36 protein-coding genes (2 of these 36 only partly in view) are annotated in these 57,671 nt (G+C 35.7%); 2 read left to right on the top strand and 34 right to left on the bottom strand.

Annotated features, from left to right (window positions below):
* The 3 genes in view from NLJ00_RS08825 to NLJ00_RS08815 are tightly spaced (at most 3 nt apart) and all read right to left on the bottom strand, a layout consistent with a single transcriptional unit that may run on beyond the window.
* Window positions 1-500: the 5' portion of an ABC transporter permease gene (locus NLJ00_RS08825; protein WP_180857523.1), read on the bottom strand. Its footprint begins 766 nt before the window's first position; 500 of the gene's 1,266 nt are visible here — the first part of the coding sequence; its start codon is at window positions 498-500; the stop codon falls past the left edge of the window.
* 3 nt (window positions 501-503) lie between these two features.
* A complete protein-coding gene (locus tag NLJ00_RS08820) occupies window positions 504-1,748 on the bottom strand; it encodes an ABC transporter permease (protein ID WP_180857524.1) in 1,245 nt (414 codons plus the stop codon).
* On the bottom strand, window positions 1,741-2,442 hold the full coding sequence (locus NLJ00_RS08815) for an ABC transporter ATP-binding protein (RefSeq protein ID WP_053471651.1): 702 nt from the start codon (window positions 2,440-2,442) through the stop codon (window positions 1,741-1,743). Before NLJ00_RS08815 ends, NLJ00_RS08820 begins: the two co-directional genes overlap by 8 nt.
* Before the next feature lie 178 nt (window positions 2,443-2,620).
* Between NLJ00_RS08815 and NLJ00_RS08810 the strand changes: the two genes are divergently transcribed.
* Window positions 2,621-4,027 carry a DUF4403 family protein gene (locus NLJ00_RS08810; RefSeq protein WP_256636927.1) on the top strand — a complete coding sequence of 469 codons (1,407 nt, stop codon included), beginning with the start codon at window positions 2,621-2,623 and terminating at the stop codon, window positions 4,025-4,027.
* A gap of 41 nt (window positions 4,028-4,068) precedes the next feature.
* On the opposite strand, the gene NLJ00_RS08805 is transcribed toward NLJ00_RS08810, so the two are convergent.
* From NLJ00_RS08805 to NLJ00_RS08725, 17 genes are all read right to left on the bottom strand, one after another.
* Entirely contained in the window at window positions 4,069-4,326 is a 258-nt protein-coding gene (locus tag NLJ00_RS08805) for a hypothetical protein (RefSeq protein WP_256636926.1), read from the bottom strand.
* Window positions 4,316-4,900, bottom strand: coding sequence for a DUF420 domain-containing protein (locus tag NLJ00_RS08800; RefSeq protein ID WP_053471654.1), 585 nt, complete (start codon window positions 4,898-4,900; stop codon window positions 4,316-4,318). The genes NLJ00_RS08805 and NLJ00_RS08800 overlap by 11 nt, the downstream gene beginning before the upstream one ends.
* A gap of 2 nt (window positions 4,901-4,902) precedes the next feature.
* Window positions 4,903-5,589 (bottom strand): SCO family protein, encoded by a 687-nt coding sequence (locus NLJ00_RS08795; protein ID WP_256636925.1) that lies wholly within the window; start codon window positions 5,587-5,589, stop codon window positions 4,903-4,905.
* A gap of 13 nt (window positions 5,590-5,602) precedes the next feature.
* A complete protein-coding gene (locus NLJ00_RS08790) occupies window positions 5,603-6,259 on the bottom strand; it encodes a hypothetical protein (RefSeq protein ID WP_256636924.1) in 657 nt (218 codons plus the stop codon).
* Between the two features lie 78 nt (window positions 6,260-6,337).
* On the bottom strand, window positions 6,338-6,688 hold the full coding sequence (locus tag NLJ00_RS08785) for a cytochrome C oxidase subunit IV family protein (RefSeq protein WP_053471657.1): 351 nt from the start codon (window positions 6,686-6,688) through the stop codon (window positions 6,338-6,340).
* 18 nt (window positions 6,689-6,706) lie between these two features.
* Window positions 6,707-7,693, bottom strand: coding sequence for a cytochrome c oxidase subunit 3 (locus NLJ00_RS08780; RefSeq protein WP_256636923.1), 987 nt, complete (start codon window positions 7,691-7,693; stop codon window positions 6,707-6,709).
* A 42-nt stretch (window positions 7,694-7,735) separates the two neighbouring features.
* Window positions 7,736-8,323: a cytochrome c oxidase subunit 3 gene (locus NLJ00_RS08775; RefSeq protein ID WP_053471659.1), complete on the bottom strand. Its 588-nt coding sequence runs from the start codon at window positions 8,321-8,323 to the stop codon at window positions 7,736-7,738.
* Between the two features lie 2 nt (window positions 8,324-8,325).
* On the bottom strand, window positions 8,326-9,228 hold the full coding sequence (gene cyoE, locus NLJ00_RS08770; RefSeq protein WP_256636922.1) for a heme o synthase: 903 nt from the start codon (window positions 9,226-9,228) through the stop codon (window positions 8,326-8,328).
* A 158-nt stretch (window positions 9,229-9,386) separates the two neighbouring features.
* Window positions 9,387-11,501 (bottom strand): energy transducer TonB, encoded by a 2,115-nt coding sequence (locus NLJ00_RS08765; protein WP_256636921.1) that lies wholly within the window; start codon window positions 11,499-11,501, stop codon window positions 9,387-9,389.
* Between the two features lie 18 nt (window positions 11,502-11,519).
* Window positions 11,520-12,263, bottom strand: a complete 744-nt coding sequence (deoC, locus tag NLJ00_RS08760; RefSeq protein ID WP_256636920.1) for a deoxyribose-phosphate aldolase — start codon at window positions 12,261-12,263, stop codon at window positions 11,520-11,522.
* 114 nt (window positions 12,264-12,377) lie between these two features.
* Window positions 12,378-12,761, bottom strand: a complete 384-nt coding sequence (locus NLJ00_RS08755; protein WP_256636919.1) for a VanZ family protein — start codon at window positions 12,759-12,761, stop codon at window positions 12,378-12,380.
* The gene (gcvH, locus tag NLJ00_RS08750; protein WP_056204435.1) at window positions 12,754-13,134 is read right to left on the bottom strand and encodes a glycine cleavage system protein GcvH; all 381 of its coding nucleotides are present in this window, start codon (window positions 13,132-13,134) and stop codon (window positions 12,754-12,756) included. The genes NLJ00_RS08755 and gcvH overlap by 8 nt, the downstream gene beginning before the upstream one ends.
* An 85-nt stretch (window positions 13,135-13,219) precedes the next feature.
* Window positions 13,220-20,440: a T9SS outer membrane translocon Sov/SprA gene (gene sov / locus NLJ00_RS08745; RefSeq protein ID WP_256636918.1), complete on the bottom strand. Its 7,221-nt coding sequence runs from the start codon at window positions 20,438-20,440 to the stop codon at window positions 13,220-13,222.
* A gap of 24 nt (window positions 20,441-20,464) precedes the next feature.
* Entirely contained in the window at window positions 20,465-21,046 is a 582-nt protein-coding gene (gene ruvA, locus NLJ00_RS08740) for a Holliday junction branch migration protein RuvA (protein WP_053471666.1), read from the bottom strand.
* An 80-nt stretch (window positions 21,047-21,126) separates the two neighbouring features.
* The gene (locus tag NLJ00_RS08735; RefSeq protein ID WP_256636917.1) at window positions 21,127-23,418 is read right to left on the bottom strand and encodes an NADP-dependent malic enzyme; all 2,292 of its coding nucleotides are present in this window, start codon (window positions 23,416-23,418) and stop codon (window positions 21,127-21,129) included.
* A 156-nt stretch (window positions 23,419-23,574) separates the two neighbouring features.
* Complete coding sequence (locus NLJ00_RS08730; protein WP_053471668.1) at window positions 23,575-24,000, bottom strand: CBS domain-containing protein; 426 nt, start codon at window positions 23,998-24,000, stop codon at window positions 23,575-23,577.
* Between the two features lie 1,367 nt (window positions 24,001-25,367).
* Window positions 25,368-25,610 carry a helix-turn-helix domain-containing protein gene (locus tag NLJ00_RS08725; protein ID WP_053471670.1) on the bottom strand — a complete coding sequence of 81 codons (243 nt, stop codon included), beginning with the start codon at window positions 25,608-25,610 and terminating at the stop codon, window positions 25,368-25,370.
* An 87-nt stretch (window positions 25,611-25,697) separates the two neighbouring features.
* Between NLJ00_RS08725 and NLJ00_RS08720 the strand changes: the two genes are divergently transcribed.
* Complete coding sequence (locus NLJ00_RS08720; protein WP_256636916.1) at window positions 25,698-26,036, top strand: hypothetical protein; 339 nt, start codon at window positions 25,698-25,700, stop codon at window positions 26,034-26,036.
* A 51-nt stretch (window positions 26,037-26,087) separates the two neighbouring features.
* On the opposite strand, the gene NLJ00_RS08715 is transcribed toward NLJ00_RS08720, so the two are convergent.
* The 14 genes from NLJ00_RS08715 to NLJ00_RS08650 all read right to left on the bottom strand — a co-directional run.
* On the bottom strand, window positions 26,088-28,091 hold the full coding sequence (locus NLJ00_RS08715) for an OmpA family protein (RefSeq protein WP_256636915.1): 2,004 nt from the start codon (window positions 28,089-28,091) through the stop codon (window positions 26,088-26,090).
* Between the two features lie 9 nt (window positions 28,092-28,100).
* Complete coding sequence (locus NLJ00_RS08710; protein WP_256636914.1) at window positions 28,101-29,012, bottom strand: PorP/SprF family type IX secretion system membrane protein; 912 nt, start codon at window positions 29,010-29,012, stop codon at window positions 28,101-28,103.
* A 50-nt stretch (window positions 29,013-29,062) separates the two neighbouring features.
* The gene (locus tag NLJ00_RS08705; protein ID WP_256636913.1) at window positions 29,063-44,530 is read right to left on the bottom strand and encodes an Ig-like domain-containing protein; all 15,468 of its coding nucleotides are present in this window, start codon (window positions 44,528-44,530) and stop codon (window positions 29,063-29,065) included.
* 553 nt (window positions 44,531-45,083) lie between these two features.
* Window positions 45,084-46,010, bottom strand: a complete 927-nt coding sequence (gene queG, locus NLJ00_RS08700) for a tRNA epoxyqueuosine(34) reductase QueG (protein WP_256636912.1) — start codon at window positions 46,008-46,010, stop codon at window positions 45,084-45,086.
* Window positions 46,007-47,353 (bottom strand): cytochrome P450, encoded by a 1,347-nt coding sequence (locus NLJ00_RS08695; RefSeq protein WP_256636911.1) that lies wholly within the window; start codon window positions 47,351-47,353, stop codon window positions 46,007-46,009. Before NLJ00_RS08695 ends, queG begins: the two co-directional genes overlap by 4 nt.
* A 62-nt stretch (window positions 47,354-47,415) precedes the next feature.
* On the bottom strand, window positions 47,416-48,228 hold the full coding sequence (locus NLJ00_RS08690) for an alpha/beta hydrolase (protein ID WP_256636910.1): 813 nt from the start codon (window positions 48,226-48,228) through the stop codon (window positions 47,416-47,418).
* 9 nt (window positions 48,229-48,237) lie between these two features.
* Window positions 48,238-49,260, bottom strand: a complete 1,023-nt coding sequence (ruvB, locus tag NLJ00_RS08685) for a Holliday junction branch migration DNA helicase RuvB (RefSeq protein WP_053474381.1) — start codon at window positions 49,258-49,260, stop codon at window positions 48,238-48,240.
* Between the two features lie 106 nt (window positions 49,261-49,366).
* Window positions 49,367-51,169 carry a cytochrome c oxidase subunit I gene (locus tag NLJ00_RS08680; RefSeq protein ID WP_053474382.1) on the bottom strand — a complete coding sequence of 601 codons (1,803 nt, stop codon included), beginning with the start codon at window positions 51,167-51,169 and terminating at the stop codon, window positions 49,367-49,369.
* 30 nt (window positions 51,170-51,199) lie between these two features.
* Window positions 51,200-52,393 (bottom strand): cytochrome c oxidase subunit II, encoded by a 1,194-nt coding sequence (locus NLJ00_RS08675; protein ID WP_053474383.1) that lies wholly within the window; start codon window positions 52,391-52,393, stop codon window positions 51,200-51,202.
* Window positions 52,394-52,412: 19 nt separating this feature from the next.
* A complete protein-coding gene (locus tag NLJ00_RS08670; RefSeq protein ID WP_053474384.1) occupies window positions 52,413-53,810 on the bottom strand; it encodes a cation-translocating P-type ATPase in 1,398 nt (465 codons plus the stop codon).
* Between the two features lie 27 nt (window positions 53,811-53,837).
* Complete coding sequence (locus NLJ00_RS08665; protein WP_073483094.1) at window positions 53,838-54,383, bottom strand: c-type cytochrome; 546 nt, start codon at window positions 54,381-54,383, stop codon at window positions 53,838-53,840.
* A gap of 8 nt (window positions 54,384-54,391) precedes the next feature.
* Window positions 54,392-54,916, bottom strand: a complete 525-nt coding sequence (locus NLJ00_RS08660; RefSeq protein WP_025572651.1) for a DUF3341 domain-containing protein — start codon at window positions 54,914-54,916, stop codon at window positions 54,392-54,394.
* Entirely contained in the window at window positions 54,909-56,309 is a 1,401-nt protein-coding gene (gene nrfD / locus NLJ00_RS08655) for an NrfD/PsrC family molybdoenzyme membrane anchor subunit (RefSeq protein ID WP_053474386.1), read from the bottom strand. Before nrfD ends, NLJ00_RS08660 begins: the two co-directional genes overlap by 8 nt.
* Before the next feature lie 34 nt (window positions 56,310-56,343).
* A protein-coding gene (locus tag NLJ00_RS08650; protein WP_256636909.1) for a TAT-variant-translocated molybdopterin oxidoreductase crosses the window boundary here: on the bottom strand, window positions 56,344-57,671 show its end. It continues 1,732 nt past the right edge of the window; 1,328 of the gene's 3,060 nt are visible here — the last part of the coding sequence; the start codon falls outside the window, past its right edge; it ends in the stop codon at window positions 56,344-56,346.

Here is a 57,671-nt window from a genome sequence, read left to right as displayed (position 1 = left end):
ATAACACCTTTACCAATTATAGCTATTTTTCTTTTATCCAGAATATCCTGCTGGTTTATAAATCTTCCGTTTATAATATCCATTGGCTGCTGTTTGATCAACTCGGGATAATCTCCATAAATGGTAAAAGCAGACGTTTTTGTACCTCGAACCACATTATTTGTTCCGTTAAAATCTCCTAACTGATTTCTTGGCGAAACATATAATAAATCCGGCAGCGCTGCTTTTAAAGCTGCAACATCACTATTTCTAAAATCATAACGACGTGTTTTTGGCAGGCCTTTATACGCTTTAGAGGTTGTCTGGCTCCACATAAACATTGTATTTGTGGCAATTCCGTCAAATCCTTTTTTAATACCGTTTTCTAAACCTTGTCCTGCTGCAAGTAATATCACTAATATGAATATACCCCAAAACACTCCAAATGCAGTTAAGATTGTTCTAAAAACATTTGCTGTCAGAGCCTGTAAAATCTCATCCCAATTATCTTTCTTAAACATAATTTATTCTTCTCTAAGTGCTACAATAGGTCTAATTTTGGCGGCTCTGTATGCAGGAAAAAAACCTGCCATCGCACCTGCAAATACAAGTAAAATAAGCGTCGTGAATGCTACGCTAAAATCAACCTGCGGATTCACAAAATATTCGCTTTGTACTTGCGGACCAACAAATTCAAGCAATAACAAACTTGCCAGCAAACCAATAAAACCAGCAACAGTGGTAATAAAAATAGATTCATGAAGGATCATAGAAATAATAGAAAATGGTGACGCTCCAAGCGCCTTTCTAATTCCAATTTCTTTGGTTCTTTCTTTCACAATAATAAGCATAATATTACTTACCCCTACAACTCCGGCTATAATCGTACAAATTCCAACCCACCAAAAGAATAGCCTGATATAAAGATTCAAATCATAAAATTGCTTAACATCTTTAACTGAGTTGTAGGCATTTACCCCTCCATCATCATCAGGGGCTACCATATTTTTACTTCTAAGTAAAGCCTTTAAATCTTGAGTAAATTTCTCAGATTGAGCCAAAGCTTCATCATAATCTTTTGTCTTTTTTAAAGTAAAGAAAATGTTACTTATTTTATCTCCTCCTCCATAAGCTCTCTGAACAGTTGTTTTAGGTAAATACGCCCTCGCTTCCTCTCTCTCCCCACCAGGATCTGTAAAAACTCCTACTACTTTAAAATTGACATTATTGATTGCAATTTCTTTTCCTAAAGGATCTTTGTCTTTAAACAAATCTGTTTTTATTTTCATCCCAATAGCAACAATTTTTTCATTATTTGTCAAATCATTGCTATTAACAAATCTACCTTGAACAATAGTAAGATTTTCAACTCCGGCATAATCAGGATCTACTCCTTTATATTGATAAGTACCCGATTCTTTCCCATATGTAAATGAAGCTCCCCAAAAATTATATGATGCAGACCTTAATTCTAATTTATCACCAAATTTTTGAACCGATTGATTATAATCGCTATTTCTAAATTGAATTTGTCTGCCAGGATTTAATCCTTTATATTCTTTAGTTGTAGTTCCTGACCAAACTTCAATAAGACCAGTAGCATCACGCTCAAAACTTTTTTCAATACCGTTTTGAAGCCCTTTTCCCGCTCCAAGCAAAATCACCAAAATAAAAATCCCCGAGGCCACCGATACTCCTGTCAAAAAAGTTCGGAGTCGGTTTTTGGAAATTGCATCAAATATTTCCTGCCAACGCTCAATATTAAACATAAGATGAAGCTCTAACTTGTTCTACTAATTTATCATCGATAATTAATCCATCTTTCAGGACCACATTTCTTTTGCACATTGCGGCAATATCAGGTTCGTGTGTAACGATTAAAATTGTTTTTCCTTCATCGTTAATTCCTTGAATAAGTTCCATAACTTCATAAGAAGTTTTAGTATCTAAAGCTCCCGTTGGCTCATCGGCAAGTAAAACTTTTGGGTTCGAAGCCAGCGCTCTTGCAATTGCAACACGCTGTTTCTGTCCTCCCGAAAGTTCATTTGGTAAGTGATGAGAATGTGAACCCAAACCTACTTTTTCAAGGTATTTCATTGCAATATCGTAACGCTCTTTTCTTTTTACACCTTGATAATACAATGGCATAGCAACGTTATCTAATGCTGATTTATAATTAATCAAATTAAAAGATTGAAAAACAAAACCTAAAAACTTGTTTCTGTATTTTGAAGCCAGAGTTTCGTTTAATTTTTTAATTGGCGTATTGTCTAAAATATAACTACCAGAATCGGCTTCATCCAGAATTCCTAAAATATTAAGAAGCGTCGATTTTCCAGATCCTGATGATCCCATAATCGCTACTAATTCTCCTTCGGCAATATTAAAATTTATTCCTTTCAACACATGCAGTTCCGAACTTCCCATTTTATAGGATTTATGCAAATCTTTAATTTCGATCATGGTATTGTTAAATTTTTAAAACAATAATAATATATTTTATAAGTAAATTATGATAATAAAACGTTAATAATTGTGTTTCATTATCTAAATAAGACGGCAGTTGTTATCAAATGTTACACTTTATCAGGATAATTTAATAGTTTTCTTAATTTTGCTTCACTTAAAAAAATCATTAATTATGAAGTTTTTTTCCATAATCTCAGTGTTTGCGGTAACTGCCACATTCTTTAGCTGCTCAACTTCTCAAAAATTAGAAACTTTAAAACCAGAACCAGATGATGCAAGTCCGCTAATTTATGATGCCAATCCTTCCTTTATAAATCTGCCTATTACGGTTAAACTGAATGACATTGAAAATCAAACCAATACACTCTTAAACGGGTTGATTTATGAGGATAACAATATCGAAGATGACGATATTGAAATGAAAATCTGGAAACAGGCTCCAATAAAAATTCAAAACGATCCTGCAAATCCGGATAAAAAAATAAAAACAATTCTTCCGTTAAAAGCGACTATTAAATACCGAATTGGAACAAAAAAAATGGGTATTGAACTTTATGATACGAGAGAATTTAATTTAAATGGTGTTATTACATTATCCAGCGATGTTGCTTTAACGAATTGGAAACTGAACACTAAAACCGAATTCAGATCTTTAGACTGGAATGAAAGTCCAACGATGACGGTTTTTGGAAAAAATATGCCGATTACTTATTTGATTAATCCGGCAATCTCTATTTTTAAATCTAAACTGGAACATAAGATCGATGAGGCAATCGAAAAATCTATGGATTTTAAACCGAATGTTTTATCGGCTTTAGAAAAAATCTGTACGCCTTTTCAAATGAGCGATACTTATGAAAGCTGGTTAAGAATTGTTCCTGTTGAAGTTTATTCGACAAATGCAAAATTGAAAAATGATTCTTTTTTACTCGAAATGGGAATGAAATGCAATATGGAAACTATTGTAGGCAAACAGCCGGAATCTAAGTTCAATGCAAGTAAGATTGTTTTAAAACCGGTTACTAAAATCCCAAATCAGATATCGGCAAATATTGCGGCGATTTCAAGTTATATGGATGCTTCAAAAATTATGACGAAGAATTTTGCCGGACAGGAATTTGGTTCTGGAAGCAAAAAAGTAACGGTAAAAAATGTTTCAATCTGGCACAAAAATGGAAAAATGATTATTGCACTTGATGTTCTGGGTTCTATTGATGGAACACTTTATTTAAACGGAATTCCGCAATATAATGCACAGACAAAGGAAATTTATTTCGACAAACTGGATTATGTTTTAGACACCAAAAGCAAACTAATGCGAACTGCAAACTGGCTTGCGCAAGGTTTTGTATTAAGAAAAATGGAAGAAAGCTGCAGATATTCTATTCAGCCTAATTTAGAAGAAGGTAAAAAAAGTATGGCCGCTTACCTTAAAAATTATTCTCCAATGCCGGGCGTTTTTGTAAATGGAAAAATGGAAGATATTCAGTTTGATAAAATTCAATTAACGAATCAGGCGATTATCGCTTTTATCAAAATAAACGGAACTGTAAATGTTTCGGTAAATGGATTGAAATAAGCAGATTTAAATCGAATTGAAATAAAAAAAATGCAGTATAATTATACTGCATTTTTCTTTTTAGATCGGTACATCTTATAAATAAGAAAACCAATTATAGCTACAAGTAAATACGGGATTATCATTAAAAAAACGATTCCGTCATTTACAGCTTCTGCTTTTTTTACGTTAGAATCTCCTGCAAGTGCGGCACGGCACATAGCACATTGTGCATTCGCCGAAATTCCAATTAGGAAAATACAAATTCCAAAAACAAAACTTTGGAATTTGGAATTTGAGTTTTGAGTTTTAGTTTGCATAGTAAGGAGAAATCATTAAATAAACTACAACGCCTGTTACCGCAACATATAACCAAAGCGGGAATGTTATTTTAGCTATTTTTTTGTGTTTATCAAAACGCTTCGCAAGTGCTCGTACATAGGTTACCAATACAAACGGAATAATGATGATGGATAAAAGAATATGTGTGATTAAAATAAATGCATAGATATATCTAACAGCACCAATTTTAGCTTTTTCTACTGCATCTAAAATTCCGTCATGATTTACATCACCAAATTTAGTAGAATCAGCAGTCATATGGTACGCAACATACATCGCTAAAAAAGCCAAAGACAAAGCAATTGCAAAAGTCATTAAACGTTCGTGTAACTTAAGTTTACCGTTTTTAACAGCAATTACTGCTGCAACTAAAACAATCGCTGTAAGACCGTTTGTAGAAGCATAAATTGGAGGTAAAAAAGAAAGTGGTTCTACATTGATTCCAAAATCTTTTAATTTGATTGCAAAAAGAATCCCTACAAGTACCGGTATAACAATTGAAACCGCAATGATGTATTTATTGTATTTTTTTTCTAATGAATGATCTTCCATTTTTATTCTTCTAATAGTATTTTAATATCTTCCTGAATTTCTCTAACACCTTTTTTATCTAAACCGTCGTAATAGATATTTGGGTTTCCAAATTCATCTTTTCGGCAGCGAATGTTTCCGTCTTTGTCAATTAAAGCAAATAATCCTGAATGTTCAAATCCTCCGCTTACTTTTGAGTTTTCTCCGGCATAAAGATTAAAACCTTTGTTAGACAAATCCATAATTGTAGCTCTGTCTCCGGTTAAAAAATTCCAGTTAGAAGATTTTACTCCTAATAATTTTGCATGATCTTTTAAAACCTGTGGTGTATCATGAGTTGGATCAATTGTAATGGAAACGATTCCGAAGTTAGGATTGCCAAAAAATGTTTTTTCTATTTCCAGCATGCTCAAATTCATCTTTGGACAGATTGACGGACAAGTTGTGAAGAAAAATTCTAAAACATATACTTTTCCTTTATAGGTTGCATTAGATACTTTAACGTTATCCTGATTGGTTAATTCAAATTTTGGAGCTGCACCAATCGTTAATAATTTTGCGTCTTTAGAACTTTTAGAGCCAACATTATCTAAACGATTACCTTTTACAACATCCCCATTTTTAATTCTGTCAACAATTTTTGGCACTGCATAGATTCCGAAAATCAAAATAATAAACGAAATCCCTATGTAAGATTTATTTTTGAACATTATATATGTGTATTTAAAGTTGTTTTGTGGCATTATGGTTCTTTTTAAGAGCGGCACGATATTCATACAAAATGATTTTAAAATCATCCAGCATTTCATTACTCAATTCTGATGGATGAAAAGTATCGTAACCTTCTTTGTATTCGTCTTTTTTATCTTTATTTCCGCCTTTGCGTCCTCTTAAGTTTCTTTCTTTATCTACAATGTAAACATTTGATGTACCCAATTTATCATCCAATTTTCCTTTTAAATGCAATTGATTATAAAATGTCTGAATATCATCTGGTGAAGCAAAAACAAAATTCCAGTTTTTAACATCTGTAAAAGGAGACAAGGCATCAACAATTTTCTGAGCTTCTTTTTCAGTTCCCAGCGGACATAAAACTACAAACTGAAGATCTTCAAAACCGTTATAACGTTTGTAGATTTTTTCATTTAAGTTGAAATAATTTCCTCTATTTTCAAGAATATCTGAGCCTGAAAAACCTAGTATAGTGATTTTTTTATCTAAAGAAACTTTTTTGCCGTCAAGAGATTTCCAGTTTCCAAAGTCAGCAATTTTTGGAGTAATTATGGGAAGTTTTGTAAAACTATTTACACCTGAAGCGAAAAACAAATAGGCTACAATGGGTAAAACAAAAAGCACAAAAAGAACTATATTTTTTTTCATTGTTTTAACGGAAGTTATTGAGGTACAAAAATAAAAAAAGCTCCGTTAAACGGAGCTTCTTTTCGAATTAATATCATGTTAAAAATTCCATTTAATAGTAGAATCTTTAAAAACCCCATAAATATAGTGTCCTTCTGTCAACAAGATGAACAATAAATATAATACCAGGAAAATAACCGGTGATACAACAGACCATCTAAGGCTGCTTTTTTCACCTTCCATGTGCATGAATGCCCATACAATATAATAAGCTTTGAATATTGTTAAGATATAAAATATCCAGTTTAACAAATTCAAACCAACAAAATGATTAAACTCTAATACTCCCGGTTTGTAAATACCAAGGATAACTTCTACTGTAGTTACTACTGATAGTAATGCAAAAACAAACCAGATTCTTTTTGTATTTGATACGTGCTCGTGTGACATAATAATTAAAATCTAAAATTAAACTAAGTAGAAAACTGTAAATACAAATACCCAAACTAAATCTACAAAGTGCCAGTATAAACCAACTTTCTCTACCATTTCATAGCTTCTTCTTTTCTCGTAAGTTCCTAATAATACATTAAAGAAAATAATGATATTAATGATAACTCCAGAAAATACGTGGAATCCGTGGAATCCAGTGATGAAGAAGAAGAAATCAGCGAATAGTTTACTACCGTATTCATTTCTTGTTAGGTTTGCTCCTTCTACTACATATTTTGCATCAGCTAAACGAGCTTCTGATTCTGCTCTTGTTAAAACTGTTTTTTTCTTTTCAGCAGTAAGTTTTTCAGTTCTGATTAATACATCAGGGTGTGCTTTAAAACCTGCCTGAATTTCAGCAACAGTATAAGTTGGCTGTGTTTCTGCATCCTGAACGAACCAAGTTGCATGGCTTCTTGTTAATTCTTGTCTTTGTTCTGGCAATTTTACTGCAAAATCAGCAAGAGCAACTCTTGTTCCATCTGCTTTAACAAACTGCAATAAACTTCCACCTTTAGTTTCAACTGCACCGTATTCTCCTTTAATGAAGTTTTTCCACTCCCAAGCTTGAGAACCAACGAAAATTAAACCTCCAATAATTGTTAAGAACATGTACACAGCAACTTTTGATTTCTTTAATTGGTGACCTGCATCAACAGCCAAAACCATTGTTACAGATGAGAAAATCAAGATAAAAGTCATTAAGGCTACATAATACATAGGAGCCGAAACGCCATGCATAAAAGGAAAGTGAGTAAACACTTCGTCAGCCAATGGCCATGTTTCAATAAATTTAAATCTAGAAAAACCGTAAGCACCTAAAAATCCAGAGAATGTCAAGGCATCTGATACGATAAAAAACCACATCATCATTTTACCATAACTTGCTCCTAGTGGCTGGCTATGCTCTCCGCCTCCCCAAGTTTTTTCGTCGTTATTTGCAGTAGTAACTGTCGCTTCCATAAAAGATATTCGTTAAAAAGTTCCCAAATTTACGTTTTTTTCTTATTTAAAGAAATATAAAAATAAAAATAATAATACCCATAATAAATCCAAAAAGTGCCAATACATCGCACCTAGTTCTATACCAAGAGTTTGAGTCGGATTGTATTTTTGTTTAAAATGATTATAAATTATAATTAAAAGCGAAATTAATCCGCCTGCCAAGTGCAATAGGTGCATAAGCGCAATTACATAAAGGAAAGTTGTAGTAATTGAGCTACCTTGTCCTGTCATATAATAACCGCTTTCGATAATTTGCCCGAAACCTCTAAATTGTAAAAATACAAATAGAATTCCTAAACCAAATGTTCCTAAAAGAAATGCAGAAGTTGCGCTTCTGTTTCCTTTTTCGATTGCTTTTTTCGCTAAATAAAAAGTAACACTACAGCCAATAATAACTGCTGTACTAAAATAAAATGCAGTTGGTATTTGAAAATTACTCAACCAGTCTGCTCTTGATTTACTTACCACAAATGCACTTGCAAGTCCTGCAAACATCATGGTCATACTTACCATTGCGAACAGCAAAATCAGTTTTGCCGATTTTGATTTTCTTACCTGCTCTTCACTTATTTGAATTGCCATTTCCATAACTATCTTAAAAATTTATCTACTATAAATACAATCTGCAGTAACGAAATATACGAAACGCTCACCAGCATTAACGTTCTTGCGGCTTTTGGTGTTTTCAATTGGTACAAACGCACCGCGTAAAACAACATCCATAAACCTAATAAAAACACTAAAACTGCTGCGATTGGCGAAATAAATAACTGTCCTGTATATCCTAAAACTGGTAATAAGGAAGCAATAATTAACCAAATCGTATATAAAATAACCTGCAAAGCTGTTTTTCTATCTTTATTTCCCGTTGGAAGCATGAAAATACCTGCCTTTGCATAATCATCATACAAAAACCATCCAATGGCCCAAAAATGAGGAAACTGCCAGAAAAACTGAATTAAAAATAATGTTCCGGCTTCGATACCAAATTCTCCGGTTGCCGCAACCCATCCTAACATAAATGGAATTGCTCCGGGAAACGCACCAACAAAAACCGACAATGAAGTTACGGTTTTTAATGGTGTATATATGCTTGTATATAAAAATATTGATACTGCGGCAAACATTGCCGATTTTGCATTGATAGTGTACAACAATGCAATACCTATTATAGTAAGCAGACTTGCAACAATTAATGCCGTTACAGGAGACATTCTTCCGGAAGGAACCGGACGATTCTTTGTTCGATCCATCAAAGAATCGATATCTTTTTCAATTACCTGATTGAAAGCGTTTGAAGCTCCAACCATGCAATAACCGCCAATTGACAAAATAAGCAGAACACTCCACTTAAAAGGGTGTTCGTCATTAACTCCTAATAAATATCCGGCGATTGAAGAAAACAAAACACTAATAGCCAAGCCGGCCTTAGTTATCTCTTTGAAATCCAGAAATATTGATTTGATTGAAATTGTATTTTTAGCAGCGTTCAATACCGTAGTCTTTGTATATTTTTTTTGAGTGGTGCAAATGTACAAATTAGATTATAGAATTTGGAACTTTAAAATTAGATTTTTTCCAATAAAACCTCTACAAAATAAGAACTTTCCAATCTTTAACACTATTATTTCGAAAAATCTTATTAAAAATTCTAGTAATCAAAATACCAGTTAAAGATATCAGAACGTAAACCAATAGTAAACCAGGTTGTACTTTGCTTAAATGTTGTCGCCGTTTCCTGAGTTGGATCAAAATTTCTGTAAATAAAACTTCCGAATAATTTTAAATTTGTAATTGGATTTATTAAATATCCTCCTTGGATATCGGCAATAAAAATACTGGTTTTATTTCCCTGACCCACTTTTACACCTGTATCATAAGGACGGTTTAAATCATAGTCTTTATAGATATTTCCTCCGTAATTATAAGTGTTTTCTGCGGTATCAAAATCTAAACCTCTTTTACCAACCGTAAATTTAGCATCGGCAAAAAGACGTCCTTTATGGTAACGGCCAATTGCAATAAATTCTTCAAAGTTTCCTCCCCATTGATGCCCAATACTTTGATTATTATGGCCATAATTCGTAATTGGATCACTATGAGAATACACATAAGGACGAACGTGATTGTATTCTAATTGTAAAAGCAAATCTTTTACATGAAAAGCATTGTAATATTTAGCGCCTAACTGGTAACCAAATTTATTTTTCCAACTTTGATCTCCGGATTTCATATCACCAATCGAAAATTCGTCTAATAAAAACTGAGCGTATAAATTAACATTGTTATTCCATTTGTATTTAGATGTCATTCCTAAAAGCGCATTTCCGCTTCGTGATGATGAGGCAAACTCAACAGAACGATAAAAAATAATAGGGTTTACAAAGTTAACATCAAATCCTCTGTTGTTGGTATCTGTCCAAACTACCGATTCAAAGAAACCAAAATTCAGTTTATTCGAAACATTCCAGCTCAAATAATGATTCGCCATATATTTGCTTGCATACGTTCTGTCTACTGTTACGTCTGGACGAACATCTTTAAGCCACATATAAGTATTGGTATATTTAATTTTCCAGAAAGTAGTATTGATTTTAAAATATGGATAAGGACTTGCACCATCAGTTTCAAGCAAAGAACGATATCCGTCTCCAATAAAATTTCTTCCGTAACCTAATTGTAAATCAAATATTTTACTTGGTGCAAAAGTAATATTGGCTTCCGCCAAAGGAAAATCGTAAGCATCAGTTTTAAATCTCTTAGCAATTCCCATTCCCGGAATAATCGCCGGATTTCCACCAGAAGGTTTTAATGTCTCTGCATAATCGTTATAATAACCTGCAAATCTTCCCTGACTTTCAAAAATGGTAGTCGTAAAATTAATCTGTTTTCCTAAACCTCCTCTAAAATTAAGCCCACGCGTATTTACATACGAATAAGAAGCATCAAGATCTGACGCTTTCCCCATTTGCAAATCAAGAATTGGGTTTAAGGCCAGCCAGTAATCTTCACCTTGAATCTGAACAAGATTTTCATTCCAAAGTTTTCTTCCCCACCAGCCAGAAACTTTTTTCTGAAGCGATTCGTTTACTGCTTTTAAATTGTAATATTTTGAAACCTCAGCATAAGTATACGGTTTTGAAGCCGTATGATTATTACTTCCTACCTGGTTCATTGCGCCATCAAACTGCGCATAATAACTATGCGAAAATGGAATATTTAAATGACTTTCAAATTCAGGCATATTGTATTTTTTGTATACAATACTGTCTAATTCTGTCATTGGTTTTTCAATTGGCTTTTCAATTTCAGATGCTGCCAAAGCTTCTGCCGCAATCTGGTCTGCGCTTTTTAAAGGAATATCAATTGAAATAGTGTATTTTGAATAAGTCGGTTTCCCGTTATAAGTCGAAGGTTTTATTTTTGGAAATTTTCCAAAAACACGTTTTGCTTCTTCACCTAATTGATCATTTGCCGCATTTACATAAATTACTTTAAATTCACCGTTTGCATCAACTTCAAAAAGTACTTTTACTTCTCCTTTGTAATTGTTTTGTTTTAAGTTTTCGGGAATTTGAAAATTATCATATACAAAATTCTGCACTTCTCTGTAAAAACAGTTTTCTAAATTTTTAGACTGAAGATTTTCGCAATGTGGAAAAACAGGAAACTGCTCTGAAGTAAAATCAGGTTTTACATTAGTCTGTTGTGCAAAACCAAGTAAGGTAAACAGGCTGATAAAAAAAGATAAAAAAAACTTATTCACTAGATTGGGGCTTATGATTTAATATTGATTTGTGGTATTTTTTCCGTCTGCGATCGCTTTTGCTGCCGAAGTCCCGATGCGTTTAACTCCTAAACGAATCATTTCTACTGCATCATCATAAGAGCGAACGCCGCCGGCAGCTTTTACCGGCAAAGGCGAAGCATTTTCGAGCATCATTATAATGGCAGGAACTGTGGCTCCGTTTGGCAGATCATTTTCGGTTTTATAAAAACCTGTTGATGATTTTACAAAAACAGAAGCGTAATCTTCTTCTTTAAAATTCGATATAACAACATTTTTTATTAAAGCCGAAAGCTGAATAATTTCTTTATCCGTCAATGCTGCAACTTCAATAATCCATTTTACTGTTTTATTGCTGGCTAATCCTATTTGGCTTCCAATTAAAACTTCTTCTTTTATTAATGAAATTTCTCCATTTTTAAAAGCTTCATAATTGCAGACAAAATCTAAATCATCGGCACCATTTTCAATCGCTTCATTTGCTTCCTTAATCTTAGATTCCAAACTTGAATTTCCCTGTGGAAAATCTATTACGGTACCAACCAGTAAATTCGAATTTTCTTTTAAGATCATTTCTTTTGCCAGACTTACATATTCAGGCCGAATCATGATGAGTTTAAACTTTTCCTGAATCGCTTCTGCAATTGCGTTTTTAACTACAATACTATTCTCCTCTTCCGAAATTCCGGCTTGAGCAGCAGTTTTTAAATAAGTAGAATCTAAGTATTGCTTAACATTCATAATATTGAAGTTAGATCGAATGGGGCAAAAATACATTTAAATTCAGAAAAAATACTGTTTTAAAAGCTTGATTTTATGCCAATAAAAAACCCACCGAAGTGGGTAATTATATTCTTATATTTTATCGATTTGTTTTTTAAAAGCTATCGCTGAAAAAACTGCTACGAATGCACCTAATGCATTTGCTAAAACATCTGTTACATCTGATGCTCGTGTTGTTGTTAAAACACTTTGCATAATTTCGATTGTTATTCCGAAGAAAACAGAAAAGATAAACGAAATCAAATACGCTTTGTAATCGTTAGCATCTTTTCCTTTAAGCTCTTTCTTAAAAAATAAGATCCAGGAAATTGTAAAACCAAAGTGAAAACAAAAATGCACAATCTTGTCAATACTCGGAAAATTTACCTGCGGAATATTACTTGAATCTATTAAACAAAAATACGCAATGATTCCAGAGCAGATAATTGCCCAGATTAACAATAGTTGTTTAGGCACCGATAAGTTCTTTATAAGCTTCGTCAGATAATAAACTATCTATTTCTGATGCATCAGCAATTTTAATTTTAATCATCCATCCAGCTCCGTAAGGATCAGAATTTACAGTTTCTGGAGCGCTTTCTAAATCTTCATTAAAAGCAATAATTTCTCCAGTTAAAGGCAAGAACAAATCAGAAACTGTTTTTACAGCTTCAACTGTTCCAAAAACCTCATCTTTATCAAGTGTCTGATCTAAAGTTTCTACTTCAACATACACGATATCCCCTAACTCTTTTTGTGCAAAATGAGTAATTCCTACAGTCGCAACATCTCCTTCGATGCTAACCCATTCGTGATCTTTTGTGTACTTTAAATTTGCTGGTATGCTCATAATAGTATGTTTGAAAATTGATATTTTAATAATTCAGCAACAAATGTAATAATCTTCTAATAAATTCTCGATTATAAACCTAAATTTAATTTCCGAAATTATATCGAAGCGTAAAACCAGATCGAATGTTCGTTAAAGGGAATGATGTCGAAATCACTGCCTTTGAGAACGAATGATCATAATAGAATATTGCCGTAAGGTTTTTACTGAATGAATAATCTGCTGTTAATTTTAATGACCAGATATTTTGTCCGGCCGCTAATTGATTGTTATCATAATCTAAGTAACGAACTAAGGTTTGATTATTTCTAAATGAAAAATCAGCTTTTATGTTGATGTCACTTTTAATAATTCCTGTTGGATTGTCAGCAAGTCTTGATGAAAATATAACATCTTTAAATCGATATCCTAAACCAACAACGTATTCAATCCCTTTAACTTCTGTCAATAAATTATTGTCAAAACTCATTGATAAAGCTCTGTCTTTTTTAATTTCAGAAAGAACTCTCAGCGAACTTTTCAACTCAAAATCCATTCTGATTAACGGGCTGAACTGTTCTACCAAGTTGATATTCGACATAATAATTTTATTGAAGAAATTGGTATTAACGTCCTGTACTGTTGGCGTATCATTATAATCAAAATTTGATCTAAACTGATTGATGGTATACGATGCTCTATAATTATGCTGTAATGAAAAACGCTTGAATTTATCTTTGAAATATTTGTAACGCATTAACCCATTGTATTTAATACTCCAGTTTGGAATTGGGAAACTTCTAAATATATCTGTTGATGAACTAGAAGCATCGTTTCCTGCATACGCCGCAAGGAATGACGGCAATAATACAGCCTGATTACTCTTAGTGTACCCTATTGGATATCCTTGATTGGCGGTATAAATCGCATAATTTGGTGCGGTCTCTGCCGGAATTGGATTGTTCACATCTCCATATCTTGGAATCTCAACTCCTGAACCGTAATGCTGCTCTGCCAAACGGTTTGCAATTATTAAACGGTTATTTCTAAAGTCATCAAATGCCGCAGACTCGTTTTCGTTGCTGGTTTGAAAAGCTGTCTTTATTAATACTGTCGAAATAGAGAACATTCCATAAGTATAAGGAGACAACGGCATATATTCACGTGTCGCCGGATCAACGGTGTATTGTTCTGAAGTATTTTCAGAATAAGAGCGGTCCATCGACAAATCAACTTTTAAATCTGGCAATAAATCAATATTAGCTGTAACCTTCAACAGTTTATTAGTAACCTGCGAGTAGCTTTGGTTGAAATCCTGATAAGTTGTAAGCCATCCGTTTTTAGCCGCTTCATAACGTACATCATCCTGACTTCCAAAAATAAATCCTAAACTTGGTTTAGATGTTCCTAAGAAACCAATACTTGGCGTATAACCCGGTAAAACAGTTCCGCTGTTTTTGGTATAATTAATCTGTACATTTTTAAGACTTGTTAATACTCCAATTAAACCATCGTAGAACGGACTACTGCTTACTACTGGTTTAGCTGTGTTTACAATTTTTTCTCCCGGTTTTGGCGGAGCTGCCGGTTTAGGTTTCGCTTGCTTTTTTGCACCAGGAACTAAACCTAAATACTTATACAGCGTAGCCATTGTTAAGGTCGTTGTAAGCGTATTTGAGTTTGCATTTTGAATTGTATTTCCTAAATCATAAATAGCACCGGTATTAGGATCTTCGTATTGAGAAAACGCTGTTGATGAACGCTGCCAGTTATAATCTGCCGTATAAGAATAACTTGCTTTTACAAAACTAAAAATTGGAATTTTATTAATTGGAATTTCATAATTCAAGACCAATTGCTGTGCGTGCTGGTTTGGTGTTCCAATATCAAAGTAATCATCCCAGATATTAAAATCTTCTTTTGGAGTATTATCATCGTTTAAGAAGTTTCGAACAATGTTATTTGATGTTGCACTATAATTCAGTTTTAAAGATTTAGTTAAATTAAAACCAAAACCATATTGATAATTAAAGGCAAAATTTCGTCTGTAAAGCGGATCAAGTCCAATACTATTTTCAGTTAATTCAACTTCTCTAAACTGCTGGCGATTGCTTTGTCTTAAAATATTAGAATTGAAAGATATATTTGAAGGAAGATAATTAAAGTTGAAATCACTTAGCAATTTCCAGTAATCACTTTTCTTCATGAATTTAGTACTCTTAAACGGAACAACTTCTTTTGGCTGGAACGTATAAGCATAGTTTACAGCCGTATTTGATTGTTCGTCTTCATAGTTTTCAACTTCATAATCATGACGTTCTACCTGATTGTAGGATTGTGAGAATGTAAAGTTCTCCACATCGTAAACATGAGGTTTTTGCTCTTGCGCTCTGTCTTTTCTTACGCCGATAAAGTTGATACTTTTTCGTTTTGTATAATCTACCGCACGAGTTCTAATATTGTCTTTTTCTGCCTGATCTGTCGTTTCTCTAATTAATTGATCTAACTTAATATCCTGATTAAACGGATCATATTCCGGAGTAATTACTTCTTCTCCAATTGCGTAATTAAACGGCAGATTAATTCCCCATTTTTTAGGCAGTAACTTTCCTAAGTTTAAATTAGTAACGATGTTATACTGCTGAATATCTTCACGGCTGCGTTCGTTTGCTCCCTGTTCTAAAGAACCGAAACCAATTGTACTTTTTCTACCCGTTGCAGAAAGCGTAGCAAGATCGGCCATATTGGTGTCGACATTTAATATCGCCGCCATACCGCCTTTGTTTTCTAAATCAGACATACGAAGTTCGTTGAACCAAACCTCTCCTTTAATATCTTTATGATCTGCCCTACTCTTTACTCCGACCATTAAGTTTCGAACTAAACCGAAATTAGGATTTCCTTTAATACCTAAAGTTAATCTGTCGCTTCCGTCACCGCCTTCAACATCAGGGTCATTATCCGGGTAATAAATACCATTGACATCTCTTTTAGTAGAATTGATATCAATGCTCATACCTTTGATTTTCATTTTAGTCAACAATTCGAGCGCCAAATCAATATCATTTTCTTCCATCCAAACCTGATCCGGACTTATGTTACAAGATGCTCCTGTAGGAGTTACTTTTAACGGAATTTCTACTTGATAAAAGTTTTGTGTAAAGTCATTTCCAAAACGAATGAAACCTACCATTTCATCATTTTCAAGTGTGTTTTCACGTGGTAAAGATTCTGCGTGTAAAAACATTTTCAGTTTTTTATACTGACGCATATCAACACTTACGTTTTTGAAAACTGCTCTCGAATCCTGATATTGTAAACCAGAACCAGCAACTCTTACTGCTAAAGCTTGTTCATTTTGATTAACAACTGTATTATTATTGTACAACTGCTCTCTTTGTACCCCCGGCGGAATTACATAGTTAACCGGACATTTATTGCTGTTTTCCTGAATGTTTACCGCTGCAACATCAAATTCTACAGTAGAATCTTCTGGTTTTGGGTGATTAACATCTAGTGTTCCTGTGTATCTTCTCCATTCTCCTCTTACTAAATCTAAAGCTCCAAAACGTACCGTTGCCTGACTGCTAAATCCGGTCATGAACATACGCATGAAACGAATAGATCTAAAGTCTGTAATGTTTCCAATAGTATTTTGCGGCTGAGAAACCGGTATTTTAAACTGAATCCATCTGGCAGTTGTTGTTCCTCCATTTGGCAATTCTATAGGTCCTAAATCACCCGGTTCACGAATATCTGTAATGTAGTTTTGACCAATCTGCATTCCTGGTTTAATATCAATACTATATTCATAATACGCATTGATGGTACTCATCGTGTTGTCACGGTTAATATCTTCAACATCCGGCAAAGTTGTAGAACCACGATTAGGATCATCGATGCTTACTGCAGAGTTTCCTTCTGTACCGTTATAATTTTTATAGCGTTCTAAAACGCCTCCGTCTGTATTTAAATAATACGTATAATCATCTGCAGCCGGATCTGCCTCGCCTGCATAATTGGTATAAATTTGTCCTTCCTGAGAACTTGGCAAACCATCTAAACCAATATCCTGATTTTTTCTATTGTCAGGATTAGTATCAAAAGCATAAATTAAAGATTGCGAAGCCGGAACGTCTCCCCAAAGCGGTCTCGGATTAACCTTAATCTGGTCTGGCCCTAATCCGTTTTCGTATTGCTTTCTTCCGTCTTTTAAAACATCTTCAGAGATTTCCCCTAAGTTGAAATAAATTTTACCTGTATTATTTGCCGGAGCTTCTGAATTTCCAACATATGGATCAAGAACCCAAAATTGAATGTACTCCACATTTCCCTGCTCAAAATTTGTTGAATTTAAAGCACGCATAATTCCCCCAAAATTTGTTGCCGGATTAGTGGTTCCAAAATCGGGATTATTATTATACGGACCTCTTTCAGATGGATAATACGTTAAATCAAGTGTGTTGACTACCTGAATTTGTCCTTGCGCAATATCTGTATTTGGATAAAGCTCTCTGCTGTAAATTCTTCTTGTTGTATTTAATGATAAATCATCATTTGAGATTCCGGATGGTTTTGAGGTATAAAATACAGGGTCAATGGTATACCATGATAATTTTGCTCTTTTATAACCGTATCGTAAATCATTAAAATTAGCATTAAAAGTAACATCTGCATCATTAGTGATAAATGGTACAGAAGCTAAACTCCATGCATATGCAGAACGCATATCTATGGTTGACTGCGAGCCTTCAAAATCATCAACATATATTGTTGCTTCTCCTTCAAAATCACTGGCTTTTGGCGCATCTGGTTTTAAAAATGCGATCTCACCACGAACAGATAAATTCGAAGGAACATCTGTATCAACATTTGGAAGTTTATTTGCTAATCTCGTTAAGAATGGAACTTCTGTTGAATAGTTTCCGTTGAATCCAAAAATAGTATTGTTTACAGATTCCTGACCATAACTTGATTTTTGGGTAAATGGTCTTTCTGTCATTTTTAAGAAAGTTCCGCCCACTACAAATTTATCCGAAATTTTATGCTCGACATTTAATCCCATAAATCTTCGGGTCTGTTGTCCGAAGATGGAGTTGTTTTCTAATGAAACTTCAATTGGCGTATTTGATGCCTGCAATGAAGGATCAAGAATTTGAACCCTTCCTAATTGATAATCGACGCTATAGTCAATTCCTTCAACTAAAACTCTTCCGGCTGCCGTAACTACAACAGAACCTTGCGGTACATTGAACGCTCCAATAGGGATTCCGTTACTTCCGGATGATTTGTATTTTCCTCTTAATAAGAATTTATTTTTATCACTGTCCTGCAATGCACCTGCTTGTGTATTTCTGTACATATTTCTAAATACGTACTTCTGCTGGTTTGCATTATAGGTTGATGGATCGTTATAATTTTGACCACCATCTTTCAATTTATCAAATATAAGTTCCCCAAAAGGCTCTTTTGTGGTAAATATGATTCGTCCGTTTTGAACATCGACTGTAACACCCGGAATATAATCGAAGAAACCATCTCCTCCAGCTTGTGGATCGTTATTATAATTTAAACGGTCTAGGTTGAAAACATTTAATAATGGGGTATTTTCTACCTTCATATCCGATGTTGGGTTTGAAGGGAAACTCGATCCCTGAACCGGCGTGATATAATTTATTGGCGAAGGATCTGTGTAAAGAATGTTTAACCTGAAATCGTCTTGTTTAATTTGATATGCCTGCGGAATTTGATAAACGTTTTTCATCATCAGGTTCCAAACCGGATTTTGAACGTTTGTCAAATTACTTTTCAGCATTTTTAAAACTAAACTCTGCGTAATAATTGCCTGATTTGCGTTGTTATTTCCTGTTACAACTGTTCCGTCAACACCATCACTACCAAATTCTCCAACCTGATACACTTTTCCTCCAATTGTATATTCAAAGGCAACGGCAAGAATTTCATCATTTGCCAAACGCTGCTGCAAAGAAAGATATCCTAACTGCGGATTAAATGTATACTCTGCAGTAGTTAATTTTCTTGCATTTTCTAAAACAGAATAATCTGTTGCTTCGCTGACATTTGTGTTGTTGAATCCGGCTTTTGCTGTTACAATTTCTCTAATTTTAGAATTCAGGAAAGAACTTGCCTGACCTATTGTTGCCGGGTCGTACTTATTATTATTGTTATCCGTTGGCGAATCTATCCCATTATTGAAAAATCCTGCAGTTGAACTAATAACTACAACCTGATTATCTGGAATTCCTGTAATTTGAGCTTCACCTAAATCCTGAAGCGCGATAATATTTCTTAAGTTATTATTATTCGTACTTACACGATTTTGTTTGTTTGTTACCCAAACTTCTAATCTTGTAATTTGAACACGGCTGTCAATAAATGGATATTTTTTTAATGATGCATCGTACTTATTTCTAAAATATTGAGATAAGAAAAAGTGACGATCACTATCGTAGTCTAAAGCATATAAATCAAAGTTTTGAACTGTTCCTCCGTTTTCTGCAACTACACTTTTTGTTTGTGATTTTTGTTCGGAGAAAACTCCTGTAATGGTTGTTTTCCCAAATTGTAATTGTGCTTTTACCCCAAATAAACTTTGCGCCCCGCGAATTAACGTACTATTCAGCGGCATACTCACGTTACCAACCTCTACTTTTTGAATAATATCATCTTCGGAAGGAGTGTACGCTAACTTAAATAAGTTTTGAAATGCAAACGTAGATTGGGTATCATAATTAGCATTTACTTCTAATCTTGTTCCTACTTTCCCCATTAAACTCATACTGATACGCTGATCAAAGTCAAAAGTAAGACTTGATCTGTTTCGAGGTGAGAATGAAGGGTTGTCTTGTTTGGTGTAACGGACACCTAAATCCATTTCGACAGAACCTGTAGGTTTTACATCAATGGTATTACTTCCAAAAACGCTTTCAAAAAGACTTGAATTGATATAGTATCTTGGCAGTAAATCTTTTTTAGCGGCTTCAGCTCCGGTTTTTTTACCGTCGATTGCATCTGCTTTTTTTCTAAAATAATCTCTTCGTGATTCTTTTAGAACTAAATCTTCATATTCTTTAGGAGTTAAAACAAGAGGATAGTCGATTGAAAAACCATCAACCGAAGTGGTGTAAATATATCGATCTGTAATGGGATCGTATTTATAAGCCGAAAGTATGCTTGGTGGATTATCGATCTCGAGTTTCCCTACAGAAAACTGAGTTTTAGTTGTATCTTGAACCGCCGGATTTACTTGTGATCGTATAACATTACCACAAAATAAAACCAGTAAAAAAATACAAATTTTACGCATACAATTGGTTATAAAAAATTGGTTTTATAAGCTTTTTAAAGCCTTTTTGATGATCGTTTCTACAGTAGCTTCCGGATCTTCTTTTACGATCTTCTCTACTACTTTTTCTGAAGTTTTTCGAACGAAACCTAAAACTTCCAAAGCAGATAACGCTTCATCTCGATTTGTATTGTTTTGAACTACTGAAACTTCATCCAAATCGTACAACTTTAACACTTTTTCTTTCAAATCAAGTATTACTCGCTGTGCAGTTTTGTTTCCAATTCCTTTTATGGACTGAATTAAACCAACATCTCCTGAGGCAATTGCATTAATAATTTGTCTTGGTTCTATTGAAGAAAGCATTGTTCGTGCAATGTTTGCCCCAATTCCTGATACAGACAAAAGCATTCTAAATATTTCTCGTTCAGATTTTTCTACAAATCCAAATAAAGTATGCGCATCTTCTTTGATTTGAAGATGCGTATACAATTTTATAAAATCAGCATTAGGGATTAATGAAAAAGTATGTAAAGAAATATTTACGTGGTATCCTACTCCACCGCAATCAATTACAACTTCTGTGGGATTCTTTTCGACTAATTTCCCCTGCAAATGTGCTATCATATGTATTATTAATAAGTATCAAATATAATAAAAATGCAATAAAAATAAGACAATATTATTTGATCCTTATTTAATTCTACCTATTGAGCCAATTTATTTTTTTTATTTTCTTTTTCCTGAGCGTCGATAACAGCGATTGCTGCCATGTTTACCATTTCTTCAACGCTTGCTCCTAATTGAAAAATGTGAACCGGTTTATTTAATCCCATCATAATTGGTCCAATAGAAGCTGATTTATTCAATTCTTTCATCAACTTATAAGTGATATTTGCCGACTCTAAGTTAGGGAATATCAGTGTATTTACTTTTTTTCCTGCTAATTTAGAGAAAGGAAATTTCTCCTGAAGCATTTCTGAATTTAAAGCAAAGTCTGCCTGAATTTCACCATCTACGACCATCTCAGGGTGATTTTTATGCAAATACGCCACCGCATCTCTTACTTTTGAAGCATTTTGATGTGATGATGAACCAAAGTTTGAATACGAAACCATTGCAATAACAGGTTCAATTCCGAACATTTTTGCTGTTTTAGCAGTCATCAAGGCAATGTTCACTAAATCTTCAGATGATGGATTAATGTTTATTGCAGTATCTGATAAAAACATTGGCCCGCGTGAAGTCAACATCATGTTTGCTGTTGCCACAAGTGAAGCTCCGTGTGCTTTTTCAATCAATTGAAGCATTGGTTTTACTACGCTTGGGTAACTTCTTGAGTAACCTGTTACAAGAGCATCTGCTTCGCCTTCGTTTACCATCATGGCAGCAAAATAGTTTCTTTCACGCATGAATTTTTGAGCATCAAGCAATGAAACTCCTCTGCGTTCTCTTGTTTCCCAGTATGAAGCTGCAAATTTGTTACGTCTTTCTTCTTCTTCGTTTGTTTTAGGATCAATGATTTCTAATTCAGCATCAAAACCTAATTCTTCTTTTAATTCTAAAATAGTCTCTCTGCTTCCTAATAAAACCGGAATACCAATTCCGTCTTCGTGTACAATCTGCGCTGCTTTTAATACATTTAATTGGTCTGCCTCAGCAAAAACAATTCGTTTAGGATCTAATTTAGCACGGTTTGTAATTAAACGTACCATTTTATTATCATTACCCATACGTTCGCGAAGCTTATCTTCATAAGCTGCCCAGTCTGTAATAGGATTTTTTGCTACTCCAGACTCCATTGCTGCTTTTGCAACTGCAGGCGCTACAACGGTAATTAATCTAGGATCAAATGGTTTTGGAATGATATATTCTTGTCCGAAACCTAATTTTGTTGCTCCATAAGCTACGTTAACCTGTTCTGGAACTGGTTCTTTTGCTAAAATAGCCAATGCTTTTACAGCAGCCATTTTCATAGCTTCGTTAATTTTTGTAGCACGTACGTCTAAAGCTCCTCTAAAAATATAAGGAAATCCTAAAACGTTATTTACCTGATTAGGAAAATCAGAACGGCCTGTAGCCATAATAACATCTTTACGAGTTTCTACAGCTAAATTATAATCGATCTCCGGATTTGGATTTGCCATTGCAAAAACAATCGGGTTATCTTTCATTGTCAATAACATTTCTGGTGAAAGAATATCTCCAGATGATAATCCGATGAAAACGTCAGCTCCTTTTACAGCTTCTGCTAATTCAATTTTTGGACCGTCGATTGCATATTTTAATTGTAATTCTGAAAGTGAAGGATTGTCTTTTGTTAAAAGTCCTTTACTGTTATACATTAAAACATTCTCCACTTTTACACCTAATAATACATATAAGTCTGTACAAGCAATTGCTGCAGATCCTGCTCCGGAAACTACTACTTTTACGTCTTCGGCTTTTTTTCCTGCTAATTCAAGTGCATTGATTAAAGCTGCAGAAGAAATAATTGCAGTTCCGTGCTGGTCATCGTGCATTACCGGAATATCTAATTCTTCTATTAATCTTCTTTCGATTTCAAAAGATTCCGGTGCTTTGATATCTTCAAGATTAATACCTCCAAAAGTTGGAGCAATATTTTTTACAGTCTGAATAAATTCTTCAACGTCTTTTGTACCAACTTCGATGTCAAAAACGTCAATATCAGAGAATATTTTAAACAACAAACCTTTTCCTTCCATTACAGGTTTTCCTGCTTCCGGACCTATGTCTCCAAGACCTAATACAGCTGTACCGTTTGAAATTACGGCAACTAAATTTCCTTTTGCAGTATATTTATATACATCTTCAATGTTTTCTGCAATTGCTAAACAAGGTTCAGCAACACCTGGCGAATAAGCCAGCGATAAATCTCTTTGGGTTGCATATTTTTTTGTTGGAACTACCTGAATTTTTCCTGGAGTTGGCTCTGAGTGATACAGTAACGCCTCTCTTTTTTTACTCTCTTTGTTCATTATTTTAGCTTTTATTCTAGCTTACAAAGATATAAGTCTTAGTTTTAAAATGGGGCGTTTTGGTTCTTTCTTTTGTTAAAATATCAAAATCGAGAGGTCAAAAAAAATAGTCCGAGCTGTATCGGACTATTGAAAAAAGTATTTTAATAAGCGTATTTACTGTGATATGTAAGAGTTTAAGTGATTAATAGTGTCTTTTTGAATTTCGATAATTGCCTTAACAACATCGCTAATTGAAATAATTCCCACTACTGTTCCATCTTCTAAAACAGGAAGATGTCTGATTCTTTTTGAACTCATGAGTTCCATGCAGTCTTCGATATTATTTGAAAGCAGTACCGAGAAAACATTGCTTTCCATAATTTCATGTACAAAAGTTTCTTTTGAAGATTTGTCTTTTAAAACAATTTTTCGAGCATAATCCCTTTCAGACAAAATCCCTTTTAAATCGTTTCCGTCAATAACAAGAATGGCGCCTATGTTTTTATCGCCCATTACTTTTAAGGCTTCAAAAACGGTTGTTGTTGAACGTACGGAATATACATTCCTTCCTTTTGCATTAAGTATTTGATGTACAGTCATATCTGAAAAATTTTAGATTTATAAAGTTAAAATAAAAACAAATACAATGCGCAACGAAATCGATTTTTTAAAAATACAAATTGCTCATTTTAAACAAAATACACAAAAATTAAAATTTTAAAAATTATACGTTAAAGAAAGAAAAGATTTACAAAGTTTTTTTAGAGAAAATTAGATTTTTTAACATTTACCGACCAGTTACTCCTAACGGAGTATTTTTTTAAAAATTAAATATTATAGTTTAAGATTTTTGTTTGGAATTAGATATTAGCAGAAACATCATCCCAAAATATTTCTCGTGGGAGATATATAATATAATATTAAATGTATAGTCCCTACGGGACAAAATGCATGTCGGATATTTTTTTTTTGCTACCGAGCAGTCACTCCTAACGGAGTGCTTCGTAGAAATTCAATATTAGAAAAATTCCATTAGGAATTAAATATCGGTAAAATCAAATGTTATAATTTGTATGGAATACTCCGTTAGGAGTATCTGGTTGGTAGAAAAAATGAAATCATTCATCCAATAATTTCCCGTAGGGAGATATAAACAATATTAAATGTATAGTCCCTCCGGGACAAAATGCATGACCGATATTATAATAGCTACCTATATATAATTTCTACGAAATATTAAAATGACAAAACCGAATATAAATTTTTAGAAATACTCCGTTAGGAGTAATTGGTTGGTAGAAAAAAAAAGAAATCCCCACCCAAACAATTTCCCGTAGGGAGATATGAAACAATATTAAATGTATAGTCCCTCCGGGACAAAATGCATGGCGATATTATAATAGCTACCGATATATAATTTCTACGAAATATTAAATGATAACAAAACCGAATTTAAATTTTTAGAAATACTCCGTTAGGAGTAATTGGTTGGTAGAAAAAAAAAGAAATTTCCACCCAAACAATTTCCCGTAGGGAGATAGGAAACAATATTAAATGTATAGTCTCTACGAGACAAATGCATATTGATATTTTTTAAATGGCTACCGATATATAATTTCTACAAAATATTAAATGATGACAAAACCCAATATAAATTTTTAGGAAATACTCCGTTAGGAGTAATTGGTTGGTAGAAAAAAAAGAAATTTTCACCCAAACAATTTCCCGTAGGGAGATATGAAACAATATTATATGAATAGTCCTTACAGGACAAAATGTATGTCGATAATTTTTTTGCTACCGATATATAATTTCTACGAAATATTAAATGATGATAAAACCAAATATAAATTTTTACGAAGTACTCCGTTAGGAGTTAGATATCGGTAGAAAAAGAAAATCACAATTGAAATAATATCCCGTAGGGATTATATAAAGAGTTTTAATTTGGAAGTCTAATTGATTTATTATGGATTTTCAGAAAATATTTTACCTATTAATACACTTGATTCTATTTTCAATGAATCAGCTAATGAAAAAAGTAAACTAATGGTAATATTTTGTTTGCCTTTTTCAATTCTTTGAATAGTTCTTACATCAACATTACATAATGTTGACAATTGTTCTTGTGTAATCTTTTCTTTTCCTCTGAGTTCTTTGATTAATAAACCTAATTTAATAATCTCTAACTCGTATTTATTTTTTTCCACAAATCAAATCTATTAAACTGTGAAAAAAATAACCGCGACATATATGTCGTGTTTAAAATATAATACTACATTTGCTAAAAACATACTATGGAAACAAATGAAATTAAAAATTTAGAGCAATTACAAAAATTAACCGCCAGATATTTCAGCACCTTAAAACCAGCTGACGATAAAACAGAAAATAATGTCGCTCAAATTAAATTTTCAAATTATTTTGAACTTGGTTGTGTTATAACCAATATGTTAAAAATGTGCATTTTGACATTAGACCAACAAGCAGATAAAATTTCGGAAACAAATAAAAATCCAGTTAATGTATCTCTAATTTTAGAAACCGTTTTAGAAATGTTTCCTTTAGATGAATTTGAGTTTTTAAGTGAAATTAGCGACATGTTTATTCCGAAAAATAATAACATCAATTCATAAATAAAAAGCCCTTTTCTGGATTTGAAAAGGGCTTTTTGTTATATTATAAAATTACATACTTGTAATTATAAATTCGCTTCGTCTGTTTTGCTGATGTTCTTTCTCGGTACATTTTACGCCATCGGCACATTTATTTACCAGCTGCGTTTCTCCGTATCCTTTTGCTGTTAAACGGCTTCCATCAATTCCTTTTTGTTCCAGCCAGTTTTTTGAAGATTGTGCTCTTTTATCTGATAAAATCTGATTGCTTTCTGATGATGAACGGCTGTCTGTATGCGAACGAATATCTATTTTTATGTTCGGATATTGTTTTAGTATATCAACAATTTTTTGCAGTTTAGGCTCTGATTCTTTTTTAATTGTTGCTTTACCTAAATCGAAAAAGTTCATTGGTATGTTTAAAAGTTTTACCAAATCGGTTCCTATTGTAATGTTAACTTTAACTGGTTTAATAGAGTTTCCTTTTATTACAACCGGCATTGCTTTTACAATTGGTTTTGGTTTTTGTTCTAAAGCTATTGGCAGCGTAGTTGAACCTGTTGCTTTTTTTAGTGTTAGAGAAACTTCTTTAAACAAATAATCTTCTTTTGATGTTTTGATGAAATATTTTTTTCCGCATCTTACATCGGCGAAAGCATAATTTCCGTTTGCATCTGATTTTGTTTCAACAGCAGTTTTACCTGATTCATCAAATAAAATCAAATTAACATTTGAAAGTGGTTCGTTTGTTTCCTGATCTGTAACGATTCCTGATAATTGCTGCTCGCAAATTAATCTACGGTTTTCTGTAAAACGGTAAATATCATCAAGTCCGTGACCGTTTACTCTGTTTGAAGAGAAAAAACCGTTTCTGTTTTTACTATTAATTATAAAAGCAAAATCGTCTTGTTTACTATTTACTGGTTCTCCAACATTTAGCACTTCATCAAAAGCACCTTCTTTTGTTATTCTTGAAACATAAATATCAAGTCCGCCCAGACCTGGTCTTCCGTCGCTGGCAAAATAAAGTTCGTTTTCATCTGAAATAAAAGGAAATGTTTCTCTGCCTTCTGTATTAATTTCCGGGCCTAAATTTTCTGGTGTTCCAAAAGATCCATCGGCAGCTATACTTACTTTAAATATATCCGAAAGTCCAAGTGTTCCCGGCATATCTGATGCAAAATATAATGTTTTTTCATCGGCGCTTAAGGCTGGATGCGCAACACTGTATTCATCACTGTTGAAAGGAAGTTCCTGAACTTCTTTCCATTCGTTATCGATTAAAACTGCTTTATATAGTTTTAAAAGCGTAATGTTCTTTTCGTTTTGTCTTCTTTTACCGTTTACAGAATTGTTTCTGGTAAAATACATGGTTCGTCCGTCTTTTGTAAAAACCGGAGTAGACTGGTTGAAATTTACTTTTAAATTCTTTTTGTGAAATAATACTGGTTTTTCTATACTTCCGTCAGCATTTAATTCAACTGTATACAGTGTAGAAATGGCTTTATTTGTCCATTTGAAATTCTTTTTGATGATCGCACCCGTATCTCTTGCAGATGTAAATACTAATTTATTGTCTAAAATTGTACTTCCGTAATCTGAATCTTTTGAATTAACTCCGGCATCAGCAATATCAAATCGGCCTGAATTTGCTTTGATATCTTCCAGGTAACTTTTGTTCTTTAAAAACAAAATGGCTCTTTTATCTGAAGGTGCTTTTTGGCTGAATTTTTCCAAAACTTCATCTGCTTTACGATAACTTCCAATTGATTTTAAGCATTGGGCATATTTGTACATATACTCAGCTTCCTGATTTTCATTTAAATTGAATAGTTCCTGATAGTAGTTTAGGGCTTCTTCTAATTCTCCTATGAAATAATAGGAATTACCAAGTCTTTGAAATATTCTTTCTTCTTTAACTCCTTTTTTTACTAAACTTTCGTACGCTTTTATAGCATCCGCGTAAGCGTAATTATCATATTTTTGATCTGCATTTTTTATACTGGCAGTTTGTGCATTTGCATTGATGAAAAGGCAAAAGAACAAAAAGGAATAAATTAAATTTTTCATCTTCATATTTAAATATTAAAAGAATCTTGGTGAGGTTAGTTTGCTGTAGTTATTGAAGAAATCAAAACGAAGGAAAATTTCATGTGATCCTGAATTGTATTTTTGTAAACGTGTTGTTTCATGATCATAACCGTATCCTACATACATTCCTCTTGTAACCTGAAAACCTGCCATTGCACTTACAGAAGCACTCCAACGGTAAGCAAGTCCTACAACAAATTTATCATTAAACATAAAATTTCCTGAAACGTCTACCTGCAAAGGTGCTCCTTCGACCATTTTTGTTAACAATGCCGGTTTGAATTTTATGTATTCTAAACGATCTAAATTGAAAACATAACCTGCCATGAAATAGTAGTTTATTTTTTCTTTGAAGATGGCAACATCGTTATCATCGTATCTGTTTGTTTCGATAAAATTTGGAACTGATAATCCTAAATAAGCACGATCTGAATGCCAGTAAATTCCGGCTCCAATATTTGGTGTAAACTTGTTTCTTAAATCCTGAAACATTTCATCATTTTGATCTTCGTAGCTTAATTTACTTTTGTCAAGATTAAAAAGATTTGCTGTGGCTTTTATACCAAATGAAAGCTGAAAGGATTCAGAAGTTGGAACGCTATAAGACAAATCTGCCGATAGTGTGTTTTCAGTCGTTGGTCCAATTTTATCATTTACCAGAGAAACCCCTAATCCTAATTTACTATTGTCCAAAGGTGTGTTTACTGAAAAAGTACTTGTTACCGGTGCTCCGTCAAGTCCAACCCATTGTGTACGATATAAACCGAAAGCACTTAATACGCCGCGCGAACCTGCATATGCCGGATTGATTTCGATTGTATTATACATATATTGTGTGAATTGAGAATCTTGCTGAGCAGAACACACAATTGTAAAAAACATGAAAATTAAGCCTAATTTTTTCATTTATAAGAGTTTTAAAAACGGCTTAGCTTGTACTAAGCCGTTTGTAATTTTTATTTATTGATATATAAATAACCTGATTTTTCGTGAGGGTTTGAACCGCTGTCTTTATATTTTAGAATATAGAAATAGGTTCCTACTGGCAATCCTTCTGATTGTTTCATAGTTGTACGCCCTTCTGAATATCCTTTAAATACTCTGTCTTCATTGTTGTATCCAGATTTTTCGAAAACCAAAACTCCCCAACGGTTGTAGATTTCTACTGTATTATCCGGATAACATTCTAATCCCTGAATGTAGAATCGTTCGTTTTTGCTGTCTCCATTTGGAGAGAATGCGTTAAGAACATTGATCTCACAACCGTTTAATGTTATTACTGTAGGTTTGTCTCCGTTTATTCCATCATTATCTGAAAGATCCTCAACTACTACTCCTTTTGCACTGCTTCCTTTAACACTTGCCTGATTTGTAACTTTTCCATTATTGATATCTGTTTGTGTTATTTTATAAACTGCTGTAAAGTTTGTATCGTTTGATTCGCCAACTGCTAAACTAATAGCTTGTCCTGAAACGATTACTCCCGGCAGCGGATCTGTAATTGTAATTCCTGTTAACGGCACATTTCCTGTGTTTGTTACTTCGAATTTGTATGTAATTGTTTCGCCTGCATTTGCAATGTCGTTATGATTATCATCATTGAAGACTGCTGTTTTAACAATTGCAATTCCCGGAACTTCTACAAAAACTGTCAATGTTGCTGAAGCACAATTTGTAGTCGTTGCTGCTTTTTCACAAATTTGATATGTAATATCATAAGATCCGCCTGGTGTATTTGGTTTTACATTTACGGTTCCGTCTGCATTAAATTCAAAGTTGTTGTTTCCAGATGTATTTGAAATAGTAACGTCTGCAGGATTAACTGCTAATCCGTCTAATAAATCATTATCTAATACATTTATGAACTCAAGAGAACCATTAATTCCATCAACCGATATTACTCCGTCATTGTTAGCTACAATTGGTTTTGTAGGTGTAACCGGTATAACTGTATTCAAGACTTCAATAGTTACAACTGCCTGACTGCAATTAGATGAACTTAAAGCATCGCATATTTGATACGTCAAGTGATAAGTTCCCGTTTGTGTTCCAGGTTTAATACCAACTGTGCCATCTGCATTTAAAGTTAAATTAGCATCTGGAGTAACTGTACTTAAAATTACGTTTGCTGGAATAACTGGTGCTCCGTTATGTGTATCATTATTAAATACATTTATACCAGAAGTTTCTCCTTTGCTAACATCAATTGGTCCTGCTGTATCATTATTTGCCTGGATAGCAAAAGTTGGTCTTGCATTACAATCTCCCGTAGCTGCTGGATAATTTACCGGCACACTAACTGTTGGGTTTAATGAGAATACCATTGTAACCCCTGGTCTTGTTTTCTCAAATCCATCAGCAGCTTCTGTCCATTGACCGTTTGTATTTACCCATCCCGGCCAGTCTGTTCCATTTCCGCTGCCATCAATAGTTGCACCCGGCCATAATATATCTCCGCTTAATGGTAAGTTAGTTTGAGTTGCAACTATATTGTTTGCACTATCGATCCATTGAATCGTTAATAAATTAGTTGGTGTAAAATTATCTGCCACGACATTGTATTTCACATAAGGAACGTTATTTGAACAATAACTGCTTGCTGTTACTGTCATTGTTGGTTCATCAACTGTTACTTTAATCGAAGCCGAACTACAATTTGTTGGGTTCAATTTTTCACAAATTTGATAAGTCAATTCATATGTTCCTCTTGGTGCATTTGCTCCCAATGTTACTGTTCCGTCAGGGTTCAATGTTAAGAATCCTGTTGGATCTGGAGTTACAACTGAAAGGTTCATATCATTTGCAACAACTGGTAATCCGTTGTTAGTATCATTATTAAATACATTAATAATGGTTTGAGGATGATTTACTCCAACTACTGATCCTACTACATCATCAATCGCTTGTAATAGCGCTCCACTAATTACCACAACTTTTGAGATTACTGTATCACAATTTGTCGGGTTGCTGATCTCACAGATGCTGTATATAACATCGTAAGTTCCTGCAGGTGTATTTGGTGCAACTGTTACTGTTCCGTCTGCATTTAATGTCAATCCTGTTGGAAGCATTCCTACTGCAGTAAGTGTTACCTGTCCTGCTGAAGTTCCAATCACAGCTGGGTTTCCGTTTAATGTATCGTTAGTTATTAATGATACTGTTGTACCTCCAAGGTTTCCGTTAATGGCTGCCGTAGTTTCTGTTACTGCATCAATTACCGGTGTTGGTGTCGGTGCCCCTACTGTTACACTTACTGTGTTTGAACTGCAGTTTGTTGGGTTTAGTTTCTCACAGATAGTGTAAGTCAACTGATAAGTACCTGCCGGAGCATTTGCACCTAATGTTAAACTTCCGTCCGGGTTTAGAACTAAATATCCAGTTGGGTCCGCAGTAGTCGTTGTCAGATTTACATCTGATGGAACTAATGCTGTTCCGTTTTTAGTATCGTTATCAAATACATTTAATGGTAATGTTTGAGCTGCGTTTGTTGATGTAACTGATCCGATAGTATCAGGATTTGCAGTTAATACTCCGCCTGTTACCACAATTTTTGAGATTACTGTATCACAATTTGTCGGGTTGCTGATCTCACAGATGCTGTATGTAACATCGTAAGTTCCTGCCGGTGTATTTGGTGCAACTGTTACTGTTCCGTCTGCATTTAATGTTAATCCTGCTGGAAGCGTTCCTACTGCAGTCAATGTTACCTGACCTGCTGAAGTTCCAATCACAGCCGGGTTTCCGTTTAATGTATCGTTAGTTATTAATGATACTGTTGTGCCTCCAAGGTTTCCGTTAATCGCTGCTGTAGTTTCTGTTACGGCGTCAATTACCGGCGTTGGTGTCGGTGCCCCTACTGTTACACTTACAGTGTTTGAACTGCAGTTTGTTGGGTTTAGTTTCTCACAGATGGTGTAAGTTAACTGATAAGTACCTGCCGGAGCATTTGCACCTAATGTTAAACTTCCGTCTGGGTTTAGAACTAAATATCCTGTCGGGTCTGCAGTAGTCGTAGTCAGATTTACATCTGATGGAACCAGTGCTGTTCCGTTTTTAGTATCGTTACTAAATACATTTAATGGTAATGTCTGAGGTGCATTTGTTGATGTAACTGATCCAATAGTATCAGGGTTTGCAACTAATACTCCGCCTGTCACCACAACTTTTGAGATTACGGTATCACAGTTTGTCGGGTTAGTAACCTCACAGATGCTGTACTCAACATCATAAGTTCCTGATGCAGTATTCGCAGCAACAGTTACTGTTCCGTCTGCGTTTAAGGTTAATCCTGCTGGAAGCGTTCCTACTGCAGTCAATGTTACCTGTCCTGCTGAACTGCCTATCACAGCCGGGTTTCCGTTTAATGTATCGTTAGTTATTAATGATACTGTTGTGCCTCCAAGGTTTCCGTTAATCGCTGCTGTAGTTTCTGTTACGGCATCAATTACTGGTGTTGGTGCTGGTCCTCCTACTGTTACACTTACGGTGTTTGAACTGCAGTTTGTTGGGTTTAGTTTCTCACAGATGGTGTAAGTTAACTGATAAGTACCTGCCGGAGCATTTGCACCTAATGTTAAACTTCCGTCTGGGTTTAGAACTAAATATCCTGTTGGGTCCGCAGTAGTGGTTGTCAGATTTACATCTGATGGAACTAATGCTGTTCCGTTTTTAGTATCGTTATCAAATACATTTAATGGTAATGTCTGAGGTGCGTTTGTTGATGTAACTGATCCGATAGTATCAGGATTTGCAGTTAATACTCCGCCTGTTACCACAATTTTTGAGATTACTGTATCACAGTTTGTCGGGTTAGTAACCTCACAGATGCTGTACTCAACATCATAAGTTCCTGATGCAGTATTCGCAGCAACAGTTACTGTTCCGTCTGCGTTTAAGGTTAATCCTGCTGGAAGCGTTCCTACTGCAGTCAATGTTACCTGTCCTGCTGAACTGCCTATCACAGCCGGGTTTCCGTTTAATGTATCGTTAGTTATTAATGATACTGTTGTGCCTCCAAGGTTTCCGTTAATCGCTGCTGTAGTTTCTGTTACGGCGTCAATTACCGGCGTTGGTGTCGGTGCCCCTACTGTTACACTTACAGTGTTTGAACTGCAGTTTGTTGGGTTTAGTTTCTCACAGATGGTGTAAGTTAACTGATAAGTACCTGCCGGAGCATTTGCACCTAATGTTAAACTTCCGTCCGGGTTTAGAACTAAATATCCTGTTGGGTCCGCAGTAGTGGTTGTCAGATTTACATCTGATGGAACTAATGCTGTTCCGTTTTTAGTATCGTTATCAAATACATTTAATGGTAATGTCTGAGGTGCATTTGTTGATGTAATTGATCCGATAACATCGGTATTAGCAACTAATACTCCTGCTGTCACCACAACTTTTGAAATCACTGTATCACAGTTTGTCGGGTTAGTAACCTCACAGATGCTGTACTCAACATCATAAGTTCCTGCTGCAGTATTCGCTGCAACTGTTACTGTTCCGTCTGCATTTAATGTTAATCCTGCCGGAACACTGATCGCTGTTAATGTTACTTGTCCAGCTGATGTTCCGATTGTAACAGGGTTTCCATTTAAAGTATCATTTGCTGTTAAGGCTGCTGTTATACCGCCTGTGTTTCCGTTGATAGATGCTGTAGTTTCTGTTACTGCATCAATTACCGGCGTTGGTGTCGGTGCCCCTACTGTTACACTTACTGTGTTTGAACTGCAGTTTGTTGGGTTTAGTTTCTCACAGATCGTGTAAGTTAACTGATAAGTGCCTGCCGGAGCATTTGCACCTAATGTTAAACTTCCGTCCGGGTTTAGAACTAAATATCCTGTTGGGTCTGCAGTAGTTGTTGTCAGATTTACATCTGATGGAACTAATGCTGTTCCGTTTTTAGTATCGTTATCAAATACATTTAATGGTAATGTTTGAGATGCATTTGTTGATGTAATTGATCCGATAACATCGGTATTAGCAACTAATACTCCTCCAGTCACCACAACTTTTGAAATCACGGTATCACAGTTTGTCGGGTTAGTAACCTCACAGATGCTGTATGTTACATCATAAGTTCCTGCTGCAGTATTCGCTGCAACTGTTACTGTTCCGTTCGCATTTAGTGTTAATCCTGCCGGAACACTGATCGCTGTCAATGTTACTTGTCCAGCTGATGTTCCGATTAATACAGGATTTCCGTTTAACGTATCGTTTGCTGTTAAAGCTGCTGTTGTACCGCCTGTGTTTCCGTTTACTGATGTCGTTGTTTCTGTAACTGCATCGATTACTGCTGTTCCAACCACAATTTTTGAAATCACGGTATCACAGTTTGTCGGGTTAGTAACCTCACAGATGCTGTACTCAACATCATAAGTTCCTGCTGCAGTATTCGCTGCAACTGTTACTGTTCCGTTCGCATTTAATGTCAATCCTGCCGGAACACTGATCGCTGTCAATGTTACTTGTCCAGCTGATGTTCCGATTAATACAGGGTTTCCGTTTAACGTATCGTTTGCTGTTAAAGCTGCTGTTGTACCGCCTGTGTTTCCGTTTACTGATGTCGTTGTTTCTGTAACTGCATCGATTACTGCTGTTCCAACCACAACTTTTGAAATCACGGTATCACAGTTTGTCGGGTTAGTAACCTCACAGATGCTGTACTCAACATCATAAGTTCCTGCTGCAGTATTCGCTGCAACTGTTACTGTTCCGTTCGCATTTAATGTCAATCCTGCCGGAACACTGATCGCTGTCAATGTTACTTGTCCAGCTGATGTTCCGATTAATACAGGGTTTCCGTTTAACGTATCGTTAGCTGTTAAGGCTGCTGTTGTGCCGCCTGTATTTCCGTTTACTGATGTCGTTGTTTCTGTAACTGCATCGATTACTGCTGTTCCAACCACAACTTTTGAAATCACGGTATCACAGTTTGTCGGGTTAGTAACCTCACAGATGCTGTATGTTACATCATAAGTTCCTGCTGCAGTATTCGCTGCAACTGTTACTGTTCCGTTCGCATTTAGTGTCAATCCTGCCGGAACACTGATCGCTGTCAATGTTACTTGTCCAGCTGATGTTCCGATTAATACAGGGTTTCCGTTTAACGTATCGTTTGCTGTTAAGGCTGCTGTTGTACCGCCTGTGTTTCCGTTTACTGATATCGTTGTTTCTGTAACTGCATCGATTACTGCTGTTCCAACCACAACTTTTGAAATCACGGTATCACAGTTTGTCGGGTTAGTAACCTCACAGATGCTGTACTCAACATCATAAGTTCCTGCTGCAGTATTCGCTGCAACTGTTACTGTTCCGTTCGCATTTAATGTCAATCCTGCCGGAACACTGATCGCTGTCAATGTTACTTGTCCAGCTGATGTTCCGATTACTACAGGGTTACCGTTAAGTGTATCGTTAGCTGTTAAGGCTGCTGTTGTGCCGCCTGTATTTCCGTTTACTGATGTCGTTGTTTCTGTAACTGCATCGATTACTGCTGTTCCAACCACAACTTTTGAAATCACGGTATCACAGTTTGTCGGGTTAGTAACCTCACAGATGCTGTACTCAACATCATAAGTTCCTGCTGCTGTATTTGCTGCAACTGTTACTGTTCCGTTCGCATTTAGTGTCAATCCTGCCGGAACACTGATCGCTGTCAATGTTACTTGTCCAGCTGATGTTCCAATTACTACAGGGTTACCGTTTAGCGTATCATTTGCTGTTAAGGCTGCTGTTATACCGCCTGTATTTCCGTTGATAGATGCTGTAGTTTCTGTTACCGCATCGATTACTGCTGTTCCAACCACAACTTTTGAAATCACGGTATCACAGTTTGTCGGGTTAGTAACCTCACAGATGCTGTACTCAACATCATAAGTTCCTGCTGCTGTATTTGCTGCAACTGTTACTGTTCCGTTCGCATTTAGTGTCAATCCTGCCGGAACACTGATCGCTGTCAATGTTACTTGTCCAGCTGATGTTCCAATTACTACAGGGTTACCGTTTAGCGTATCATTTGCTGTTAAGGCTGCTGTTATACCGCCTGTATTTCCGTTGATAGATGCTGTAGTTTCTGTTACCGCATCGATTACTGCTGTTCCAACCACAACTTTTGAAATCACGGTATCACAGTTTGTCGGGTTAGTAACCTCACAGATGCTGTACTCAACATCATAAGTTCCTGCTGCTGTATTTGCTGCAACTGTTACTGTTCCGTTCGCATTTAGTGTCAATCCTGCCGGAACACTGATCGCTGTCAATGTTACTTGTCCAGCTGATGTTCCAATTACTACAGGGTTACCGTTTAGCGTATCATTTGCTGTTAAGGCTGCTGTTATACCGCCTGTATTTCCGTTGATAGATGCTGTAGTTTCTGTTACCGCATCGATTACTGCTGTTCCAACCACAACTTTTGAAATCACGGTATCACAGTTTGTCGGGTTAGTAACCTCACAGATGCTGTACTCAACATCATAAGTTCCTGCTGCTGTATTTGCTGCAACTGTTACTGTTCCGTTCGCATTTAGTGTCAATCCTGCCGGAACACTGATCGCTGTCAATGTTACTTGTCCAGCTGATGTTCCGATTACTACAGGGTTTCCGTTTAACGTATCATTTGCTGTTAAGGCTGCTGTTATACCGCCTGTATTTCCGTTGATAGATGCTGTAGTTTCTGTTACCGCATCGATTACTGCTGTTCCAACCAAAACTTTTGAAATCACGGTATCACAGTTTGTCGGGTTAGTAACCTCACAGATGCTGTACTCAACATCATAAGTTCCTGCTGCAGTATTCGCTGCAACTGTTACTGTTCCGTTCGCATTTAATGTCAATCCTGCCGGAACACTGATCGCTGTCAATGTTACTTGTCCAGCTGATGTTCCGATTACTACAGGGTTACCGTTAAGTGTATCGTTAGCTGTTAAGGCTGCTGTTGTGCCGCCTGTATTTCCGTTTACTGATGTCGTTGTTTCTGTAACTGCATCGATTACTGCTGTTCCAACCACAACTTTTGAAATCACGGTATCACAGTTTGTCGGGTTAGTAACCTCACAGATGCTGTACTCAACATCATAAGTTCCTGCTGCAGTATTCGCTGCAACTGTTACTGTTCCGTTCGCATTTAATGTCAATCCTGCCGGAACACTGATCGCTGTCAATGTTACTTGTCCAGCTGATGTTCCAATTACTACAGGGTTACCGTTTAACGTATCATTTGCTGTTAAGGCTGCTGTTATACCGCCTGTATTTCCGTTGATAGATGCTGTAGTTTCTGTTACCGCATCGATTACTGCTGTTCCAACCACAACTTTTGAAATCACGGTATCACAGTTTGTCGGGTTAGTAACCTCACAGATGCTGTATGTTACATCATAAGTTCCTGCTGCAGTATTCGCTGCAACTGTTACTGTTCCGTTCGCATTTAGTGTCAATCCTGCCGGAACACTGATCGCTGTCAATGTTACTTGTCCAGCTGATGTTCCAATTACTACAGGGTTACCGTTTAGCGTATCATTTGCTGTTAAGGCTGCTGTTATACCGCCTGTATTTCCGTTGATAGATGCTGTAGTTTCTGTTACCGCATCGATTACTGCTGTTCCAACCACAACTTTTGAAATCACGGTATCACAGTTTGTCGGGTTAGTAACCTCACAGATGCTGTACTCAACATCATAAGTTCCTGCTGCTGTATTTGCTGCAACTGTTACTGTTCCGTTCGCATTTAGTGTCAATCCTGCCGGAACACTGATCGCTGTCAATGTTACTTGTCCAGCTGATGTTCCAATTACTACAGGGTTACCGTTTAGCGTATCATTTGCTGTTAAGGCTGCTGTTATACCGCCTGTATTTCCGTTGATAGATGCTGTAGTTTCTGTTACCGCATCGATTACTGCTGTTCCAACCACAACTTTTGAAATCACGGTATCACAGTTTGTCGGGTTAGTAACCTCACAGATGCTGTACTCAACATCATAAGTTCCTGCTGCTGTATTTGCTGCAACTGTTACTGTTCCGTCTGCATTTAATGTTAATCCTGCCGGAACACTGATCGCTGTTAATGTTACTTGTCCAGCTGATGTTCCGATTGTAACAGGGTTTCCATTTAAAGTATCATTTGCTGTTAAGGCTGCTGTTATACCGCCTGTGTTTCCGTTGATAGATGCCGTGGTTTCTGTTACCGCATCGATTACCGCTGCCCCAACCACAACTTTTGAGATTACAGTATCACAGTTGCCTGGGTTGCTCACCTCACAGATTGTGTATGTAACATCATAAGTATTTGCTGGTGTGTTTGGCGCAACTGTTACTGTTCCGTCTGCGTTTAAGGTTAATCCTGTCGGAAGCGTTCCTACTGCAGTCAGGGTTACCTGTCCTGCTGAACTGCCGATTACAACAGGGTTTCCGTTTAAAGTATCATTTGCTGTTAAGGCTGCTGTTATACCGCCTGTGTTTCCGTTGATAGATGCCGTGGTTTCTGTTACCGCATCGATTACTGGTGCAGTTATTATTATAGTAACAATAGCTGAATCACAAACACTAGAATTAGTTGCTTCACAAATAGTATAAGTTATGTTATGTGTTCCTGCTGTTGTATTTGGAGCTATATTTATTGTTCCATTAGAATTAAAAGTAATTCCTGTTGGAAGAGTGCCTGTTGTTAAAACAACATCTGCTGGAATAAAAGATACTCCATTTATTTTATCATTAGAAAAAATAGTTAAGATTGATCCTCCAACTAAACCATTAACCGATGAAGGAGCATCGTCTTCAGCGCATATATAATCTGAAATTACCGCAGCTGATGAAGCAGCCGAAGTACATCCGTTTGCTGTAGCCGTTACCGTATAACTTCCCGCAGGAGCTGTAATTGTGTTTCCTGACTGGGTAACTCCTGTTGAAGGGCTTACCGCATAAGTATTAGAAGCACTGTAGTTTGATATGGTAAAACTTCCTGTAGCTATTGAACATGTAGGCTGGGTTACAGCACTTAATGTTGGAACTGCTGGAGTTGCAGGCTGTGCATTGATAACCGCAGCTGATGAAGCAGCCGAAGTACATCCGTTTGCTGAAGCTGTAACTGTATAGCTTCCTGCCGGAGCAGTGATCGTGTTTCCTGACTGGGTAACTCCTGTTGATGGGCTTACCGCATAAGTATTAGAAGCACTGTAGTTTGATATTGTAAAACTTCCTGTAGCTGTTGAACATGTAGGCTGTGTTACGGCGCTTAATGTCGGAACTGCAGGTGTTGCCGGCTGAGCGTTGATAACCGCAGCTGATGAAGCAGCTGAAGTACATCCGTTAGCTGTAGCCGTTACTGTATAGCTTCCTGCCGGAGCAGTGATCGTGTTTCCTGACTGGGTAACACCTGTTGAAGGGCTTACTGCATAAGTGTTAGAAGCACTGTAGTTTGATATGGTAAAACTTCCTGTAGCTGTCGAACATGTAGGCTGGGTTACAGCGCTTAATGTCGGAACTGCAGGAGTTGCCGGCTGAGCGTTGATAACCGCAGCTGATGAAGCAGCCGAAGTACATCCGTTAGCCGTAGCCGTTACTGTATAGCTTCCTGCCGGAGCAGTGATCGTGTTTCCTGACTGGGTAACACCTGTTGAAGGGCTTACCGCATAAGTATTAGAAGCACTGTAGTTTGATATGGTAAAACTTCCTGTAGCTGTCGAACATGTAGGCTGGGTTACAGCGCTTAATGTCGGAACTGCAGGAGTTGCCGGCTGAGCGTTGATAACCGCAGCTGATGAAGCAGCCGAAGTACATCCGTTTGCTGAAGCTGTAACTGTATAGCTTCCTGCCGGAGCAGTGATCGTGTTTCCTGACTGGGTAACACCTGTTGAAGGGCTTACCGCATAAGTATTAGAAGCACTGTAGTTTGATATGGTAAAACTTCCTGTAGCTGTCGAACATGTAGGCTGGGTTACAGCGCTTAATGTCGGAACTGCAGGAGTTGCCGGCTGAGCGTTGATAACCGCAGCTGATGAAGCAGCCGAAGTACATCCGTTTGCTGAAGCTGTAACTGTATAGCTTCCTGCCGGAGCAGTGATCGTGTTTCCTGACTGGGTAACGCCTGTTGAAGGACTTACCGCATAAGTGTTAGAAGCACTGTAGTTTGATATTGTAAAACTTCCTGTAGCTGATGAACATGTAGGCTGGGTAACAGCGCTTAATGTCGGAACTGCAGGTGTAGCAGGCTGTGCGTTGATAACCGCAGCTGATGAAGCAGCCGAAGTACATCCGTTAGCCGTTGCTGTTATCGTATAACTTCCTGCCGGAGCAGTGATCGTGTTTCCTGAACGGGTAACACCTGTTGAAGGACTTACTGCATAAGTGTTAGAAGCACTGTAGTTTGATATTGTAAAACTTCCTGTAGCTGTTGAACATGTAGGCTGTGTTACAGCGCTTAATGTCGGAACTGCAGGAGTTGCAGGCTGTGCGTTGATAACCGCAGCTGATGAAGCAGCTGAAGTACATCCGTTAGCCGTAGCCGTTACTGTATAGCTTCCTGCCGGAGCAGTAATCGTGTTTCCTGACTGGGTAACTCCCGTTGATGGGCTGATTGTATAAGTGTTAGAAGCACTGTAGTTTGATATGGTAAAACTTCCTGTTGCTGTTGAACATGTCGGCTGTGTTACAGCGCTTAATGTCGGAACTGCTGGTATAGCATTTACTGTTACTGTCGTAGCAGTTGAAGCTGGACTTTGACATCCTGAAGCATTCGCAATTCTTACACTATAAGTTCCCGAAGCAGATACAGTAATAGACTGTGTTGTTGCTCCTGTTGACCATAAATAACTGTTTCCTCCGCTAGAAGTTAAAGTAACACTTCCACCAGAACAAAAAGTTGTTGGACCACCTGCTGTAATAGTTGGTGCCGATGGTGTTGGATTTACTGTTACTGACACTAGCGTTCTAGCACTTTCACATCCAGTTAAAGTCTGGCTTACATAATAATTTGCTGATGTTAATGTTTCTGTTCCTGTATATAATGTTCCACCTGTTGAAGCACTGTACCATTTTAAATTCGTTCCTGTTGCAACTAAATCGCTTACTTTTTTAGCATCAGCTACGCAGAAAGTTTGCGAAGAGGCTGTTGGTGCAGCTGTATTATTTACTGTAACTGCCACTAAAGTTCTTGTACTCTCACAACTGTTTAGAGTCTGGCTTACATAATAATTTCCTGATGTTAATGTTTCTGTACCTGTGTATAAAGTTCCACCTGTTGAAGCACTGTACCATTTTAAGCTAGTTCCAGTCGCTGCCAGATCGCTTACTTTTTTAGCATCAATTGCACAAAATGTTTGTGAAGATGCTGTAGGTGCAGCTGTATTATTTACTGTAACTGCCACTAACCTTCTTGCACTCTCTCCACAACTATTAGTAGTCTGACTTACATAGTAATTTCCTGTTGTTAATGTTTCAGTTCCATTATAAAGTGTACCTCCGCTATTTGCGCTATACCATTTTAAATTTGTTCCTGTTGCCACTAAATCACTAACTTTTTTAGCATCAGTTGCACAAAATGTTTGTGAAGATGCTGTTGGTGCAGATGGTGGAGTATCTATCGTTACCGCTACTAACGTTCTTGCACTTTCTCCACAACTATTAACAGTTTGGCTTACATAGTAATTTCCTGTTGTTAATGTTTCTGTTCCATTATAAAGTGTACCTCCGCTACTTGCACTATACCATTTTAAATTGGTTCCAGTGGCTACTAAATTACTTACCTTTCTATTATCAGAAGCGCAAAAAGTCTGAGGGGAAGCAACCGGAGCCGAAGAGATCGTATTAATAGTTACAGCTACCTGAGTTCTTGAACTTTCGCATCCACTCACAGTTTGGCTTGCAAAATAATCTCCTGTTGCTAATGTCTGAGTTGTCGGAAGAGCTGTTCCGCCAGTGCTCGCACTATACCATTTCAAATTGGTACCTGTAGCCACTAAATCACTAACCTTTTTATTCTCAGAAGAGCAAAATGTCTGCGAAGAAGCTGTTGGTGCTGCAGGTACAAAAGTTACTACTGTTGCCGCAGAAATGTCACCAGGACAGCCTGCTGCATTTATTCTTCTAACAGTATAACTTCCATTTGTAGTAACTGTAATGCTTTTCGTTGTTTCTCCCGTTGACCATAAATAAGTACCTGAACCACCAGATGATGTTAATACAATACTTCCTGTTGCACATGTAGTAGAACTACTTGCTGTAATTGTAGCTGTATTTGCTTTCGCGTTAATTGTTACCACTACCGGCTTTATAAACTGACATCCATCAGCAGAAACTGCTTTTATGTAGTAAGTTCCTGAAGCAGTAACAGCACTTGGTGTTGTGTAAGCAGTAGATGCAGCTGAATCTGTCCAATATGAAAGTGTCATATTTGGAGTACTTCCTGCTGTAACTGCCGGAGCTGTTAAATCAACCGTAGCAGGTGCGCAAATTGCAGCAGGATTGGTAATAATAAGATTAGATGTCTTTGGAGTTACTGCAGCACTAGCTGAATTGTTTGCTGTATTAGTATCTATTGATGCTGGTAATGAAGCAGTATTTGTATAATTACCTGTTGTATTTATTGTTGCAGTAATTTTTAAGGTCACAGATGTTTGAGCGTCTACATCACCAATACTCCAACTACCGCTTGCCGAATCATAAACACCTACTGATGGCGTTGAACTTACATAAGTATAGCCTGAAGGAAGCAAATCATTTACCGAAACCCCTGAAACATTATTTCCTCCTAAATTGCTTACTTTAACAGTAAATTCAACAGTAGATCCTAAACATGGTGTTGCATTATCAACTGTTTTTGTAATTCCTAAATCAGTACATAAAGTAACACTAACAGGTTTTGACTGTGTTTGAGCTCCACAAGTTAAAGTTGAAGCTACAGAATATGCTCCTGTTTTTGTTGCTGTATAAGTTGAAGAATTAGCACCTGCTATTGCCGTACCATTATAATACCATTGGTAAGGTGCAAAACCAGCTGGCGTTGTCAATTCTGCTTTATTATTAGTACATCCTCCACCAGAAATATAAGTCATGGTTGGATCTTCTGGCTGAACCGCAAAATTAGAGAAAAACCCTGCCATAGAGAATCCTCCTCCTTGCTGTACAATTGAAACCGTTAATTTGGCCGCACTTGAAATAGAAAGAACATTTGGACTTCCTATTTGAGTATCTTCAAAATTAATCAAATACCAGCCTGTAGTTCCTAATTGATGACGGGCTGTAATACCACTTATAGTCTCAATATTAGTTCCATTTACAGTTACTACATCTGTAGCACTTCTTAACAGTATATATCCAAAATAAGGTAATGAACCAGTACCATAATTTCTAAACTTTGCTGTTTCTATAAAATTAGATCCCCCGCATTCTGATACTGGGGCAATTGTCGAAATATCAACTTCACAAGATTGTGCTGTACCTGAATACACAACAATTTTCTTATCTGCAAAAACACGCGATGCCGAAAAACTTGTATTCGACACACCATTCTGAAAAGTATAAAAACTCCCCGCTGTTGCCAAAGTAACGTTAGTTGTACCAACTAATGCTCCTGTTGTTGAATAGGTATCTATTGTTAAAGCTGTATTGTCTTTTGTAGCAACTACAGTAGTTTGTTCTGCAGTATCATTTCCTTTTCCTCTTTCAATAAAGTACTCCGTTCCTAAAACTGATTCAGGCGGAACCTGATTAAAAGCCCCATCTCCACAGCCACCCGGCATATCTATCGCCGCTGAAGTATTCATCACAGCAGGACTTGAAGACTCAACCAATGTTCCTATAGCTGCTTTAAACAAATAACTTTGCCCTGCATTTAATGTAGCTGCAACAGCATTATTAATTTTTACAGTTGTATTATTAGCAGTTGCCATAATACTATAAATTGGACGTTGATCTCCTAAACCGCTAAAATTTCCTAATGTACCATCTCTATAATATCCTACTCTAAAACGTACCCCTACACCAGCATCACCAAAACTGGTCAATGCCGCATTTCCCTTTAGGTTTGCATCAACGTTTTCCCCATTAACATAGTCATCAGAAGCAACATTTCGCATGTTTACAGACGTTGGTCCATCACTTGTTATGATCAATCCCGCCCCTGAAATTACCGTATTTAGAGGATTCATTGGAAGATCTTTCGAATAAAGCTTAAATCTGTAGACCGCTGGAGCTCCTTTTACCGCGGTTAAAGTTGTTTCTAAAGTACCATCACTCTTACTTAGCGTAATATTTACAGTAGTAGTAGAATTTGTTGCAATAACAATTTCATTTGCTTTACTAAAATATTGCCAAGGTGCCGGCGCGATATAATGTTTCGTGTAAAATTGAGCAGAAACACTATAGCTAAGTAGTAAAAAGAATAAAACAAGAAAATTTGGTTTGGAAAACTTAAACCAGTTAAAAGTAAAGTTACGCATAGACAAACTCAGTATTAATTTGTGTAATAGATAGTATAGAAACTGAATACCAAAAATTGATTTTCAGATTATTTAGCAGATACGATAAATTGAAAGGATTGGTTTTTTGATTTTTGAAAAAAGATTTTTCAAAATCATAAAAATAATTGGAAAGCGTTTGGACCATAATTGTTTCAGGTTCAAGACACATAGTCGTCTTTGGATTAAATTAGTAGATTTGGTGCTGCGAAAGTATATAAACACCTCAATACTAGCTACATTACTCGACAAACTACCCAGAAAAACGTTGAAATACACATTTCATCGAGATAAATTAACTTTAACAAGTCAATAAACATAGTAATTTAACAATGAAACAACAGAAATTTCTTAATTTTTTAATGAAAAATTAATATTTTGTAATTTAAACGAAAAATACGCAACATTATCCTACAAAGGCAAAAAAATTAAATCGATTACAAAAAGATCAAAAATCTAATTATCAACTAGTTACAATTAATTCTGTAAAATAAAAAAACGGAGAAAATTGTATTGAAATATTCCTATTTAGACTTTACTCAAGAAATTTAATATTTCGCTTAAGTCCATCAAATTTTGTTCTCTTAATAGGTGAATTTTTAAAAACTTTTTGGAAAGTTTCTTCAGTTATTTCTGCCCAATCTTTTTTAGAGAAAGAAATTAAATCCGGATTTGGATTAAAAAGAGGTTCAGAATGCGGCTTTGAAAATCGATTCCATGGACAAACATCCTGGCAGGTATCACAGCCAAACATCCAATCATCAAATTTTCCCTGCATATCATTTGGGATATTTTCTTTTAGTTCAATAGTATAATAAGAAATGCACTTGCTTCCATCTACAATATAGGGTGCAAGAATTGCCTGCGTAGGACAAGCATCTATACACGCAGTACAAGAACCACAATGGTCTGTAACGGCATGGTCATATTCTAAATCAAGATCAAGGATAAGTTCTGCTATGAAGTAAAAAGAACCTACCTTTTGAGTTATTAAATTACTGTTTTTTCCAATCCAGCCTAAGCCGCTTTTTGCCGCCCAGGCTTTATCTAAAACCGGAGCAGAATCAACAAAAGCACGACCCGAAACTTCGCCTATATTCTCTTGAATTGAATGAAGAAGTTCTTTTAATTTTTCTTTTATAACGAAGTGATAATCCTGACCATAGGCATATTTTGAAATCTTAAAACTATTATCATTTTGAGATTCCGATGGGAAATAATTCAACAATAGAGAAACCACACTTTTACCATCATCAACCAATAAAGTTGGATTCAGGCGTTTATCAAAATGGTTCTCCATATAAGCCATTTGGCCATTATGATTGTTATTTAACCATTTCTCAAGCCGAGGGGCTTCTTGTTCCAAAAAGCCTGCTTTAGATATACCACAAGAAATAAACCCTAACCTTTTGGCCTCCTCTTTTATAAATTTTGAATATGTTTCTTTTGAATTGATACTCATCTTTTAGAAAATGAAACTTCGACGTTAACAGGTTTTAAAGTAATTAGCGGGTTAAATTGAATTACATCATTATTAGATTGAATGACATATTTTTTAACAATTTGAGATATCGTTAAGCACATTTCGTAAATGGCAAATCCGGTTCCAATACACATTCTTGGTCCGGCACCAAATGGATAAAAATATTGCGTGGATTCCTTTTTTTGTTCCCCAAGAAATCTTTCGGGAATAAATTCATCCGGATTATTCCAATATTTAGGATTTCGATGCAATTCGTAAAAAGAAACTCCAATTAATGTACCCTTTTTAATTTTGAATTGAGCCAGAGAATCATCCTCAATATTTTGCCTGTCTGTAATCCAGGCTGGCGGATATAATCGCATAGATTCGTTCAAAACGGCATTGGTATATGTCATTTTTTGAAGCTGTTCAATAACGTTTTCAGTTTGCGACTCAATCTCAATGATCTCATCAAATATTTTTTGCTGTACTTCTGGATTTCTGCCTAAAAGATGAAGCGTAAATGTTAAAGCATTTGCAGTTGTTTCATGTCCTGCAATAAACAAAACCTTAATTTCATCAACCAATTGCTCAATAGACATACTTTCACCAGTATCTTCATATCTGGTTTCCAAAAGCATGTTTAATAAATCATTTATTTCTTCTTTTGAAGCTTTTCTTTCTTCAATTATTTCCTGAATAATTTTATTATTCTCTTCAGCCAGCATGAGATGTTTCTTTACCTGACCACTTAATGAAAACCACCACGCTTTATGCGGAAGTCTAATTTCTTTTATTAGAAAATTTTGAACTTCTTCAATTATAAATTTGATTCGGTGAAATTTATTTTCGGCAGTTGAAAGTTGAAATAAAGATTTAGCAACGACATTAAATGCCAAATTACTCATTACAGGAAAAAGATCAATCGCTTTATCTTCTACTAAATTATCTAATTCTGCACTAATAGTTTTGTTCATATTATCTACCAGCTGATTCATCTTTTGTTTATGAAAAGCCGGTTGAATAAGGCGTCTTTGTTTCAGCCAAAAATCGCCGTCGCTGGTTAAAAGCCCTTTTCCTAAATACTTAGAAAGATATACAGATTGAAATTTAGACTTATGATAGTTCTTCTGGTTTTTAACTAAAATATGCTGTGCAATTTCATTATCTCTTGACAAGATTATATACTTTGATAAACCAATTCTAATAGAAAAAGAATCACCGAATCTCTCAAAATATCTTTTATGGAAAGGGATCGGATTTCTACGAACACCTTCAGCATCTTTAAAAAATCTGAGTATCGATAATTTATTAGGGTAAATATATTTTATATTTTCAGACATTTTGAATAGAATTAAAATAATTCACCTTGAATATTGATCTTTATATTTCTTGATAATCAAATTTATTTATTGTGCTGTATAATCCATTCTGTAATATCATTAATATTCTGAATTTCAGTTTCAGGTGTATTCATTCCAACATCATGACCTTTACCTTCTCTAATTATCAATTTCGTCTCTACACCTTTCCTTTTTAATTCATCGTAAAGATTTTGAGATTGGCTGACATTAACCAAATTATCTGCATCACCATGGATCAGCAATGTTGGTATATTCGAAATATTATTAAAAGGACTTATCTTAATTAATGCAGGATTAGCTCTGGTTTCAATTTTAGTTCCTGCCAGTTTTTCGATAATATCCAGATGACCATTCTTTCTCATAAAATCGACGGCTTCAGAAGAATCTAATCTTGATGGTGCACAAAGTGCTGCTATAGATTTCATGTTCTTTTTAGTATAACCATATAATAGTGCTAAATGAGCACCAGCACTAATTCCAACAATATGATAACCTTTCTTTCTATAGCCATATTTATTAGAGGCTTCTGAAACGTAAGCAACAGCTGCATCGATATCTGCTAGTAAATCTTTACCCGAAATATTGTCACTTACATAACGATAATCGACATTCGCAACAACAAATCCTTTATTACAAATATCCTGAGCATGTTTACTCGTATACTCAAGTCCGCCCATTGACCAGGCTCCTCCATGAAGAAGTATAACAACAGGTACATCTTTTAGATCTTCATTCGGGATGTATAGATCTAAAACTTGCTGCGACGATTTTCCATAAACAAGACGCGGAAAATATTTAGTCTGACCAAAAGAACTACAATATGTAAATAATAAAAATAAAACGAGATGTTTCATGATATGTCTTTAAAATAATCCGCCTTGAATATTTGTATTTACCTTTCCTAAATGTTTATACGCTTTCTCTGTAACTTCACGACCTCGCGGAGTACGCATAATGAATCCTTCCTGAATTAAAAAAGGTTCGTAAACTTCCTCAATAGTTTCACTGCTTTCAGATACTGCGGTAGCCAAAGTCGAAAGTCCAACAGGCCCTCCTTTAAATTTATTGATAATGGTTAGTAATATCTTGTTATCCATTTCGTCAAGTCCGTGAGCATCTACATTCAATGCTTTTAGTGCATATCTGGCAATTTCAAGATCAATAGTCCCATTACCTTTTATCTGTGCAAAATCACGAACTCTTCGTAATAAAGCATTTGCAATACGAGGTGTTCCACGGCTGCGGCCAGCTATTTCAATAGCTGCTTCAAGATCAATTGGCATTTTTAATATACCGGCACTTCTCTCCACAATAGTGGTTAAAAGTTCTGTAGAATAATATTGCAAACGTGATGAAATCCCAAAACGAGCTCTCATAGGAGCTGTCAATAATCCGGAACGGGTAGTTGCACCAATTAAGGTGAAAGGATTTAAATTGATTTGAACCGTTCTTGCATTTGGACCAGATTCAATCATGATATCAATTTTGAAATCTTCCATTGCAGAATATAAGTATTCTTCCACAATAGGACTCAAACGATGAATCTCGTCTATAAATAAAACATCTCTTTCATCAAGATTAGTCAATAAACCGGCTAAATCTCCTGGTTTATCCAGAACAGGCCCCGAAGTAATTTTGATTCCCACTTCCAGCTCATTTGCTAGAATATTAGCCAAAGTTGTTTTACCAAGTCCTGGAGGTCCGTGAAACAAAGCATGATCAAGTGCCTCACCGCGCTGATTTGCAGCTGCGACAAAAACTTTTAAGTTCTCTAAAACCTGGTCCTGACCGGCAAAATCATCAAATGACAGTGGACGCAATCTTTTTTCAAGATCTAATTCTTCTGGGTTATATCCTTTTGTAGTAGGATCTAGGTTTTCATTCATTCTACAAAGATATAGAAACTAATCAGTTTGTAAAACAGTAAATCTGAACGATTAAAACTTTAACTATACAAAAAAGGCTATCATTTCTGACAGCCTTTGATTATTTTTAGTGGTGTAAAACTTCTTCACCTTCTTTCATCGGTACATTTTGAGGAACAAAATCTACATCGTGATTTGGGTTACTATAGTCATACGGCCAACGGTATACATGAGGAATTTCTCCTGGCCAGTTTCCGTGAATATGTTCAACTGGAGTTGTCCACTCTAAAGTTGTAGATTTCCATGGGTTTTGAACTGCTTTCTTACCGTAGAAAATACTGCTAAAGAAGTTGTATAAGAATACTAACTGGAACGCTCCACCTACAAGAGCAAATGTTGTAATTAAAACATTAACATTTTGTAAATCATCAAATAATGGGAAATTAGTATTTGTATAGTAACGTCTTGGTAAACCTGCTAATCCAATAAAGTGCATTGGGAAGAAAACTCCATAAGCACAAACTGCTGTTACCCAAAAGTGAATATAACCTAAGTTTTTATTTAACATTCTTCCGTACATTTTAGGGAACCAGTGGTAAATACCAGCAAACATTCCGTAAAGTGCAGAGATACCCATTACTAAGTGAAAGTGAGCAATTACGAAGTAAGTATCGTGAACGTTAATATCTAAAGTACTATCTCCTAAAATGATTCCAGTTAAACCTCCAGTGATGAAAGTAGAAACCATTCCGATAGAGAATAACATTGCAGGGTTAAATTGTAAGTTACCTTTCCATAAAGTTGTAATCCAGTTGAACGCTTTTACAGCAGATGGAATTGCAATCAATAAGGTTGTAAAAGTAAATACAGATCCTAAGAAAGGATTCATACCAGAGATAAACATGTGGTGACCCCAAACAATAGTTGATAAGAATGCAATTGCAAGAACTGACATAATCATCGCTCTGTATCCGAAGATTGGTTTACGAGAGTTCGTAGCCATAATTTCAGAAACAAGACCCATCGCTGGTAAGATTACGATATAAACCTCAGGGTGACCTAAGAACCAGAATAAGTGCTCAAACAATACTGGAGAACCTCCTTGGTAGTGTAAAACCTCTCCTGCTATATAGATATCAGATAAGAAGAATGAAGTACCAAAACTTCTATCAAAAATCAATAATAAAGCAGCAGATAATAATACTGGGAATGAAATAACACCAATAATAGCTGTTACGAAAAATGTCCAGATTGTAAGTGGAAGTCTAGTCATAGACATTCCTTTAGTTCTCAAGTTGATAACAGTTACAATGTAGTTTAATGATCCCATTAATGAAGATGCAATAAAGATAGCCATTGAAACTAACCATAAAGTCATACCTGCTCCAGATCCTGGAATTGCTTGTGGTAAAGCACTTAATGGAGGATAAATTGTCCAACCTGCAGAAGCTGGTCCAGCTTCAACAAATAAAGAACTTAACATTACTACAGCAGATATAAAAAACAACCAGTATGAAATCATATTCATAAATCCAGAAGCCATATCTCGCGCTCCAATTTGAAGTGGAATAAGTAAGTTACTAAAAGTTCCACTCAAACCAGCCGTAAGTACAAAGAATACCATGATGGTACCGTGAATTGTAACTAAAGCCAGATAAATATCATTTGCCATAACACCGTCAGGTGCAAATTTATCTCCTAATAAAACATTGAATATTTTAAAAGACTCTTCTGGCCACGCTAATTGCATTCTGAAAAGCAAGGACATTGCAATACCAATTACTCCCATAACAATACCAGTAATCAAGTATTGTTTAGCAATCATTTTGTGATCAATACTAAAAATATATTTAGTAATGAACGTGTCTTTATGATGATGTTCGTGCTCGTGATCGTGTCCGTGATCGTGACCGTGCGCTTCTGCTGACATATATGTGTACTTTAAATTTTCTTAATAATATTATTTCATAGCTACTTTAGCTACCGCAGCTTTAACAGTATCGATAACTGCTTTTACAGTATCTTTTACTTTAGCAGCAGTATCTACAGCAGTTCCTTCAACTCCCTCAGCTGGTTTTTCAGCAGCAGCTGCCGCTTTAATATCCTGAGCTAAAGTTGTTTTTTCACTTAACCATTTTTTATAATCTTCAGGAGTATCAACAACAACTTTCATTTGCATGTTATAGTGTGAAGCTCCACAGATTTTATTACATAATAATAAATAATCAAATGTATAAGGATCTAAAGCTGTTCCTCCTTTTGCAACCAACTCAACACTTTTTTCAGCTCTAAGTTTATTGATATTTGCCACTTTTTCAATCATAAATGGCAATTCTCTGTACTCTGCAGTAGTGTAAGTAGGAACAAAAGCAAATTCAGTAACCATTCCAGGTACACAGTTCATCTGCGCTCTAAAGTGAGGCATGTAAGCTGAGTGTAAAACGTCTTGAGAACGCATTTTGAAATGTACTTTTTTACCTTTAGGAATATGTAATTCAGTAACTACAATATCATCTTGAGAATTAGGATCTGACATATCAACTCCTAATGTGTTGATTCCTTCAATTAAACGTACGTTAGCTTTTCCTAAAACATTATCATTTCCTGCATATCTCGCAGTCCATTTAAATTGCTGAGCGTATAATTCAATTTCAACTACATCTTCATCTTTATCAACAAACATAATGTTATTCCAAGCATACAATCCGTAAAGAATTAAACATGCTAAAACTACAGATGGAATAATACTCCAGATTGCTTCTAATTTATTACTATCTGCAAAAAATAATGCTTTTCTATCTTTATGCCCTCTATTTTTAAAAGAAAACCAATATAGTAAACCTTGTGTAATAACCTGTACTGTAAAGATTAAAACCCAAGTAATATTCATTAAACTATCTACTAAAATTCCATGCTCAGAAGCAGGAGTATGAAGTGCCAAATTACCCCATTTTAGTAAACCATAAATAGTAAATATATAAATGAATGCCAAAAAGCCAAACATAATATATCCCTGAATGTTATTATCATTATCTGATGCAACTTGAGAATCGTCCGAAGAAGATCCTACTTGAGTAAGATCAAATATCTTGGTCAATTGCCATAGTGCAACTGCTAATAAAACTAAAACTATAATTACCAACAAACTTGTCATCTGTTTACTTCTTTAAATATTAATAATGAAAATGTTTACTTTCTTCGATGAAAGGATTTCTTTTTGCAAGCAAAGGTGACTTAGTTAATGCAGTAAATACAACAAATATAAATAGACCTAAGAAGAAAAGAATAGACGCAATTTCAGGAACTCCAATAAACCATTTGTCTCCAACTGTACCAGGCATAATCATATTAAAGAAATCAACATAATGACCTAATAATATTACAACACCCGCCATAACAATAACCCAGCTAAGACGTTTAAAGTCAGTATTGATTAATATTAATAATGGGAAAACAAAATTCATAACAACTGCACCAAAGAAAGGCAGGTTATACAATTGAATTCTTGTTACAAAATAAGTTACCTCCTCTGGAATGTTAGCATACCAGATCAACATGAATTGAGAAAACCATAAGTAAGTCCAGAAAACACTAATACCAAACATAAATTTAGCTAAATCGTGAATGTGACTTGTATTTACGTATTCTAAATATCCTTTAGATTTTAAATATATTGTAACTAAAGCTATTGAAGTAATTCCACTTACAAAGAAAGAAGCAAAAACATACCATCCAAACAAAGTACTGAACCAGTGAGGATCAAATGACATAATCCAGTCCCAAGACATAATTGACTCAGAAACAATAAAGAAAACTAAGAATCCTGCAGATAACTTAAAGTTCTTTTTGTAGTAAAGATCATCATTAGCTTCGTCTTGAGCTAAACAGTTTTTTCTAGAAAAATGACGGTATAAATTCCATCCTAGTAAAAAGATAAAAGCTCTAACAATCCAAAATGGAAAGTTTAAATATCCAGATTTACCCGCAATTATTTCATCATAATCAGCATGAGTAGGATCTGTAACATGCTCACCTAACCATACAAAAATATGATTGAAATGTAATCCGCATAAAACTAAGATTATAAAAAAGATGATAGAACCAGCAGGCAAATAAGCTGTAATACCTTGCATTACTCTAAATAAAACCGGAGACCAACCTGCCTGAGCAACTTGTTGAATAGCGTAAAAAGCTAAAACCCCCATAGAAAGCAGTAAAAAGAAAATACAAGCTACATATAATGCAGACCAAGGCTTGTTTTGCAATTGGTGCAATACGTGATTTAAATGTTCTGTGTGTTCATCAGCAGCGCCAACTTTTGCGTGCTCTCCACCTTTGTGTTCTTCGTGTGAAGCTTCAGCGGCAGCTTCATGATGTCCTGCTTCTTTATGAGAAACCTCTGCAGATTCCGCATGTGCAGCACCATGTTCTCCATGAGCCTCAGCAGCTAGTATTTTTTCAACTTCTTGAATATCTTTAGGCGCACTTAAAAAACCATACCCAATTCCTAATAGTCCAAGAACCATTAAGATGATAGAAAAAGTTTTTAATTTACTTGAAAATGTATACATATCTATTACGATCAGTTTGTTCAACAATTATAATTGGCTTTTTAGTTTTAGAACATAGTCAGCAACTAACCAACGTTCGTGGGCACTTAATTGATTTGCGTGTGAACCCATTGCATTTAAACCATAAGTTTCAACGTGAAATATACTTCCTTCAGTAATATCTCTGTCTTTATAGCTAGGTACTCCAAGAAATTTTTCTCTTTCAACCAATTTACCTTTACCGTTACCAGCAGCACCATGGCAGCTGATACAATAAATTTCGAAAAGTTCTTTACCTTTTCCAGAATTTCTTTCTTCTTCAGTCAAAGGAGATTTTAAATTAGCTTTTGCCAATTCATAACCTGCAGTCGAATTTTCATATTCATAAGGTTCGAAACCTCTATTAATAGTTCCTTCTACAGGAAGTTGTCCTTCTTTGTCTCCTTTAAATATTTTTGCCTCTGTATATGGCTCATATGCCACAGATTCATACATATTTGGGAAATACTGATAGTTTGGTGCCGAATTATTGTGGCAAGATGAAACTAAAATAGTTATACCAACTAAAAGTGTTATTTTATATATCCTTTTCATAGCTACAATTAATTCTTTTCAATTACTTTAACTTCAACAGCTCCTGTACCTTCGAAAAAAGAAACAAGTTCTGCTTCGTTATCGTTTACAGCAACTTCCATTAAGAAATGGTCATCTGTTGTTCTTACATCAGGATTCTCAGCTTGCTTAAATGGCCACAATCTACTTCTCATATAAAAAGTAATTACCATTAAGTGCGCAGCAAAAAATACAGTCATCTCAAACATAATTGGCACAAAAGAAGGCATATTCTGAATGAAACTAAAACTTGGTTTTCCACCAATATCCTGCGGCCAGTCATGAATCATAATATAACTCATCATTGTTGTTGCAACAGAAATACCAACACATCCATATAGGAAAGCACAAATTGCTAATCTTGTTGGTGCTAAACCCATGGCTTTATCCAATCCGTGAACTGGGAATGGAGTAAAAACCTCTTCAATATGATGATGAGCAGCTCTGGTTTTCTTTACTGCATCCATCAAAATATCATCGTCATTATAAATGGCGTATATTACTTTATTACTCATGATGTGAATCTTTATTTGCTCTTTCTCTAATGTAATTATCTCCTGTTCCTTTCAAAATTGTTTTTACCTCTGCCTGAGCAATTACAGGGAATGTTCTAGAGTATAATAAAAACAATACAAAGAAGAAACCAATTGTTCCAATGAAAATTCCAATATCAACAAATGTTGGTGAGAACATTGTCCAAGAAGATGGAAGGTAATCTCTATGTAAAGAAGTAACAATAATTACGAATCTTTCAAACCACATTCCGATGTTTACAACGATCGAAATAATAAATGAAAACATGATACTTGTTCTTAATTTTTTGAACCACATAAATTGTGGAGAGAAAACGTTACAAGTCATCATCGACCAATATGCCCACCAGTAAGGTCCGGTAGCTCTGTTTAAGAATGCATATTGCTCATATTCTACACCTGAATACCAAGCTACGAATAACTCAGTGATGTAAGCAACACCTACAATCGAACCTGTAATCATGATAATGATGTTCATTAACTCGATATGTTGTAATGTAATGTATGCTTCAAGGTTAGAAACTTTTCTCATAACGATCAACAATGTATTTACCATTGCAAATCCTGAGAATACCGCTCCAGCAACGAAGTATGGAGGGAAAATTGTTGTATGCCATCCCGGAATTACAGAAGTAGCAAAGTCCATAGATACAATCGTGTGTACAGAAAGTACAAGAGGGGTAGCTAAACCAGCTAATACTAAAGATACTTCTTCAAAACGCTGCCAGTCTTTAGCTCTTCCACTCCATCCAAAACTTAGGATAGAATAAACTCTTTTATTAAATGGAGTTATAGCTCTATCACGAAGCATTGCAAAGTCAGGTAATAAACCAGTCCACCAGAAAACTAATGATACTGAAAGATACGTTGAGATTGCGAATACGTCCCAAAGCAATGGTGAATTAAAGTTTACCCATAAAGATCCAAATTGATTTGGAATAGGTAAAACCCAGTATGCTAACCATGGACGTCCCATGTGAATAATTGGAAATAAACCTGCTTGAACTACTGAGAAGATAGTCATTGCTTCTGCAGAACGGTTAATAGCCATTCTCCAACGTTGACGGAAAAGTAATAATACCGCTGAAATCAAAGTTCCAGCGTGACCAATACCAACCCACCAAACGAAGTTAGTAATATCCCAAGCCCAACCAACTGTTTTATTTAATCCCCATGTTCCAATTCCGGTAGATACGGTGTAAATTATACAGCCTAACCCCCAAAGGAAGGCTGTTAATGCGATTGAAAATACAATCCACCATTGTTTATTTGCAGGTCCTTCAACAGGCGCTGCCACATCTACAGTTACATCATGATATGATTTATCACCTATAACTAAAGGTTTTCTAATGGGTGCTTCGTAGTGAGACGACATAATCCTTTATATTGTTTCTTAATTAATAATTTTACTAAGTGTTTCTAACTTTTACGTGGTAGAAAACATTTGGTTTTGTACCAACATGCTCTAATAAATGATACATTCTTTCGCTTTCTGCTAATTTAGCAACTTCGCTTTCTTTATCATTTACATCTCCAAATACCATCGCACCAGAAGAACAAGCTGCAGAACATGCACAAGCATTGTTGAACTCGTCTTTAGCTACTACTCTACCTTGACGTTTAGCTTCAAGGATAACAGCCTGAGTGCTTTGGATACAGAATGAACATTTTTCCATAACTCCACGAGAACGAACGTTTACGTCTGGGTTTAATACCATACGACCTAAATCATCATTCATGTGATAATCGAATTCACTGTTTTTGTTGTACAAGAACCAGTTGAAACGACGAACTTTATATGGACAGTTATTAGCACAGTAACGAGTACCAACACATCTGTTGTATGCCATGTGGTTTTGACCTTGACGACCGTGAGAAGTTGCAGCAACCGGACAAACTGTTTCACATGGTGCATGATTACAGTGTTGACACATTACAGGCTGGAATGCCACTTGTGGGTTATCTCCAGGTTTTTCCATTTCATTAAATGTAGATAATGAACTAGATAAACCAGCAATTTTTTCTTTTCTTTCGTTATCACCTTCAAAAGTACTTTCAGAAGAATAATATCTGTCAATACGTAACCAGTGCATATCACGGCTTCTTCTTACCTCTGCTTTACCAACAACTGGTACGTTGTTTTCAGCATGACAAGCAATAACACATGCTCCACATCCTGTACAAGCATTTAAGTCAATTGAAAGGTTAAAATGATGTCCAGTAGAACGATCAAATGATTCCCATAAATCAACAGTAGTAGCTTTTACTTCCTGGTGATCTAAAGATACCATTGGCTGTGGGTTCCAATGTTCAGCATTTTCTTTATTAAATACGTCTAGAGTAGTTTCTTTAATGATATCACCTCTACCCATTAATGTTTTCTGACCTTGAACACAAGCAAACTCATGCTCTCCATTTGCCTTAGCAATAGAAACAGACTGAACACTATTGAAATTTTTATATAAAGCGTAAGCATTTAAACCTACTTGCATTTCTTCTTTTAAAGCCGCTTTACGACCGTAACCTACAGCTAAACCAACTGTTCCAACAGCTTGTCCTGGCTGAACAATTACCGGAACATTTTCTAATTTAGAACCATCAGCTATAGTAATAGTAGCATAACTACCATTTAAACCTCCGTTTGCAACAATTTCATTTGACAATCCTAATTTCTTAGCGTCTGCATTTGAAACTGTAACGTAGTTATCCCAAGAAACTCTGGTAATTGGATCTGGGA

Source organism: Flavobacterium panici, assembly GCF_024499525.1.
Lineage (GTDB): Bacteria > Bacteroidota > Bacteroidia > Flavobacteriales > Flavobacteriaceae > Flavobacterium > Flavobacterium panici.
Note: the sequence above shows the minus strand (reverse complement) of the source record. Positions and strands in the feature narration are given on the sequence as shown.

Excerpts from the sequence above, each read along its gene's own strand:
- NLJ00_RS08790 (WP_256636924.1), bottom strand. The coding sequence starts at position 6,259 with ATGAAAAAAAATATAGTTCTTTTTGTGCTTTTTGTTTTACCCATTGTA.
- NLJ00_RS08665 (WP_073483094.1), bottom strand. The coding sequence starts at position 54,383 with ATGAAAAGGATATATAAAATAACACTTTTAGTTGGTATAACTATTTTA.
- NLJ00_RS08710 (WP_256636914.1), bottom strand. The coding sequence starts at position 29,012 with ATGAAAAAATTAGGCTTAATTTTCATGTTTTTTACAATTGTGTGTTCT.
- NLJ00_RS08820 (WP_180857524.1), bottom strand. The coding sequence starts at position 1,748 with ATGTTTAATATTGAGCGTTGGCAGGAAATATTTGATGCAATTTCCAAA.
- NLJ00_RS08690 (WP_256636910.1), bottom strand. The coding sequence starts at position 48,228 with ATGAAACATCTCGTTTTATTTTTATTATTTACATATTGTAGTTCTTTT.
- NLJ00_RS08735 (WP_256636917.1), bottom strand. The coding sequence starts at position 23,418 with ATGAACAAAGAGAGTAAAAAAAGAGAGGCGTTACTGTATCACTCAGAG.
- NLJ00_RS08705 (WP_256636913.1), bottom strand. The coding sequence starts at position 44,530 with ATGCGTAACTTTACTTTTAACTGGTTTAAGTTTTCCAAACCAAATTTT.
- NLJ00_RS08815 (WP_053471651.1), bottom strand. The coding sequence starts at position 2,442 with ATGATCGAAATTAAAGATTTGCATAAATCCTATAAAATGGGAAGTTCG.
- NLJ00_RS08810 (WP_256636927.1), top strand. The coding sequence starts at position 2,621 with ATGAAGTTTTTTTCCATAATCTCAGTGTTTGCGGTAACTGCCACATTC.
- NLJ00_RS08785 (WP_053471657.1), bottom strand. The coding sequence starts at position 6,688 with ATGTCACACGAGCACGTATCAAATACAAAAAGAATCTGGTTTGTTTTT.
- NLJ00_RS08720 (WP_256636916.1), top strand. The coding sequence starts at position 25,698 with ATGGAAACAAATGAAATTAAAAATTTAGAGCAATTACAAAAATTAACC.
- NLJ00_RS08805 (WP_256636926.1), bottom strand. The coding sequence starts at position 4,326 with ATGCAAACTAAAACTCAAAACTCAAATTCCAAATTCCAAAGTTTTGTT.
- NLJ00_RS08675 (WP_053474383.1), bottom strand. The coding sequence starts at position 52,393 with ATGACAAGTTTGTTGGTAATTATAGTTTTAGTTTTATTAGCAGTTGCA.
- NLJ00_RS08800 (WP_053471654.1), bottom strand. The coding sequence starts at position 4,900 with ATGGAAGATCATTCATTAGAAAAAAAATACAATAAATACATCATTGCG.
- NLJ00_RS08670 (WP_053474384.1), bottom strand. The coding sequence starts at position 53,810 with ATGTATACATTTTCAAGTAAATTAAAAACTTTTTCTATCATCTTAATG.
- NLJ00_RS08775 (WP_053471659.1), bottom strand. The coding sequence starts at position 8,323 with ATGGAAATGGCAATTCAAATAAGTGAAGAGCAGGTAAGAAAATCAAAA.
- NLJ00_RS08695 (WP_256636911.1), bottom strand. The coding sequence starts at position 47,353 with ATGTCTGAAAATATAAAATATATTTACCCTAATAAATTATCGATACTC.
- NLJ00_RS08715 (WP_256636915.1), bottom strand. The coding sequence starts at position 28,091 with ATGAAGATGAAAAATTTAATTTATTCCTTTTTGTTCTTTTGCCTTTTC.
- deoC (WP_256636920.1), bottom strand. The coding sequence starts at position 12,263 with ATGAATGTTAAGCAATACTTAGATTCTACTTATTTAAAAACTGCTGCT.
- NLJ00_RS08795 (WP_256636925.1), bottom strand. The coding sequence starts at position 5,589 with ATGTTCAAAAATAAATCTTACATAGGGATTTCGTTTATTATTTTGATT.
- NLJ00_RS08780 (WP_256636923.1), bottom strand. The coding sequence starts at position 7,693 with ATGGAAGCGACAGTTACTACTGCAAATAACGACGAAAAAACTTGGGGA.
- NLJ00_RS08730 (WP_053471668.1), bottom strand. The coding sequence starts at position 24,000 with ATGACTGTACATCAAATACTTAATGCAAAAGGAAGGAATGTATATTCC.
- NLJ00_RS08660 (WP_025572651.1), bottom strand. The coding sequence starts at position 54,916 with ATGAGTAATAAAGTAATATACGCCATTTATAATGACGATGATATTTTG.
- NLJ00_RS08680 (WP_053474382.1), bottom strand. The coding sequence starts at position 51,169 with ATGTCAGCAGAAGCGCACGGTCACGATCACGGACACGATCACGAGCAC.
- nrfD (WP_053474386.1), bottom strand. The coding sequence starts at position 56,309 with ATGTCGTCTCACTACGAAGCACCCATTAGAAAACCTTTAGTTATAGGT.
- ruvA (WP_053471666.1), bottom strand. The coding sequence starts at position 21,046 with ATGATAGCACATTTGCAGGGGAAATTAGTCGAAAAGAATCCCACAGAA.
- gcvH (WP_056204435.1), bottom strand. The coding sequence starts at position 13,134 with ATGAGCATACCAGCAAATTTAAAGTACACAAAAGATCACGAATGGGTT.
- ruvB (WP_053474381.1), bottom strand. The coding sequence starts at position 49,260 with ATGAATGAAAACCTAGATCCTACTACAAAAGGATATAACCCAGAAGAA.
- queG (WP_256636912.1), bottom strand. The coding sequence starts at position 46,010 with ATGAGTATCAATTCAAAAGAAACATATTCAAAATTTATAAAAGAGGAG.
- sov (WP_256636918.1), bottom strand. The coding sequence starts at position 20,440 with ATGCGTAAAATTTGTATTTTTTTACTGGTTTTATTTTGTGGTAATGTT.